Source organism: Streptomyces sp. TG1A-8 (assembly GCF_030499535.1).
Classification (GTDB): domain Bacteria; phylum Actinomycetota; class Actinomycetes; order Streptomycetales; family Streptomycetaceae; genus Streptomyces.
Map to the genome: position 1 here is coordinate 6,132,204 of NZ_JASTLB010000001.1, position 57,671 is coordinate 6,189,874.

Sequence of the window (57,671 nt, forward strand, 5' to 3'; positions counted from 1 at the left end):
TCGACGACGATCTCCTCGAACACGATCGTGACGGACTCGGTGGCCGCGGAGGACTCGCCGGCCTTGAGCGACGGACCCTCCCACTTGGAGGCCCAGCCCTGCATCAACTGGATGCGGCGGACCGTGTCGCCCGTGGAGTCCTTGATCTCGATGGTCAGGTTCTGCCGGGCGGAGTCGACGGCTCCCTTGTTCAGGGTCTCCTTGATCCACTTGGTGAACTCGCTGCTCTTGTCGAGCCCCCGGGTGATGGTGACCTCGCCGGCCTGCCGGGCGCCGGGCTGCTTGCGGATGATCTGCTTGCCCTCCGCGGTGACCTGTCGGACCTCGACGACTTCCTCCTCGACGGTCAGCCCGCTGATCTCCTGGATCGACTCCACCAGGTACCCGCCGAGCTGCACGCCGAAGACGTGGGTGGAAAGAGCATCGCCCTCTGCCATGACTGTCCGTCACCTTTCCCTGCGGACCCGCGGGTCACTCGTCGATGAGGCTGGTGCTGTCGGAGAACTGGGCCAGCCGGAACACCACGAACTCGGCCGGCTTGACCGGCGAGACGCCGATCTCGCAGACCACCCGGCCCTGGTCGATGGACTCCTGCGGATTGTTGCCGCGGTCGCACTTCACGTAGAACGCCTCCTCGGCGGTGCGGCCGAAGAGGGCGCCCCGGCGCCACTCCTCGGTGAGGAAGGCGGTGACGTTGCGCCGGATGCTCGACCACAGCCGGTCGTCGTTCGGCTCGAAGACGACCCACTGGGTGCCCAGCAGGATGGACTCCTCGAGGTAGTTGAACAGGCGTCGCACGTTCAGGTACCGCCACGCCGGGTCGGAGGACAGGGTGCGGGCGCCCCACACCCGGATGCCGCGGCCCGGGAAGGCGCGCACGCAGTTCACGCCGATCGGGTTGAGCAGGTCCTGCTCGCCCTTGCTGAGGCGGATCTCCAGGTCCACCGCGCCCCGGATCACCTCGTTGGCGGGCGCCTTGTGCACACCGCGCTCGGCGTCGCTGCGCGCCCACACGCCCGCGACGTGCCCGCTCGGCGGGACCGTGGTGTTGCGGCCGGCCGCCGGGTCGAAGACCCGCACCCACGGGTAGTAGAGGGTGGCGTACCGCGAGTCGTAGCCCGCTTCGTCGTTGCGCCAGGTGCGTACCTGCTGGGCCGTGAGCCCGGGCGGGGTGTCCAGGACCGCCACCCGGTCGCCCATCTGTTCGCAGTGCGAGATCACCGCGAGCTGTACGGTGCGCACCCCCTCGTCGTCGATGTCGCCGCGTTCGTGGGCGCTCATCAGGTCGGGCACCGCGACCATGGTGACCTCGTCGACGGCCTCCAGACCGGCGAACCCGGTGCGGGCGGCCGCGTCGCCGACGTACTCGGCCGGGCCGAGCCGGGACACCTCGCCGGAGGCGGGCACCGCGGGGGAGGCGGGTGCCTCGGGGAGCGCCACCGTCTGGCTGGCGGGCCGGGTCTGGGCGGCGTCGCGCTGCTCGGTGACCTCGATCAGCTTGGAGGCGCGGGTCTGGCCGACCACGTATCCCCTGACGTTCTTGCGGGTGGAGACGTCGTACGTCTCCACCACCTGGTCGCCCTGGCGGACCAGCAGCCTGAAGCGGTCCTCGGGAGGGTTCTCGCCGTCCGGGTCGGCGATCTCCACCGACAGCCCGGAGGTGCCGGGCCGGGCCGAGACGAGGAACCCGCCGAGCGCCACCGGCTCGGCCGGCCGCGCCTCGCGGGACCGCCGGCCGTCGTCGGCCGCCGGGGCCGAGGAGTCCTCGCCGGAGCCGCCGACCCGTACCACGTAGGCCGCGCCGCCGCCGTTGGAGAAGTAGCCGTACACGGCGTGCGGGAGATAGGTGCCCTCGGTGAAGCCGCCGAACAGCTGGGTGTACTGGTCCCAGTTGGTGACCAGGGTCGGTTCGTGGAACGGACCGGTCTGGGAGAACCCGACGAACGCGGCCACGGCCGTGCCGACCCCTTCGATCGGACGGGCGCCGGACTGCACCTCCTCCACGTACACGCCCGGGGTGAGGTACGTCGGCATGCTCGCTCCTTCACGGTCCTGGATCACTCGCGTCGGTGTCGAGTCTCCGAGGCGGGTCCGGCGCCGCGACAGGGGCGGGGGGACCTGGCCGGGGGCAGCCGCGCTGCCTTCCCGGACGCCCGGCCGGGCCGTCCGGGCGTCCCGCCCGGGCCCCCGCGGCCTTGGACACCGCTCCGCCCGCCGGGACCGGGTGCCGGTCCTCTCCCGGACACCCCTGGCGACGTCCGGGACGAGGAGCGCGGCCGGACCCGGCAGCCGTGGTGGTCCTGAGATTCCGGGGCGCGGCCGTCCGGACCGCGGCGGCGGCCCGGGCGTCCTCGGCCGGCAGCGGGCGAGGCAGTCCGCCTTCCCTTTCGGGCACCCCGCCCCGCCGCCCTCACCCCTCGGCCGGCACGTGCGCGGTCCACGGCCCGAACTCGCCCTCCAGGACCAACCGCCCCAGCTTCCGGTACTCCTGCGCCACCGCCGTCACCAACTGCCCCATGGCGAGCGGTTCACCGGACTCCGCCGCCAGGTAGGCGGCCGTCACCGCGCAGGCCCGGATCGAGCCGCCGGCCAGTTCGAAGCGGTCCGCGCAGAAGCGGAGGTCCAGGTCGGCGGCGCGCGGCAGGCGTTCCCCCAGGCACCGTTCCCACAGGACCAGCCGGTGGGCGGCGTCGGGCACAGGGAACTCCGCCACCACGTCCAGCCGCCGGGTGAACGCCTCGTCCAGGTTGGCCCGGAGGTTGGTGGTCAGCACGGCGATCCCGTCGAACGACTCCATGCGCTGCAGCAGGTACGCCGACTCGACGTTGGCGTGCCGGTCGTGCGCGTCCCTGACCTCCGAGCGCTTCCCGAAGATCGCGTCGGCCTCGTCGAAGAGCAGCACCGCGTTGACCGCGGACGCCTCGGTGAAGATCCGCTCCAGGTTCTTCTCGGTCTCCCCGAGGTACTTGTCGACGACCGTGGACAGGTCGACCACGTACAGGTCCATACCGAGGTCCGCCGCGACCACCTCGGCGGACATGGTCTTGCCCGTGCCCGACCCGCCGGCGAACAGGGCGATCACGCCGTGGCCCCGGCCGCCGCCCGGCCGCATCCGCCACTGTCCGAGCACCTGCTCGCGGTGGCGGGCGCGCACCGCGAGCTCCCGCAGGCTGCGGCGGGTCGGCGGGGGCAGCACCAGGTCCTCCCAGCCGACGTCCGGCTCCACCCTGCGGGCCAGCCGGGCGAGTCCCGCGCCGTTCTGCGCCCGTACGGCGGAGCGCAGGTCGTCGGGGGAGAGCGGGCGGCCGGCCAGGCCGGCGGTGCGCACCGCCGCGTCGGCGGCGCGGCGCAACTGCCCGCCGTCCAGGCGGTGCGCGGCGACCGCCCGGGCCAGCGCGTCGGCGTCACCGCTCACCGAGCCGTCCGTCCCGGCCCCGGCGAGGGCGTGCCGCCAGCGCGCGGACCACCGCTCGGCGGAGGGCGGGGCCACCGGCAGGACGACCGGGGTGTCGGCCGCCCACGCCGGATCCCAGCCGCCCGCGCCGTACGTGAACAGGGGGGTCCCGCGCAGCGCCGCGCACACCGCGCGCATGCTCCGGGTCCGTTCGGCGGGTTCCGGGGGCATCGCCTCCAGCGGGCCGAGGACGACGCCCGCCCCGGTCAGCAGGGCCTCCCGCGCCGCCACCCGGGCGATCGCGGGCACGTCACCGCGGTGCCGGGCGAGTTCCGCCGCGTCGAGGGCCAGCGGGCGCAACCCGGCCGCGCGCAGGGCCGCGACGGCGAGCCCCGGAGCGTCACCGCCCCGGCCGAGCAGGTGCACCAGGCCCGTCCCGGAACAGGCCGCGGCCGCCGCCCGGCCGACTTCCGCCGCCTCGGCCGTCGGGTCCTCCCCGGCCTCGCCGAGCACCCCGGCGAGGCGGGCGTCCGGCTCCGCACCGCCCAGCAGGTGCGCGGTGACCCGGTCCGGGACGGCCAGCACCCGTGACAGCGGCGGACGGTCCGTTTCGGTGACCTCCACCAGACCACCCGCGACCAGGGGGGCTCCCGGGGAGAACCGGAACCGTGCGGCCGACGCGGCCGGGAGCCCGCACAGTTCCAGGGCCAGCCCCGTCGTCGGCCGGCGCCGCGTCAGGTCGTCGTTGAGGTAGCCGTACAGGCGCTCGAACCGGGCGTCCAGGTCCGGCGCCGTCGCGATCAGCAGCAGGTCCGTGTCCAGCGGCGACAGGCCGAACCGCTCGGCGAGCGTGCCGAGCACGGACCCGGGCGGCGGGGGCAGCGGCTCGTACCCCGGCACCTCGGGGCCGCCCCGCCCGTCCAGGATGCGTTCCACCGCCGCGGGGGAGAGGTACTGGCCCCGGTAGGGGTCGTCGGGGTCGGGGTCGACGGCGCGGCGGGCCGCCACCGCGTACCGCACCCGCTCCTCGACCCGGCGCAGCCGCGACCACAGGGGGTCCGCCCCGGCGGCGCCGCCGGCGGTGACGGCGTCGGCGGTGTACGTCACGGCTGCCGGCCTCCCCGGCGGCGGCGGGCGGGGGCGGGGAGGCGCTCGCGCGGGCCGGCGAAGCCCTCCGGACCGGGGTCGGCCACCTCCTCGTACCGCAGCCGGCGCCCCGGCACCGGCTCCCCGTCCTGCCACCGGGGGGCGGAGCGCACCACGAGCCCCTCGGTCACCGGCGGCGCGGCGGCCCGGTTCACCCCGGCGAGCGGCGCGCGCACCCGCACGCCGAGCGACGCCTTCAGCTCACCGCCGAGCGCCGACCACACGTCGGAGGCGGCCGGCGCGTCGGGTCCGACCCCCGCGGTCTCCAGGCCCACCGCCAGGCCGAGTTCGGCGAGCGTGCCGGTGAGCAGCCGCTCGGGCAGCGTGCCGGTGCCCACCAGACCGGCCAGCACCTGCGAGAGCAGCCGGTGCTCGTCCTGCGGGCGGGCGGCCCACGCCGTGACCAGGTACGTCAGCTGGAACCAGCGGGGCGGCGTGCGCCGCGCCACCACGTACCCGTCCGCGTCGTGGACCTCTCCGGCACCGCTGCCGCGCCGGGTGGCGTCCTCCCGGATGTCGTACAGGAACGCGCAGACCGTGGGGGCGGTGCGGCGCGCCGCCCAGTCGCGGGTGGGCGCGTCGAGGACGACCTCGACGCCGGCCGCCTCCAGCCCGGACTCGCGGAGCAGGCCGCGCAGCGCTTCGTCGACCTCGTGGATCACCGGCGGGTCACCTCGTCGGGCGGCTGCACGCTGCCGTTCACCACCAGGAAGTCGGTCCTCACCCGGGAGAACCCCGGCCCGCGCGCGGTGATGGTGCGCGGCCCCGTCTGGTCCTTGGCGAGGATCAGCAGCTGGCCGATGAAGGTGCCGTCCGGCTTCGGCACGGTCGGCGCCGCGGCGGCGGTGATCCCCGGCCGCCAGGTGAACCGCACCGGTGCCCCCGGCGGGAAGTCCCTGCCGCGCACGGAGGTGACGAAGCCGGGCCTGCCGATCGGGGGGACCGCGACGATCCGCGGCTGGAGGATCCGCAGCCCGGTGCGTGCCGTGTTGTCGCCCGGGTCGGCGTCCGTCCCGGTGGTGGTGAGGACGCCGGTGGCGCGGCCGGTCAGCGCCCGGTCGGGGGCGAGCACCACCTGGACGACGCTGGTGGCGCCCGGCGCCAGGTCCGGCAGCGCGCACACCCACGAGGCGTCGCAGCCCGGCGGGGGGCCGCCGCCCGGGATTCCGGCGGGCAGCCCGACGCGCAGGCGCAGCCCGGTCGCGAGCGCGCCGCGGCCGTTGCGCACGGTGTACGTCACCACGACCCGGCCGCCGACGTAGCCGGGGTCCGGCTGCGCGGTGACCCGAACCCCGGGTCCCGCCTCCGGGGCGGGCGGCGCCGGGGGCGGGGGCGGGGCGGGTGCCGGCGGGGTGGTACCGGGGGGCGGGCCCGGGGTGGGGGCCGGCGGTGCGGCCTCGCGCACCGGCACCACGGTCCGGGCGGTGTTGTCGCCGGGCTGCGGGTCGAGGACGCTGCCGGTGACCGACCAGTCCACCGGCCGGTCGCCGGGAACGCGCCCGGTCAGCGTCACGGTCACCGGCACGGTCGCACCGGGCGGCACCACCCCGATGACGCACTGGAGGGAGGCCGCGTCACAGGTGCCGCCCGGGTGGCGGATCGCGGTGACGCCCACACCGGACGGCGGCGCGACCGTCAGCCGGGTGCCGGGGGAGGCGGCCGGGCCGAGGTTGACGAGGTCGACGCGGACGTCCGTGCCGGTGCCGACGGCGACCGCGGGCACGGTGCCCGGGGCGCGCACCGTCAGGTCCACCGACTGCTGGACGGCGGGCTCCTTCTGACGTCCGGGCAGCTCGGTGGTCAGCGGCGACAGGTCGCCGGTCGCGACGTCCAGGCGGCTCAGCTTCTCGGGGCAGTTGGCGGGCAGGTCGCTGCGGGAGCTGATGACGAGCGCGGTGCCGTCCGGGGTCCAGGCCGCGTCGCGCGGCTGGTGCGGTCCGGCGGCCGAGGTGTCGGGCAGCTCCTGGTGGCAGCCGTCGGCGGTGCCCCGCGCCGCCCCGGGCAGCAGGACCCGGCAGTCGTCACCGGACACGGACGTCAGGAGGATGCCGTTGTGCTCGTCGAGCCGGCCGCCGCCGTTCTTCCGGTTCAGGGCGAGGGAGCTTCCGTCCGGGGAGAACGCGGGGCTGTCGTCGATGACCTCGCAGTCCCCGGGGCAGATCGCGGCACTGAGGTCGCGCTGCCGGCCGAGGGCGTCCACGGGGACGGTCCAGACGTGCTTGCTGCCGCCGCGTCCGCCGATCACCGCGTTGCGGGTGAAGGCGAGGGTGGTGCCGTCGGGGGACCAGGTGGGCTGGGCGTCGCCGCCCGCCGGCTGCCCGGCCGGCGGGGTGATCCCGCGGACGATCGCGCCGGTGGCGACGTCGGCGATCAGGATGCGGCCGGGACCCGAGGCGGAGCCGGCGCCCCCCGGCGACGTCCGGGTGAAGGCGAGGTACCTGCCGTCCGGGGAGAACGTGGGGTCGGTGTCCCAGTCCCGCGGCCCGCGTCCGGCCAGTGGCATCGGCGCCGGGTGGGAGCCGTCGGCGTCGACGGTCCAGATCCGCTCGATCCGCCCGTCGGCACCGTCCTCGAACCGGGTGACCACGATGCGGCGGCCGTCCGGCGTGTAGGTCTGCCGCTCGGTCCACGGGTCGTAGCCGGGGGCCGGCTCGAACAGCGGGTCCTTCGCCGGATCGGTGTTGGTGTCGGCCGCCGGATCCTCCTTCAGGAGGGTCAGCCCGAGGTCGCGCGGATCGGCGCCGTCCGTCCGGGCGTCCTGGAGCGTCACCACGTGCGGGCCGGGCGCCGACGTCCGGTCGACCACCACGTGACCGCCGTCGAGCGGACCGGCCCAGGTGGGCCGGCCGACCGCGCGGTCCTCGCTGAGCACCAGCTGCGGGGCGTCCGCGGAGTGCGCCGGCACCCGGAACACGTGGTCCCAGTCGCCCTCGCAGCCGCAGGTGCGGTCCGGGCTGAGGAACAGCACCCCGTCCCCGTCGGGCAGCCAGGCTGCCCCGCGGGTCCGCCACTGTGCCTGCGTGCCCGCCAGGAGCGGCTGGTCCCCGGCGGCGGAGCCGGTCACCCGCAGCCGTGGTCCCGTCCCCGCGTCCGCCGTGAAGGTGTACGCGACGAGGTCCCGGTGCGCCGGGTCGTCCACCGGATTCCACACCGGTTCCGAGGCCGTGCCGCCGAGCGCGCCGGTGACCCGGGTCGCGGTTCCCCCGGCCAGCGGTCGCACGTAGATCTGCTGCCGGACCCCGGGACCGCCGTCACCGGCGTACGCCAGGCGCCGCCCGTCCGCCGACACGGTGGGGTCCTCCTCGTCCGAGGGCGTGTCGGTCAACCGGGTCAGGCCGGTGCCGTCGGTGTGCACCAGCCACAGGTCGCGCTGCGTCCCGCCGCCCGGGCCGCCGGGCTCCGCCGAGTCGAACACCACCGCCGAACCGTCGGGGGTCAGCCGGGGGTGCGCCGCGTCCCGCCCGCCGGTCAGCTTGCGCACCGACCCGTCGGGGGCCCGCAGGTAGAGCTGCGGTCGCTTCTCGTCGCGGCGGCTGGCGAACACCATCGTGTCCCCCAGTGCCGACGGCTGGACGTCGAAGTGCGCGGGGCCCGCCCCGAACACCGGGTCACTGGACGTGGTGGTGACGACCCGGCCGAGACTGCGGTGCCCGGTGCCCGCGTACGCGATCCGGGTGGCGGGCGCGTCGGCCGCCCGCGGCCGGGGACCGGCGCCGACCGGCCCCGAGGCCGCCGTCACCGCGAACATCGGGACCAGCAGGAGCAACGACGCGCCGAATCCTCCCAGGCGACGTTGTCCGCCGGGGCCAGCGGTGCCGTTCACGGTCCACCTCGCAGTCTCGGAACACAGGGTGTGCCCCGCCACCGTGCGGCACGCGCATCGGTGCGCGGCAGGGCGGCGGGACCGTGCCCGGGGGAAGCGCCGGGTGTGCTTTCGGGCAGCGCTCCGGGCACGGGCGGCCGACGGCCCGGCCCGCCGCGCGGCGGGCCGGGGGAGGGGCGGCCGACGGATCCCCGCCCGCGCGGCGTGCGGGCGGCCGGTCGTCAGATCAGCCCGTTGCGCAGCGCGTAACCGACCGCGTGGGCCCGGTTGCGCAACTGGAGCCGCGTGGTGACCTCGTGCAGCACGTTCTTGACGGTCCGTTCCGAATAGGCGGTCTTCTGCGCGATCTCCGAGGTGTCGAGCCCCTCCGCCACCAGGCGCAGCATGGCCGCCTCGCGCGCGGTCAGCGTGTTCAGGGACAGGCCGCGCGGGTCGAGGGCCGAGCGCTGCAGGTTGCCGACGTGGGTCAGCAGCTTGCCGAGCAGGTCGCCGGGCAGCACGCCCTCCCCGTTGGCCATCGACAGCACCAGGTGCAGCAGCCGGTCCTGGTCCGCCTCGGCGCGCCGCAACACCGCCGCGACACCGCATTCGAGCACCCGCTGCAGCACCGCCGACTCGAAGGTGCCGACCACGAGGCCCGTGCGGGTCGTGCCGGTGCGCTGCAACCGCTGCAGCAGGGCCACCACCTCGTCGTCCACGGCGTCGACGACCACGAGCGACGTCTGCGCCCGGTCCGCGTCCGCGTCGGCGACCAGCTCCACCTCGGGACGCTGCCGCAGCTGATGGACGACGCCGACGTGCAGGACTGGGTCCTGGGCGTAGACGGCGAGGGTCACCCGGCGGGGGCCGGTCGTGGGGGTGGCGGACGGTGCGGTCCGGGCCAGGGCGGTCACGCGCGGTGCGTTGGCAGTCATGAACGGGTTCTCTCTCACGGGACCGGGCAGGGTGGGTTCGGTTTCCTGACGGAGGACGGGAGGCGCGCACGGGCCGGCCGCCGGCGGTGGACGGACGCCGGCACGGGAGGGCGTCAGAGCACCTGCCCGTCGTCGGGGCCGCCGCTGACCGTGCGGGGCACGCCGACTGCCCGGGTGGTGCCCTCGTACCCCTCGTGGCGGTCCGTCCGCGGTCCTACCGTCGTGGCGTGACGCCATCTGCAGCCTCTTCCGGCCCCGGAGCGCCCGGCCTGGACATGCCCGCCGTGACAGTGACGCCGGGCGGCACCGCCTCGACCAGCCTGACCGTCCGCAACGACAGCGACATCGTCGAGGCGTACACCCTGGACGTCGTCGGCGACTGTGCGGCCTGGGCCACCGTGGAGCCCGAGCGGGTATCGCTCTATCCCGGCACCTCCGAGACGGTGACCGTCCGCCTGGCCCCGCCGCGTTCCCCGGAGGTCCGCGCGGGTGACGTGCCGCTGGGCGTGAGGGTGCTGCCGGCCGAACACCCCGAACTCGTCACGGTCCCCGAAACCACGGTCCACGTCGAGGGGTTCCACGAGCTGCGCGTCGAGCTGGTCCCGCGCCGCCGGCGCGGCTGGCTGCGGGGCCGTTACCGGTTGGCGGCGCGCAACGAGGGCAACTGCCCGGCCCGGGCGGCCTTCACCCCGGAACAGGCCGGGGAGGACCTGCGGTTCGGATTCACGCCCGCCGAACTGCGGCTGGAGCCCGGCGAGTCGGCGGAGACCCGGCTGCGGGTTCGGACCGGCAAGCCGGTCTGGTTCGGCAGTCCCGTGGTGTGGCCGTTCACCGTGCGTACCACTGACAGCGAGATGCCGGAGGGGTCCGAGCGGGCCGCTTCCGCGGTGCGGCCGCCGCTGGAAGCCGAGTTCGTCCAGATCCCGGTCTTCCCGAAGTGGCTGCTGGTGGTGCTCGCGGCCCTGCTCGCGCTGCTGCTGGCCTGGTTCACGCTGGTCCGCCCGGCGGTGCGGAGCGCGGCCAGGCAGGCCGCCGACGCGGTGGTCCACCCGCGCACCACGCCCGCCGGACAGCAGGACGGGCAGTCGCCGGGGACCGGGTCCGGCCAGGGCGCGGGCGCCGGCGCCCAGCGGGGCGGTCAGGGCACGAGCGCGTCGCCGGGCACCGGGGCCGACGGCACGAGCGGGGGAGCCGCCGGTACCGGCGGTACCGGCGGCGGCGCCGGTACCGCGGTCGGCAGCGGTCAGCAGAGCTCGGCCACCATCGACCTGCAGACGTCCGGCGGGCAGACGAGGAGCGGCACCTACGTGGTGCCGCCGGCCGCGCTCTTCGGCGTGACGGACATCGTCGTGGCGAACTTCCAGGGTGACGAGGGGGTGATGACCATCACCTTCGGTGACCGGAAGATCACCACCATCGCGCTCGAAACGTTCCGCAACCAGGACTACCACTGGGTCACCCCCATCAAGATCCCCGAGAACGCCACCGTCACCGTGAAGGTGACCTGCGCGAAGCCGGGTACGCCGGCCACCGGACGTCAGGCGCAGCAGTGCCACGAGGTCCTGAACGTCAGCGGTGTGCTCAGCACCGTCAAACGGTGACGTGCTCTTGCAAACATCGTTCGCCTGGCGCGGTGCGAGCGGAAGGGAGCGTCCCCACTCAGTCCGAAAACCGATACGGCGTCGGGTGTGAACCGCTTGTTCCGTTCGGTTCGCGCGCTCCGGGAACGTGAGCGTCCGCGTGGACGGGCTGGACGCCGCGGCGGCCGACGGCAGGGTGAGAATGGCCCGTTCGCGACCCGCCGGTGAGTGGACACACCTCCTGGGAACGTCAAGTCCCCGGTGGAGGCGCACCGTTGCGGCCGGTGTGCCGGCCCGCTCTCCGGAGCCGGCCGCACCCGGGAGCCCGCCGGGGACCGCCGGTACCACCTCGTCCCGTCCGGCCCCGGACGTCCGGGGACCCCGGGGCCCGGCACCTCCTGCAGGAGCGGCCGGTTCCGGCGGGGCTGCGGCCGGCACCGGGGAGCTCCGTGGATCCGACGCGCACGTCCGGCCCACATGCTCGTCCCGAAGGTCCCCGGGGGCGCCCCGGTCTCCAGGTGGCCCCTTCCGTGGGGAGCGGGCACGGGAAAGGCCCCGCCGTTGTGCGGGACGACCGTACCGGGCGGCGTGAGGAGCGGCACCATCGCGTTCGGGGCCGGTGCCGCTCCGGCGCGTGGGGCGACCCCCGGACCGTCGTGGCTGCCCACCCCGGTGGTCACCGGATCCCGGACGGACATCGCTCACCGCTCCGGGCTGGCCCGTTGGCCCCGGGGCCGACCAACCGTGCCCGCTTCCCCGTCCCGGTGCCGGGTGCCCGCTCGCCCATGGCACGGGCCGGAACAACCGCCGGTGGCGCCCGGACAGCGTGCGGGTGGTGTCCGCCGGCCGCTCCGGCGTCGCCGAGCGGACGCGGCCGCCGCGCCGTACCGCGCCTTCGCCGGCGTTGGATGCGCGGCCGGGTCCTCTGGCTTCGTGGCCTTCGTGGGAAGCCCGGGCCGGCCCCCCGGTCCGCTCCCGGCGTACACAGGGGGACGCCGGCCGCGGCGCGCCCTCGTCCGGCCGGTGGCGCCGAGGGGCGCCGGACCACCGGCGAGGGTGCGCTCCGGCAGCCGCTCTCCCGCCGTGCAACCCGGCCGAAGCGGACGTCCATGCGCCCGGGGGACCGCGCCGCACGCTGCCCCTCCCGGGCGATCCGGAACCGATTCCGGTTCGTGCCGCAGCCGCCCGGGGAACCCCCAACCGCATGGGTGACTACAACGACACGATCACGGTGACGGTCGCGCCGGACCGGCTCTTCTCCTACCTGGCGGACGTGCAGAACCTGCCCGCCTACATGCCGCGCCTGACCTCGGCGCGGCCCCACGGCGGTGACCGGGTCACCGTCACGGCCCACATCGACCCCGCCGACGCGCCCGAGCAGGACGTCACCAGCGAGGCCTGGATCCACGTCCTGGAGAACGGCAAGAGCCTGGAGTGGGGTGCGCCCGGCCCCCACGACTACCACGGCCGGCTGCACGTCGCGCCGGGGGAGGACCCCACCAGCTCCCTCCTCACCGTCCAGCTGCACACGGACAGCACGGAAGGCGCTCAGGTCGACCACGGTCTCGAAGAGGCCCTGCGCGGTATCAAAGACGCCGTCGAGGCCGCCGAGCGCTGAGCCTCGGCAGTCCGCCGCCCGACCCGCCCCCACGCCGCCCGGCCGCGGCGCCCCGGCCGGGCACCCCGTGCGGGGGCGGTGGCGGAGCGCGCGGCGGTCCGCCCGGTGGTGCCGAACGGCCTCATCCGCACGGCCCCACGGCCGAACCGGCCCGGACGACCGCGCGGTCGCGCCACCGCGCTCGGTGCGCGGCGGCTTCCGGTGCGGGAGGTACGCGTACCGGGCGGGCCCGTGCCGACGGCGGTGCGACGCTTGTGCGGCAGGGCGGGCGCGAGCCCCTCAGCCGGGCGGACCGCCTGCCGGCCGCACCTCGAAACCGCCCCGCCCGTCGAAGCGCACGTCGTGCACGGCGTCGAATCCGTCGGCGGTCGACGGCCGCCGCAACCGCCGCAGCGTGGCGTGGATGCCGGCATCGGGCACGCGGGCCCGGCCCGTGCGCCCGGCGTTGCGGCGCAGCGAGCCCGCCAGGTCCGGTGGGAACCAGTACGCGGTGACGGTGGCGCCGTGCGCCCGGGCCGCGGCCACCAGCGGACCCCACTCCTCGGGGGAGGGGTTGGTGTTGTCCACCACCACCGAGCGGTCCACGGCCAGGGCCTCCTCGACCAGGCGCATCTGCCGGGCCTGCTTGTGCCGTGCGGAGCGCGGGAAGAGGTCCTTGCTCACCAGGACGGGGCGGTCCCGCAGGCACCGCTCGTAGAAGGTGGACTTCCCGGACGCCTGCAGCCCCACGAGCACCACCAGCTCAGCCACCGGGCCCAGCCCCCGACCGTCCGCCGGGCCCGGGCACCGGCCCGCCGCCACGGCGGGGCCCGGGCGCACCGGGCGCGCACCGCACGGAGCGGCGCGGTGCAGCGCACCGGCCCGCCGGCCGCCCGGGCCGGGCTGCGGAGCGGGAACGCGGCCGGCCCGCCCCCGCGCAGCGCCCCCGCGCGGCCCGTCCGCCCCCGTCGGCGTGGTGGACCCCGGGCACCGTCATGGCGGGCCTCCCTCGGCGGGTGATCGGACCGGCCGGCCGCTGAGCGGCGCACTGCATGGTACGGCGGGCCGGGAGCGTCCCGCCGCGGACCGCCCCCGGTCGCCACGACGACCGGCGGGTCCGCGGCCCGCGACTCCCGCCCCGGTGCCCCGGGCGCATCCGACCGGCGCCGGGACCGCGCGGCTGCGGCGCGGCCCGTCGCCCGCCGGACCGGGGTCCCGCCCCGTGGCACCGTTCCTCCGGGCACGGCTCCGACCGGACTCCGAATGGCGTACGAGGAGAAAATCTGTCGTGACGAGAGTAGACATCGGTCTGCCGGTGGGCTACTGTTTCTGACGTACCCAGGAAGTCGAAGAGGGTGCGGCAGGCACGAACTGCCGCACACGCAGGTCGAGTAGGACACGGCCCCACCGGGGCTGTGAGCAGTACCCCGCAGTATCCAGCAGTACAACCAGGTAACCGGAAGTAAGGAGCAGACGCCATCAGGATCGCCCGGGTGAGGAAGACGTCCGCCCGGGTACCGCAGGCCCCGGATTGGAAGGTGGTCCCCGGTCACGCATCCGCGATCCCCGCAGTCCCGCCCCTCCGGGCGGCCCCTGCGGAAAGAGAAGCCGGCGCAGTCAGCTGGTAGATGGTGTTGAAAGCTCGGGGCCCGAGTGCCGACACGGCACTCGGGCCCCCTGACGCGTCCGCTGAAAGAAGAGGTCTATGCCCCCTCGCAGTACCCGCCCCCCCGGCCCCCTCGACGACGACGACTACCCCGCCTACACCATGGGTCGGGCAGCCGAGATGCTCGGCACCACTCCCGCCTTCCTGCGCGCCCTCGGCGAACACCGCCTCATCACCCCTCTGCGCTCCGAAGGCGGCCACCGCCGTTACTCCCGTTACCAGCTGCGGATCGCCGCCCGTGCCCGCGAACTCGTGGACCAGGGCACCCCCATCGAGGCCGCCTGCCGCATCGTCGTCCTCGAGGACCAGCTCGAAGAGGCCCAGCGCATCAACGAGCAGCTGCGCACCCGGGGCGGTGAGGTCCAGCCGAAGACCTCGGCCTGATCACCCTGCGGGCGTGGATGCCGGCATCCACGCCCGCAGCAGGCCGCCCCGTCCGCCACCGGTGGCGATGGCGGGACAGGTGCGGTGAGCGGTTCCCGCGGGCCGGGCCGAGGGGCCGTGCAACGGCTGTCACGCGGTGCTTCCTCCCTGCGGCGCGGAAGGGCCGGGTCTCCCCGGTGCCCTTGCGCGCACGGCGGGCGTCTCATCGGGGCTGCCGGTGTCCGGTGAGCATGTCGACCAGGCTGTGGGGTGCGTTGCCGCCGAACATGAGTTCGAGCTGACGGGCGGCGTCCGCGGCTTCCGCGGCGCTGCGGGGAAACATGGCCCGCTCGTATCCGGTGAGCGCGGCCTCGACGTCGTCGGGGTGGGCGGCGATGGCCCTGCCGAGTTCGGCGCCGTCGTACATGGCCAGGTTGGCGCCCTCACCGGACGGGATCATGAGGTGGGCGGCGTCGCCGAGCAGGGTCACCCCCGGCACCCGGTCCCACCGGTGCTCGACCGGCAGGGCGTTGAGGGGGCGCAGGACCGGCGCGGTCTCGCCGTCGGTGATCAGCGCGGTGAGCTCCGGTGCCCAACCGTCGGACTCCCCGGCGATCCGCGCGGTCGCGCTGGCGGAATCGATGAAATCGACGACGGCGAACCAGTCCCGCGGCTCGGACAGCGCCACGTAGGTGTGGAGGGTGCCGTCACTCTCCCGGTGGGCCTGGATCCCCTTCCCCGGCGCGAGCGCGAAGAGCGACCCGCCGCCGGCCGCTTTCGCACTGGCGGGGTGGCGGGTGTCACCGTCGAACAGGTAGGTCTCGACGAACGACGTGCCGACGTACTCGGGTGTGGCGTCGGAGAGCAGCGGCCGGACTCGTGACCACGCGCCGTCCGCGCCGACCAGCAGGCTCGTGACCACGGTGGTGCCGTCGGCGAAGGTCGCCTCGTGGCGGCCGTCACCGAGCGTGCGGACGCCGCCGGCGCGACCGACGCCGTCGTCCCCGCCGCTCTGGCCGTCCAGTCCGCCGGGTCCGCGAACTCGCCGCAGGACGGCATCCGCGCCGTCGCGCTCGGGCTGTTCGACGCGATCGACGCACATCCGTGGCTTGCCGCGAGCTCTCCCGCAGCCCCTGGGGACCCGTGACGCCGCGGATCTTCGAAAGCATCGGCCGGCGGGTCCGCGCGCTGGGCGTGCCCGAGGGCAGCTGGTTCACGGCGACCCCGGCGTTGATGTACCACATCCTCGGCGCCGCCGGCCAGAACGCCGCGAACACCGCGAGCGCCCGCGCTCTCGGGCCCGAGGTGGACCGCGCCGCGTTCCTCGGCGCCGTGTCGACGGCGTGGAAAGAGCTCGACCCCGGGGATTACCCCTTCACCCGGGCCGTCGCGGACCAGTTGCGCGGGCACGACGACCGCGAGCAGTTCCTCGCCGGAATCGATCTCGTCCTCACCGGCATCACGGGCATCACCGCCCGCCGGTAGCCGGCCGGTCACTCCCGCGCCGCCCCGGCGGCGGCCCCGCGCCGGGCGGGGCCGCCGCCGCGGCCGCTCGGACCCGGACCGGTCCCGCGCCCGCGCCCGCGCCACGAGTCCGCCACCGGGCCCGGTGTTCCCCGGTGGCCGTGCGGGGGCCGCCGGCCGCCCCGCGGGGAAGGACGCCGCCCTGTCCACTCGTCGACGCGTGGCGCGGCCCGCTTCACCCCCTGATCAACAACGCCGGCGTGGTCACCGGTGGCCTGGAACGCACGCATGAGGGCTGGGAGCTGCAATTCGCGACGAACCATCTCGGCCACTTCGCCCTGGCCACCGGCCTTCACGACGCCCTGGCCCTGGGAGCGGCCGACCGTGGCGGAGCACGGATCGTCTCGGTCAGCTCGACGGCCCACATGCGTTCCGGCATCGACTTCGACGACCTCCACTTCGAGCGTCGCCGCTACGACCCGCAGATCGCCTACGCCCAGTCGAAGACGGCGAATTCCCTCTTCGCCGTCGAGGCGACCCGTCTGTGGGCGTCCGATGGCATCGTCGCCAACGCGGTGAACCCCGGCGGTGTCGCGACGGGACTGCAGCGGAACTTCACAACAGAACAGAGGGAGTCGCTCGACGCGGCCGAGGCCGCCGGAGTCTTCACCTACAAGACGGTCGAGCAGGGGGCCGCCACCAGCGTCGCCGCGGCCGTCGCCCCCGAGTTCGCTCACTCCGGAGGCCACTACCTCGACGATGCGCAGGAGGCCTACACCGTGCCGGACGACGCCGACCTCGCGCAGCACCCGCACGGTGTCAAGGAATGGGCGCTCGACCCCGCCACCGCCAAGCGCCTCTGGACCGTCTCGACCGGCCTGCTCCGCGCCTGACCTCTCCAGGTCACGCGGGCTCCCGCCGTCGTCGAGCTCGACGGATCGGGGGCTCCGGCAGCTCTTGCTCGACATGCCGGACCTGACAGGGAAGTCGTCACCGACCACGCCGCGCAGACCACCGGGCGACAGGACCTGGGGCCGGCCAGGCGCGGGCCAACGTGGACTCGCCCGCACCGGAGGCGCCGATCGGCGCCCACGGCTCCGGTACGGGCACGGGCACCGCCTCCGGGCCGCCGCGTGCCGTCGCCCCGTCCCCGTCCCAGGAGGCCGCGGCAGGAGGCACGAAGGCGCACGGCAACGGGCGGCCGCTGCCCTCCGGGGAGTGCGACAAGTTCCCGCCGCGCCTGCGGCACGCCGCCTCCGGCTCCGTCGGCGCGCCCCGTGAGTCGCGCCAGGAGGCCGGCCACGTCCTGGAGGAGCTCGCCGGGCGCTCCACCGGGGCCACCACCCAGCACCGCCGTACCCTGCGCATGTCCTGGCAGGACAGGGACGGCACCACCGGGAAGCCCACGACCAGTACGCACACGGAACGGTCCCGGCCGGCGCTGCGCGACTACCGTGAGCTGGCGGCACGACTGTTGCACGGCCGAGCGGTCCGCTTCGGCGGCTCCGTGCGAAGCGGTTGTCGAGCCCGCCTCGCGCGGGGCCGCTCCGGCGTGCACCCCCGGCCCGGTGCCCCGTGCTCCGCTACCCTCGGGGGCAGCGACGGGCGACGGGGGGCTCGGTGGACGATCGCGGGGAACCGGTGCCGGCCGACGGCAGGATGGTGCTGGCGCGTCGGCTGGCCGGACTGCTCGAGGAAGTCCGGCGGCTGCCGGGGCTCGGTGGTTTCCAACGTCCCTTGCCGGCCACGGATCTGCGACGCGCCGCCGCCCTGGGACCCGTCGTCACCGTCAATGTGACGCAGCGCCGGACGGATGCGCTGATCGTGACGCCGGACGAAGTCTCCCCGATCCCGCTGGGCTTCACGGCCGGGGACGTCCGTGAAACGGCCTATGCCTACGTGGAGGCGGTGGAGCGGCACCAGAGCCGGCTCGCGGCCCTTGAGGAAGCGGACGCCGCTGCGCAGGAGACCTTCAACGCCAGGACCTGCACGGCCTACCAGCAGGCGGCGGTCGCCCTCGTCGAGGCCGAGGCGGTGATGGAGAGTGCGCTGACCTCGACCCTTGAGTGGCTGTGGGAGGCGATCGGCCGGCCCGTGCTCGATGCCTGCGGCTTCCGGGAGCCGCCCGGAGAGGGCCGGCCCTGGCCTCGGCTGTGGTGGTGCCCCACGGGCCTGCTGACCCTGCTCCCGCTGCATGCCGCGGGCCGGCACGGCGAGGCGGGGCAGAGCTCACTGGACCGAGCGGTGATGTCGTACACGCCCTCCCTGCGCGTGCTGATCGAGTCCCGGTCGTGGGAGCGGTCGACCGTGCCGGGCGGCATGCTCCACGTGGCACTGCCCGAAACCCCGGGCCAGCGGGACCTGCCCCACGTCGAGCGCGAGGAGGAACTGCTGACGGCGCTCTTCGGAGCGGACTGCACCACGCTGAAGGGCCCCGCGGCGGACCGGACGTCGGTACGGCGCGGGCTGGCCGTCCACCGCAGCGTCCACTTCAGCTGCCACGCCACGTCCCATCCCCTGCGTCCCGCCTCCGGAGGGGCGCTGCTCAGCGACGGCCTGCTGACGACGGGCGAGATCGCCGCGAACCACCGGCACCGCGACTTCGCCTTCCTCTCGGCGTGCAAGACGGCCCTGGGCGGACTGCTGGTGCCGGACGAGTCGATGACGTTGTCCGCCGCGCTGCACTACACGGGCTACCGGCATGTGATCGGGACACTCTGGTCCGTCCGGGACGCCGTCGCCGCCGAGGTGGCCGAGGACGTCTACCGCGACCTGTGGCAGGACGGCGTGTTCCGCCCCGACCGCGCCGCCGCCGCACTGCACGGCGCCGTCCGCAGGCTGCGGGACGCCTCGCCGCACGAGCCGAGCCACTGGATGTCCTTCACCCACACAGGTCCCTGAACCGGAAAGCCACCCCATGCCCGTACCCCTGCCCGCCGCGCTCCCCTACGCCGAGGAGTCCGAGCCCGCCTACGTCCAGCACGTCGCCGAGCACTTCGAGTTGCGACCGTACGGCAAGGGCCTGCTGCTGGCCTGCGGCCCCTGCCCGCGCTGCGCCGCTCCCCTGGAGATACCCGTCGTCCTCACCACCGTCCGCCTGATGTCGTGGCGTGCTCCGGCCCGCCCGGGTCCGATCGAGGTACCGATGGCGTGCAACTGCGACGAGGACCACGACCACCGCCCCGACGGTGTGACCGAGGGCTGCGGAGCCTTCTGGCTGCTCGGGGTGCCGGCGGAACTCGCATGACCGGCCCACGACGTCCCCTGCCCGCCACCCGGCCGGCCGGCGCCTCCGACCTGCGGCGCCTGCGGGAACACCGCAGGCTCCTCCAGGAGGCCGTGCCCCGCGTGCGCGAGGCCGCCCTCGCCTGGCGCAACGGACTCGCGGCCCTGCTCGCCGCCCTGGTGGGCTTCGGCCTCGTCAAAGGACGCTCGGACATCGGTCAGCTCACCGACCGCTGGGCCGCCGCCGTGGGCCTGCTGCTGCTCGCCGCGCTCGTCTGCGGCGCCCTCGGCGCGATGCAGCTCCTCCTCGCGGCTCACGGCAGACCACGCGCCCTCGACCTGCCGTCCGCCCTGCCCCGGCCCCTCCTGGAACAGCGGGAGGCCGCCGACGCCGCACGGCAACTGCGCCGGGGCATCGCCCTGACCCTGCTGTGCACGGCCCTGCTCGTGGCCGCGGTCGGCGCCACCTGGTACGGCCCCGCGGAGGAGAACGGCCTGATGCGCTTCGACACCCCTGGCGCCAAGGTGTGCGGCACCGTGCGGCGTGTCTCCGGCGGCGAGGCCGTGGTCAGGACGGGCGACGGCGAGGTGGTCGTACCGCTCGCCACCTTGCTGGCGATGGCGCCGGTGAGCGACTGTCCCAAGGGATGACGAGGACGACTGTGCGAGATCCGGTCCGTACCTGTGCCGAACTGCGCCGGACCTTCGAGGAGTTCACCCGAACCGGGGACGTCTCCCCGCTGCTCGCGCCGGAGACGACGCGGCGGCTGGTGGATCTCATGGAGTGGATCGGCGAGGCGGGGGAGGAGCGGGGCGGTCCTCTGTTCCTGCGCGTGGCCAGGCTCATGGCCTGGGTCCACATGAACCGCTGGCACGACGACCCGAGCCGCGAAGGCGCCTCCGGGGAACTCGACCGGGCTCTCGCGACGAGCTTCCTGCTGCCCTACGGCCAGGGCGCACCGCAGCCGCTCGACGGGCTGGTCGACCGTATCCACCGGGCCCTCGTGGCCGACCCGGCCGACCCGGTGCTGTTCCAGGACGCCGCCGGCGATCTGCTGGCCATGGCCGACCGCTACGGCTGCACGGGCGCTCTGGGCCACGGACTGCGTTACACGACGCGGGCCCTGGAACTGGTGTCCGAGGACGAGCCGCTGTGGGCCGTGGTGGCCCTGAACCTCTGCGCCGCCGTCCTGGTCGAGTGGCGCCTGACCGGGGGATCGGAGCACCTCGTCCCGGCCGCGGACCGGGGGCTGCGGGCACTCGACCGGCTGCAGACGTCCGACGCGAACCTCGCCGCACACCTGCACCAGTTGGGCCGTCTGCTGGTGATCCGCCACGCGACGGGTTCCAACATCGAGGACGTGGACCGGGCGATCGAGCTGTACACGCGCGCGGTCGGCATCGACGCAGCCCCCGGGGAACTCGTCCGGCAGATCCTCGGGGAACTGGGTCTCGCCTGGAAGGAACGCCACCGCGTGAGCGGGCGGCGCGGTGACCTCGACCGGGCGATGGACGCGCTGAACCGGGTCGTGCCCGAACGGGGACCGCTGGGGGCGGCGTCCCATGCGGCCGCCGACGCCCTCGCCTCCTGCTGGGAGGAGCGGGCCGGCCACACCGGCGAAGCGGACGATCTGCGGCACGCGCTGCGCCTCCGGTCGCTCCTGGCCGCCGAGCGCGGAGCTCCGCGGGACCTGATCGATCTGGCCGGGGTGCAGGAGCGGCTCTTCCAGCGTTCGGGCCAGGCCGAGCTGCTCGACGCGTCCATCGACCACTACACCCGGGCCGAAGCGGCCGATCCCGGTAACGCCACCGCGCTCATCGGCCTGGCCTGGGCGCTCAAGTTGCGCTTCGAGCACTTCGGCGACGGGGCCGACCGCGACGACGCGGTCTCGGCGGCCCGGCGGTCGGTCGACCTGACCCCGCCCGGCCACGGCAGCCTGGGGCGCCGACTGGCGATTCTCGCCTCCGCGCTGACCACCCGGGCGCAGACGACGGGGAACACACCGGATCTGGTCGAGGGGCTGGAGGTCATCGACCGGGCACTCGCCCTCCCGGACCAGTCCGACGAGGACCGGGCCCTGCAGCTCTTCAACAAGTCCGCGCTGATCGCGGTGCGCCACGAGCTGATGGACGACGCCGAGGACGACGACCTGCAGATCGGGTTGTGCCGTGGAGCGGTGGAGTTGCTTCCCGACGGACATCCGAAGAAGGGGATGTACCGCACGAACCTCATCTCGGCCCACCTGCAGCGGTACCGGCGCACGGGCCGCGAGGACGACCTGGAGGCCATGCTCCGGGCCGGGGAGCTGGCGCTGGCCGAGACGCCCGCCGATCACCCCCGTCGCCTGGGAATCCTGTCCAACACCGCATTGGCGCTGCTCGGTTCCGTCGAGGGCGGCTTCGACGGGGCCAGGCTCCGCCGCACCGTGGAACTCCTCACCGAAGCACTGACGTTCACCGCGGAGGGACAGCCGCTCGACGCCATGCTGCGGGTCAACCGGGGCACGGCTCTGCGCCACTCCGGCCGGCCCGAGGACCTGGAACGCGCACTGCGGGACTGGTGCACGGCCGCGCGGAGCGAAGCCGCCTCGCCCGACATCCGCCTCACCGCGGCGACCGCATGGGCGCGAGGGAGCGCCGAACTGGGCCGCTGGGACGAGGCCGTAACCGCCTACGGCCTCGCCGTCGACCTGTTGACGTCCGTGGCCGGCCTGCAGCTGGAGCACGCGGACCAGGAGTCGCGACTGACGGACTGGGCCCCGGTCACCTCGGAGGCCGTGGGTGCCGCACTGGAGGCCCACGATCCGGACAGGGCCCTGGAACTCCTGGAGGCAGGCCGCTGCGTGCAGTGGAACCACCAGCTGCGCAACGCCGGTGAGCTCGCCCTGCTGGCCGACTCCCGGCCGGATCTGGCCGCGGAGATCGAACGGACCTCGGCGGCCCTGGGGGTCGTGTGGTCCGAGGCGGTCGTGCCCGGGCTTCCCGGCGCTCCCGCCACACGTGCATGACCTCCTCCACCTCGTGCGGCCTCGTCCCGAGGGGGCCGCGTGGACGGCGGTGAGGGCGCACCCGGCTTCCCCGCCCCCGGCCCGCTGTCCCACCGGCGGACCGCGGACCCGGCCCCGGCACGGCAGACGTGAACACGTGCCGCCCCGATGGCGGGGCGAGCGCCGGCCCGCCCGCCGCGGCCGTGCCCGGGATCACCCGAGATGGTTCTAACATTCGGACGGCTTTCGGAAAACCTGGGTGCCGCGGATGGTGGAGACGCGGCCGACCGTCAAGGCCGTCCGGGAAATCGCCCCGGATCCGACGCCGAATGACGGTCCGGCGGAGTTCCCTGGCGGTTCTGTCTGCGCCTTTTCATCGACAAGGTCATCCGAATGTTTCGGCGCCCCCGGTGATTCATGCGAGAGGTATTGACGCCGTTCAGGGGTTCCCTATCATTCAGGTTGCCCGACAAGTCGATCCATGTTCGATATTCCGAACGCATCGGAGTCGCTCCCCCCGTGCAGCCGGAAGGGGCACACTGCACACATATATGTCATGTACGCATCAATATTCCCCGCGTCGTCGCGCGCCGGCGGCCGCAACCGGCCCCGCCGCTGCGGTTCCCCCGGCGGGGGGAGCCCTCCGCGCCGCAACCGCTCCCACCCGGGGCCCGCCCGCGCCGCAGCCGAGGAGTGCAGGACGTCGTGGACTTCGGCGCCGAGCAGGACCTGAACGGCGCCGGGCTGCTGGTCGACAGCGAGACGAACCGCACACCGACAGTCCGGCCCACCTCGGACGAGGCCGGCCGGAACCGCTTACTCAAGGGTTGGAAAGTCTCATGCGCAGAGGAAGTTTCGGTCACGGGCGCCTGTCCGTGGCGCTCGCGGCCGCGGTCACGGTCCTGGTCGCGTTGGCGGCGATGCTCGTCGCCGATCCGGCTCAGGCGGCCACCAGCGGCGCCTTGCGCGGTGTTGGTTCGGGCCGCTGTCTCGACGTGCCGGGTGCCGGCCAGACCAACGGCACGTACCTGCAGATCTACGACTGCTCGAGCGGGACCAACCAGCAGTGGACGTTGACGGACGGCAACCAGCTGACCGTGTACGGCAACATGTGCCTGGATGTTCCGGGCCACGCCACCGCGACCGGTACCCGGGTGCAGATCTGGACCTGTTCCGGCGCCGCGAACCAGCAGTGGCGGGTGAACTCCGACGGCACGGTCGTCGGCGTGGAGTCCGGGCTGTGCCTGGACGTCACGGGCTCCGGTACGGCCAACGGCACGGCGGTGGAGCTCTGGACGTGCAACGGCGGCGGCAACCAGAAGTGGACCGGCCCGTCCGGGACGTCGACCCCGCCGGGGGGCGGCACGTGCTCTCTTCCGTCGACGTACCGGTGGACGTCGACGGGCGCGTTGGCCCAGCCGGCGAACGGGTGGGTCTCGCTGAAGGACTTCACCGACGTGGTGTACAACGGCAAGCACCTGGTCTACGCGTCCAACGTGTCGGGATCGTCGTACGGCTCGATGATGTTCGCTCCCTTCACGAACTGGTCGGACATGACTTCGGCCGGCCAGACCGGGATGAGCCAGGCCGCGGTGGCGCCCACGCTGTTCTACTTCGCGCCCAGGAACATCTGGGTGCTGGCGTACCAGTGGGGTGCGTCGCCCTTCGTCTACCGCACGTCGAGCGACCCCGCCAACCCCAACGGCTGGTCCTCGCCGCAGCCGTTGTTCACCGGCGGCATCTCCGGCTCCGGCACCGGCCCGATCGACCAGACCCTGATCGGTGACGGCCAGAACATGTACCTGTTCTTCGCCGGCGACAACGGCAAGATCTACCGGGCGAGCATGCCCATCGGGAACTTCCCGGCCAGCTTCGGCTCGTCGTACACGACGGTCATGAGCGACTCGACCAACAACCTGTTCGAGGCGGTGCAGGTCTACAAGGTCCAGGGCCAGAACCAGTACCTCATGATCGTCGAGGCAATGGGTGCGAACGGGCGCTACTTCCGCTCGTTCACGGCCTCCAGCCTGAACGGTTCGTGGACCCCGCAGGCCAGCAGCGAAAGCAACCCCTTCGCGGGCAAGGCCAACAGCGGTGCCACCTGGACCAACGACATCAGCCACGGTGACCTGGTCCGCAACAACCCCGACCAGACCATGACCATCGACCCCTGCAACCTGCAGTTCCTCTACCAGGGCAAGTCTCCCACCGCGAGCGGCCCCTACGACCAACTGCCGTGGCGGCCAGGCGTCCTCACCCTGCAGCGCTGACCTTCCCGGTCCGCAGTGATCGCGATCCGGTGCGGTCCGCCGACGCGCGGACGAGCGGTTCACGACGTGGGCGACTCCACCTGCTGACCGGTACTCACCGCCTCGAGGGACCCCAGCCGTGCGTCGGCCGGGGTCCCTGTCCTTCGTGGACTTCCATCGCGGGCGCGGACCGAAGCACTGCGACGCCACCGGGGACACCGCCCGCCGGCCGTGACGTGCCGTGGATGCCGCACGTTTCGTCCGGGTCGCCGGTCCGTGTCGCCCTCGCCTCCTCGGCGCGGCGTCTTCCCCGCGGCGACCGCGCGGGCACATCCTGCGGTGCACGGGGAAGGGAGACTCGCCCGAACCGACCCCTTCCCGACGACCCCGCACGTGGAGCGCGTGGCGATCTCGGAGTCCGTCGAGAAGGACCACTGACCCGCCGGTACTCCGCGGGCGACACCTCGGCCGACCCGTTTCCGGGCCACCGCGGGGCCGGATAACCGGTCCGGTGTCATCGCCGTACGGCGATGACACTCCGACTCCCCGACGATCTTGACGCGAAGCTCACCGGGCGTGTCCGTCGTGAGCGCCGCAGCAGGCAGGAACTCGCCGGTGAGGGCATCCGGCTCAACGGCGTCGGTACCAGCACCGCCCCGCCGCCCGTCTCCGCCGCCGGCCCGTTCGTCGAGGAAGCCACGCGGGACAACATCGGTGTACCGGCCCTCGCCAAGCGCCTGCCGGCCTGGTTCCCCGTCTGCTGGTGGTGCAGGCGTCATGCGGCGCTGAGCTGCGTAAACGTGGCCACGTATGGCTCGTCGGAGCCGTCGGTCCGGGAGTGGTCCGGATCCTGTCCTCAGCGGGACGGGCCCGGTCACCTGTCGACGCCGCCCCCTCGGCCCGTGGACTGCTCCAGGTGGCTGTGCCGGCTCGTCCAGTGCTACGGCGAGGTGGGCAGGTGCGGGGAGCGGAGCACGAGCAGGGTGATCTCGCTGGGGGCGAAGACGCGGAACGGCGGGCCCCAGAAGCCGGTGCCGCGGCTGGTGTAGAGGAGGGTGCGGGGGCCGTGGTGGCTGAGGCCGGCGAGGGCGGGCTGGTCGATGCGGACCAGGTGGTGGAAAGGCCAGATCTGGCCGCCGTGCGTGTGCCCGGAGAGTTGGAGGTCGATGCCGGCGGCTGCCGCCCGGTCGACGAACTTGGGCTGGTGTGCCAAGAGCAGGACGGGCAGGTCGGGGTCGGCGCCGTCCAAGGCTCCGGCGAGGTGGGCTCGATGGCCGGCCAGACCGGAGGACTCGGCGGTGACGTCATCCACGCCGGCGACCACGAGGGTGTCGCCTCCGCGTTCCAGCAGCAGATGGCGGTTGCGTAGCGGCTCCCAGCCCAGCTCGTCCATCAGGTCGACCCAGCCCTGGGCCTCGCTGTAGTACTCGTGGTTGCCGGTGACGTACACACGGGCCCGGGTGGCCCGCACGGTACCGAGTGGGACGGCCTGGGCGCGGCGGCGTTCGGCCGTGCCGTCCGCGATGTCGCCGGTGTGGCAGACCAGGTCGGCCTCCAGGGTGTTCACCGTCTCGCACACCCGTGCCGACCAGCGAGTGCGATCGAGCGGGCCGTAGTGGGTGTCGGTGATGAGGACGACGCGGACGCCGTCCAAACCGGCACCGAGTCGTGGGAGTTGCACGTCGAGCCGGCGCACGCGTGGTACGCGGCGGGCTTCGGCGTACCCCCAGGCGAGTAGTACGGCGGTTATGCCGAGGACGGCCCAGGTGACGATGCGGGCCCGGTCCTGGCTCCCGCCGACGCCGGCCACGGTCAGGACGAGCCGCAATGGGACGCCGAGCAGAACGGACCAGGTGAACAGGACCCAGCCGGTGCCCAGCAGGGTGTCACCGACGATCGCCGCCCGGTCCTGCTGGCGCCGGCCGTGGCCGCGCGCCATCGCGAGCGGCATACCGACGAGGCCGAGGGCGAACAGGGCGGTGCCGACCGGCGTGACGGGCAGCGGCCAGTGCTGGCCGCTGTGCAGGAGCACCCAGCAGGGCACGGCCCACAGCAGGACGGGGGCGATCAGGGGGAGGTAGCGCATCAGGCGGTGCAGTCGGCTCTGCCGCGGAGCTTGCGCCTCGCTGTCGGCGGGTCGGGTGTTGTTGGTGTCGGTCACACTTGCCTCTCTGACCAGGCTGCCGTCTCGCGCACTGTATCCGGTCGCCCTTGGGCCGGCCGGGCCGGCTTCCGTGGGCGCGGCCCCTTGGGACGAAGGGTTCCCTGCCGGGCGGCAGGACTCCGCCGCAGGCACCTCCCTTGGCCGGAGCCGCTATCAGGGCGTTACCGGCGTGAGTGGGTGCGGTACGGAAAGCGCCGCTGAGATTGATCTTGCTCGGCGAGATCACCGTGAGGTGATCGACGCGATCGCGGTCAAGTTCCGGACCGGTCCGCAGTGGGCCCCTCTGCGCATCGCGTGATCGGCTTTGAAGACGACTCCTGGGATCCGACTGAAGTGGCGGAGGCTGAGCCTCCCCCTGGCGCGTTGTCGTCCCCGCCGCAGGGGCCCCGTTGACCGGGTGGCCGGGGGGCGGTTTGCTCTGCTGCGCGCAGCCGCCGCCGACACCGGACGGCCGGCCGCGATCGCATCCGTCGGGGGAGGCGAAGGAGGGGACGGCCATGGCCGGAAGAGCGGTGCGCGGGACGGGCGGGGACACGGGGAGAGGCCGGCTGGCCACCCGGAGGGCGGTGCGCGGTGGTGGGGTGCTGGCCGCTGCGGCCCTGCTGGGCGCGGGCACGGTCGTGCCCGCGGCGGCCGGGCCGGGGGCGGCGGCGGTGCCGGCGGTGCCGGGACTCACCCAGCGGGTGACCTACGGGCCGGGCGGTGCGCAGCTCGAGGCCCTGTCGCGGGGCGGCGGTGTGAGCGAGGACGGGCGGTACGTGCTGTTCTCCTCGGAGGCGGACAACCTCGTGCCGGGGGATACCAATGGCATCGAGGACGCGTTCGTCCGTGACGCCTGGACCGGACGCGTTCAGCGGGTCTCCGTGGGGGACCACGGCAAGCAGCTCACCGCCCAGTTCCTCGGAATTTCACTTAGCGGCGACGGCCGCTACGTGGCCTTCGGCTCGGACGAACCCGGGCTGGTGGAGGACGACACGGACGACCGGAGCGACGTGTTCGTCCTCGACCGGGTCACGGGCCGCACCGTGCGGGCGACCTCGGGTCCCGAAGGGGGCGGATTCGACCCGGCGATCAGCAGGGACGGGCGGTACGTGGCCTTTTCCTCCGTCCGCAAGCTGGACCTCCCGGGTGGTGAGAAGGGCCGCCAGAACATCTACGTCCTCGACCGGAGGACCGGCGTCACCCGGCTGGCCAGCATCACCCGCGAGGGTGCCGTCCCCAGCCAGCCTTCCCGGTCGGCCACCATCAGCGCCGACGGGCAGCGCGTCGCCTTCATCTCCCGGACCTTCAGCCTGGCGGAGGACCCGGACGGCTCCGACGACGTGGCGCAGGAGCCCGAGGAGACCGCGGGGACCGGGGAGGGCGCGAAGCGGCTCGCCGACGATGACTCCGCGATGAGCGCCGACGGACCCGGGGACGACGGCGCCTCGATCCTCAAGCCGACCCTTTACCCGATGTACGTCTATGACCTGCGCACCGGCCGTGTCCGGCGCGGCAGCGTGGGACCGGACCGACTACTGGGATCTCCCTCCGGCCGGATCACCCCGGACGGACGGCACGTCGCCTTCATCGGCTGGGAGATCGACACGCGACCCGGAGCCCCCTCCGGCGGCTTGCCCCCGCACCGTTACATCGCCTACGTCCAGGACCTGGAGACCGGGAAGACCGTCCAGGTGAGCCGGACCACCGCCGGTGAGGACAGCAACGGCGAGGATACGGAGATCATCACAAGCGGTGACAGCCGTTGGGTCTACTTCGTCTCCACATCGAACAACCTGGTCCCCGGCGACACCGACGGGGAACGCGACATCTTCCGCCGCGATCTGCGGACCGGGCGCACCGAGACACTGTTCGACCTCGGGCAGAACACGTCGGACGAGGTCGGCACCATCGCCGGTGCCGACGCCTTCGGCACTTCAGTGGTCGTCGTGGGGTCGGACGGCGTCTTCGGGTACCCGGGGGACACCAACGGGTACTACGACGTGTTCGTGCGCCGCCTGCTCCCCTGGTGACCCCCGGCCGACCGCCCCGCACGGGCGGCTGAACGTCTGCCGCCGGTGCGCAGGATGTCCACCGCAATCGTGCCGACGGCGTCACCCCCTTCGACCGGATGAACATCGCCCACCGCGCAAAACCCAGCGCACCGACCAACGGGTCCGCCGCCGCCATCAACTCGCCTACCCCGGCACGGGCGTGTTCGCCTTTCGAATCGCCGCTCAGATGTCCGTCGAGAAGGGCGCCTTCCAGGCGTCTTCCCCGGTCAGGCGCCCTCTTCCCGTGCTAGAAGAAGCCCAGCTTCTTCGGCGAGTAGCTCACCAGCAGGTTCTTCGTCTGCTGGTAGTGCTCCAGCATCATCTTGTGCGTCTCACGGCCGATCCCCGACTGCTTGTAACCTCCGAACGCCGCGTGCGCCGGATAGGCGTGGTAGCAGTTGGTCCAGACGCGGCCCGCCTGGATCGCGCGGCCCGCGCGGTACGCCGTGTTCATGTCCCGGGTCCACACTCCCGCCCCGAGGCCGTACAACGTGTCGTTCGCGATCTTGATGGCGTCGTCGAAGTCGCCGAAGGACGCGACCGAGACGACCGGGCCGAAGATCTCCTCCTGGAAGATCCGCATGCGGTTGTCGCCCTCGAAGATGGTCGGCTGCACGTAGTAGCCGCCCTTCAGCTCACCGTCGTGCTCGATGCGTTCGCCGCCGGTCAGGACCTTGGCGCCTTCCTGACGGCCGATGTCCAGGTAGGAGAGGATCTTCTCCAGCTGGTCGTTGGAGGCCTGGGCGCCGATCATCGTGTCGGTGTCGAGGGGATGCCCCGACGTGATCTGCCGGGTCCGGGCCACGGCCGCGTCGAGGAACTCGGCGTAGTTGCCGCGCTGGACGAGCGCCCGGGAGGGGCAGGTGCACACCTCGCCCTGGTTCAGGGCGAACATCGTGAAGCCTTCGAGCGCCTTGTCGCGGAAGTCGTCGTCGTGGGCCCAGACGTCGTCGAAGAAGATGTTCGGTGACTTGCCGCCCAGTTCCAGGGTGACCGGTTTGATGTTCTCCGAGGCGTACTGCATGATCAGCCGTCCGGTCGTGGTCTCCCCGGTGAACGCGACCTTCGCCACCCGCGGGCTGGAAGCCAGCGGCTTGCCGGCCTCCACACCGAAGCCGTTCACGATGTTCAGCACGCCCGGCGGCAGCAGATCGGCGACCAGGCTCATCCAGTAGTGGATGGACGCCGGGGTCTGTTCGGCCGGCTTGAGGATGACCGCGTTGCCCGCGGCGAGCGCCGGTGCGAGTTTCCAGGTCGCCATCAGGATCGGGAAGTTCCACGGGATGATCTGGGCGACCACCCCGAGCGGCTCGTGGAAGTGGTACGCCACCGTGTCGTCGTCGATCTCGCCCAGCGAGCCCTCCTGTGCGCGGATGGCGCCCGCGAAGTAACGGAAGTGGTCGATCGCGAGCGGGATGTCGGCGGCCAGCGTCTCGCGCACCGGCTTGCCGTTCTCCCAGCTCTCCGCCACCGCGAGCGGCTCGAGGTGGGCCTCCATGCGTTCGGCGATCTTCAATAGGACGTCGGAGCGCTCCGTCACCGACGTACGACCCCACCCGGGGGCGGCCGCGTGCGCCGCGTCCAGCGCCCGCTCGACGTCCTCCGCGGTGCCGCGCGCGACCTCGGTGAACGGCTGTCCGTTCACCGGCGACGGATTCTCGAAGTACTGCCCGCGTACCGGCGGCACGTACTCACCGCCGATGAAGTGGTCGTAACGCGCCTGGTAGGAGACGATCGCGCCCTCGGTGCCGGGCGCCGCGTAACGGGTCATGCTGGTCTGCCTCCGGGGGAAGCGCCGCCCGCCGTTGGGCAGCTCTCGGCGCGAGGCTATGCGGGCGGACGTTGCAGGTACGTTGCGCCGCCGCCCGGCGCCGGCGCCCGGTCCGCGTGCACGCGGCGGGCCGGCGCGGCGGGCGCGGCCAGCTCCGCCTCCAGAGCCGCCAGCCGCGCCCGTACCGGTGCCGTGGGCCGCACCGACGCCAGTGCCCGCCACACCTCGAGGTCGTCCTCGCCCCACGGGGCGTGCGCCCAGTCCGACAGCAGGTCCGGATCGCGGTGGGCGATCAGGGCCGTTCGCAGGCCGTCGGCGAGACGGCGCCGCAACCGCACGACCGCCGGGGCCTGTGAGCCGGGCAGCACAGGGCCGGCGTACGCCTTCGCGGCCGCCGTGAGCGCGCACGTCTCCAGCCGCCGCTCCACCACGCCGGCATCGGACTCCACCGGTGCCGTCAGCCGGTACGGCCGGGAGACGAGCAATCCCGGCCCCAACGACCGTCGCAGCCGGGCCAGTTCCGCACGGAGTGTCACCGGCGTCACCGACTCGTCCGCGTACAGCGCGCACAGCAGCTCATCACCGGTCATACCCCCCGGATGCCGGGCGAGCAGCAGCAGGATCTCGCTGTGCCGACGACTGAGCCCGATCCGGCGCCCCGCCACGCGGAGCTCGGCCTCGTCGCGGCCCAGCACACTGAGCACGGCACTGCCCTCGGTGCACCGGGCCGGGGCCAGCAACGCCAGCTGCGACTCGGCGGCCCGCGCCACCGCCTGCACGAAGCCCAGGCTGTGCGGGTGCGCCAGCCCGTCCCCGCCGGTGATGTCCACAGCACCCAGCACACGACCCGTGTGCGGATCGTGGACGGGCGCGGCCGCGCACGTCCACGGCTGCACCCGCCGTATGAAGTGCTCCGCCGCGAAGACCTGTACCGGCCGGCCGAGGGCGATCGCCGTACCCGGCGCGTTGGTCCCCACCGCCGCCTCCGACCAGCGCGCCCCGGGCACGAAGTTCATCGAGTCCGCCCGGCGCCGGGTCGCTGGATGCCCCTCGACCCACAGCAGCCTGCCGTACGCGTCGCACACCGCGAGCAGGTGCTCACCGTCGGCGGCGAACGTGCCCATCAGCTCCCGGAACAGCGGCATCACCCGCGCCAGCGGATGCTCCGCGCGGTAGGCGCCGAGGTCGTCCTCGGCCAGCTCCACGTCCGCGGTGCCGTCCGGTCCGACACCGGCCCGTGCGCTGCGCCGCCACGATTCCGCCACCACCGACCGCACCGGCCGGGGCACCGTGCCCGCCGTGGTGAACGTCTCGTGCGCCCGGCGCAGCACCCGGACCCGCTCGGCGGGGTCGGCCCCCGGCTCCAGGGCCACCCATGGATCGGACAACTCGGCCTCCCCGGGAACTGAAACGCTGGGACCATCGTCACGCGCGGCGTTCGCACCGACAACCGGTGCGACGTGCGCCTAGGCGAAGTTGACGAGTCTGATGTACCGGACCCAGTCCCAGCCGGGACCCGGATCGGTGTGGTCGGTGCCCGGCACCTGGTAATGGCCGATGATGTGCTCCCTGTCCCTCGGAATGCCGTACCTGGTGCAGATCGCCGCGGTCAGCTTCGCCGACTGCTCGTACAGGGCGTTGGTGAAGTAAGCGGGCTGATCCACCCAGCCCTCGTGCTCGATGCCGATGCTGCGCGTGTTGTAGTCCCAGTTGCCCGCGTGCCAGGCGACGTCGGCCTCCCGCACGCACTGGGCGACATGCCCGTCCGCCGAACGGACCAGGTAGTGCGCGGAGACCTTCCTCTGCGGGTTCTGGAAGATGGCCAGCGTGTCGGTGTACGTCTCCTGCGTAACGTGGATGATCACACGGTCGACGGTGTAGGCGACGGGCCGGCTGGACGGGGTGTAGTTGCCCGTGCTCGCCGGCTGCCACTCGGCCGGGGGATAGTCCACGGTGCTCCGCGCCCCCGCGCGGGCGTCGGGGAGTAGGACGTAGGGAACGGCGGCGAGGGCCGCGCCCTTCAGGACGCGTCGTCTGCTGAGGTGTGTCGCGGGCCGGTGCTTGTCCATGGTCGGCTGCTCTCCGGGAGTGCGGGATGGGAGTGGGACTGCTGTCACGCCTGCCTGTAGGCGGCGCCACGAGGTGTCGAAGACGGTGCGGGGACGCAGGTGCCGGAAGGAGACGTGGGCGTCGGAGGTGTCAGGGTCGCTGGAGGCCAAGGGCACGGGCCGTCTCGCGCAACCGCGCGTGCGCGCCGCGGTAAGTTTCGCGCGCCGGCAGCCACTCCTTGCGGATCTTGGCCATACACGTGTAGTTGGTGTCGCACACGTTCGCCAGCGGGGATTCGACCGTCTGGGTCGCGAACTGGTACGCGTCCCCCCGGTTCCGGGCGCACGGTCAGGATGCGGGGGTCGGTCATCGCGACATCGGTCCCTTCTCGGTGCGGTGGTGATGAGGTGGTCGTGCGGAGGAGCAGGGGAGCAGGAGGCGGCGCCGACCGCGGAGGGACACCGTTTCCTCCGGCGACCCCACCACGACCGTTGTGTGTCGGTCCGGCCGGTGGACGAGGGCACCCGGGGCACCGTCCGGCTCCGCCGGCGGGCGGTCAGCCGGAGGCGGTGCCGTCCCGAAGAAGGCCGACCGCGTCGGATTCCCCGACGTGCACCCGCGCGGTCTCGGCTATCCGCTCCGGGTGACGGCGTATCAGCACCAACAGCACCACCACACCCGCCGTCATCCAGACGCCGACCACCGGACCCGCGTACGACACCGGCGCCGTCGCCCCGGTCACGAAGTCGAACACCGGAATGCCGGCGGCCGTCAGCAGCGCCGGCACGAAGGCGGCGATGCCCAACAGCGGGAACAGCAGGTGCCGTACCGGCTTGAGGTCCTCCCGGCCACCGCGCAGGAAGTAACCCGCGCACGCCAGGTTCACGACGATGTAGACACCGACGACAACCGTCACGATCACGGTGGCCAGGAGCAGAAACGCCGTCACGGGCTCGTAGGCGAAACCGAGGCCCAGCACGGCACCGACCGCGACGACGGTCTGCACCGCGACACCCGCCACGGGGGAGCGGCGGCGTGGATGGAGTGTGGCGAGCGGACGGGGCAGGACCCGGATGCGGGCCAGGGCGAAGGCCGTACGGGTCGAGACGTTGGCGGACGCGTTGGCGTTCGCGATCGCCGAGTTCACGACCGCGAGGAACACCAGCACCCAGAAGAAGCCGAAGGAGGTGCGTGCCACCCCCTCCCAGGACGCTCCGCCCGACGCACCGAACCGCGCGAACCTGTCCGGGCCGAAGTAGACGGTCATCGCATACGTCGTGACCACGTAGAACAGGCCGATGCCCAGGGTCGCCCCGAGTACCGCGCGGTGCGTGGTCCGGCGCGGCTCACGTGTCTCCTCGGCGAGTGCCGCCGCCGCCTCGAAGCCGGCGAACGCCAGCACCGTGTACACGGACCCGGCGAAGACGCCGCCGAGCCCTGCGTGCCCGTCCGCGGTGTGCGAGGTGCCGAAGACCGACAGGGTGTTCGCGTCGCCCGCCCGGCAGATCAGCCAGACGGCGAGGACGAGGAGGACGAGGATCTCGAAGACCCCGAGGGCCGTGCCGAAGCGGGCCGAGGCATGGACGCCGAGGTATCCGGCGACGGCGATCACGACGGCACCGGCCAGCGCCCACGGCCACCACAAGTCCGCCGGATACGCATGCCACTGCGCGTGCAGCGTGCCGGCTGTGGTGAAGCCGAGCTGCAGGAGCAACAGCGGGGGAACCAGCATCTCCACGAAGGCGTAACCCCAGCCGACCAGGAAGCCGACGACCGGGTGCAGCCCGCGCGCCGCATAGGTGGCGACCGAGCCCGCCGCGGGTAACTCCCGGGCCAGCTCCGCCACGCAGGACGCGGTGAGCAGGCAGGCCACCAGGGCGATGAGCACGGCCAGCGGCAGACTGCCGCCGGCGAAGGCGGCGCCCGACGGAATGGACGCGGCCACTGCGGCCGCCGGTGCCATCGCCGTGATGCTCTGGAACAGAACCTCGCGCAGCCCGATGGCGTCCCGCCGCAGGGCTCCGGTCGCCCCGGTCGTCTCCGTGCGCATGTCGCCCCCGATACGTCTCAGTCGGCCGCCACTCGATGTGCGCATCCCTCGGTGTCCGAGCGCGCCCCACCGCGAAGCCCGGTGGGCGGCTGCTCCTCGTGCGAATCACGGTACGGCCCGGACGAGTTGGGCAGAAGGGGGTGTCGCGGTTCCGTGGACGACCCGCGAACTGTGGACAACGCGGCCACTCGATCGGGTGAGCCCGGCGGTCATTCAGTCCTTCGAGTCCACGGCCGGGCCGTCAGGAACGTTCCGCCACCGCCGCGGGATCGTCCAGGACGGCCCGGACGACCGAGTGGGCGGCGCCCAGCAGCGGGCCCTCGGGGCCCAGTCCGGACACGGACACCGGACAAGCCGGCCCGGCCGTACGGCCGGCCAGTTCGACGGAGAGCGACGGCAGCAGCCAGGGGGAGAGGCCGGCCAGGGCACCGCCCAGGACGACCGTCTCGGGGTCGAGCAGGTTGACCGCTCCGGTCAGGGCGATGCCGAGGGCCGTGCCGGCGTCCCGCAGAGCCCGCCGTACGGCAGTGTCGCCCGCCGCGGCACGCTCCGCGAGCAGGCCGACCAGGTCCTCGCCCGGCTCCAGCCCGGCCGCGCGCAGCACCGCTTCCTCGCCGGCGTACTGCTCCAGGCACCCGCGCCCGCCGCACGGGCACGGGGGGCCGTCCGGGCGGACGGGTACATGGCCCAGCTCACCCGCGAAGCCCCGGGTGCCGCGGAGCAGTTGCCCGTCGACGACGACCGCGGCGCCGATGCCGATCTCCGCCGACACGTGCAGGAAGTCGCGCGGTGTGCCGGTGCCGAGCCACAGTTCGGCCAGGGCGCCGAAGTTCGCCTCGTTGTCCACCGTCAGGGGCGGACCGCCGGGCAACAGTGCGCCGAGGTCCGCGTGGTGCCAGTCGAGGTTCGGTGCCCGTACGACCGTGTGGCCGTCCCGGTCCACCAGCCCGGGCACGGCGACCGCGAGCCCGGCGGGCCACAGGTCTTCCCGCTCCGCCTCGGCCACGACCCGCTGGACCAGGCCCCTCAGCTCCTCGATCACCGGCTCCGGGGCGCGGCCCCGGTTCGTGCCGTGCCGCACGGCCCGCACGCGAACCCCACCGCGCAGGTCGACCGCGCACACCGCGAGGTGGTCGACGCCGACCTCCGCGCCGATGCCGGCGGGTCCGCTCCCGCTCACCGCGAGTGCCGAGCCCGGACGGCCCACGCGACCCGGGCGTTCGGGGCCCAGCTCTTCCAGCAGGCCCCAGCGGGTCAGCTCGTCCACGAGTGTCGACACCGCCGCCCGGGTCAGGCCGATGCGCGAGGCGATCGCGGCCCGCGACAGCGGGCCCTGCGCGCGGACCGCGTGCATCACCCGGGCGAGGTTGCGTCGGCGCATGCCCTGTTGGGTGTCCGGCAGGGAGCGTCCGGCCCTGGGCGGACGGGCCTCGTGCGGCGGTGCGGTCATGCCTCCGTCAGTCCTCGGTGTCAGGGGCCGGGCCCGGTTTTCGGGGTGCGGCCGGGCTCAGCGGGTTTGCGTGCCCCGCTCCAGCAGCCGGGCCGCGTCGGAGCGTACCCCGCTGATCCGGGCCAGTGTCTCCTCGTCCCGTTCCACCGCCTCCAGCAGTGGTCCCGCCGCCGTGTTCCAACGGCGGGCCACCGCGGCCGGGTCCTCGCCGGTCAGCAGCCCCGCAGCCTGTGCGGCGGCTCCGAGGGCGACCAGTTCCCGGGCCTGCGGGATCTGCACCGGCCGCCCCGACAGCCGCCGTACCGTCTGCTGCCAGGCGGTGCCCCGGGCTCCGCCGCCGATCAGGAGCAGCGGCGTGCTGCGGTCCGCGTCCTCCTCGAGCACCAGGTCGAGGGCGCCGAGCAGGGCGTGGACGGCACCGTCGTAGGCGGCCTGCAGCAGTTGGCCGCCGGTCGTGTCGTGGCGCAGTCCGTGCAGCAGCCCGGAGGCGTCCGGGAGGTTCGGGGTGCGCTCGCCGTCCAGGTACGGCAGCAGGGTGACGGAGGTGCCGGACTCGACGGCCTCGCGGTCCAGACCCAGCAGGGCCGCGATGCGGTCCACGGCCAGGGTGCAGTTCAGGGTGCAGGCCAGTGGCAGCCAGTCCCCGCGGGCGTCGGCGAAGCCCGCCACCGTCCCGGTCGGGTCGGCGGGCCGGTGCCTGGAGACGGCGTACACCGTGCCCGACGTGCCGAGGCTCAGCACCGGGGTGCCCGGCCGCAGGCCGAGGCCCAGCGCGGCGGCCGCGTTGTCACCGGTGCCGGCCGCCACCAGAGTGCCCTTGGAGAACGGCAGGTCGTGGCTGTCACGGAGGGTGCCGGCGATCTCTCCGGGCCGCACCACCCGGGGCAGCAGCGCCGGGTCCAGGCCCACGTGCGCCAGCGTCTCCTCGTCGTACGCCTCCGTCCCGGCCGCCCACCAGCCGGTGCCCGAGGCATCGCTCCGATCGGTCGTGCCCTGCCCGGTCAGACGCTCGGTGAGGTAGTCGTGGGGGAGGCGCACGGCCCTGGTCGCCCGCACCGCCTCCGGTTCGTGTTCGGCCAGCCACGCCCATTTCGTGACCGTGAACGAGGCGCCGGGCACGCTGCCGGTGCGTTTTGCCCACGCCTTCGGGCCACCGAGCTCCCCGACCAGCCGGCGGGCCTGGGGCGCCGAGCGGACGTCGTTCCACAGCAGCGCCGGACGCACCGGCTCGCCCCGCTCGTCCAGTGTGACCAGTCCGTGCTGCTGTCCGCCGATCGACACAGCGGCCGCCTCGTGGGCCGCGTCACCGCACTGGCGCAGCGCCTCGCACAAGGCGTCCCACCACTGACGTGGATCGCTCTCGCGGGCCGCGCCCGAGGACACGGTGTGCGGCGCCTGACCGCTTGCCACGACCTGTCCCGTGGCGACGTCGACGACCAGCGCCTTCGTGGACTGAGTGGATGTGTCCACACCGACGACGAGCGGACCCTCGGCTGCTGACATCGGGCTCTCCTTCTTCGGGGTTCTGCGGGGATGTGCTGTGAGCTTCCCGGGACGTTCGCGGCATCCTGGGCGTATTGGATATCGAGGACACCTTGTCGTCGAGGGCACCTCGTCCCTTCCCATGGGTGCGTTCGCATACTAATTTGTAAACTGCCATGACGAATAGTCGTACGCAACAAGGAGCCACGGCATGAACTACCAGCCCACCCCCGAGGACAGGTTCACCTTCGGCCTGTGGACCGTCGGCTGGCAGGGAAGGGACCCGTTCGGCGACGCCACGCGCCGCGCTCTCGACCCGGTCGAGACGGTGCAGCGCCTGGCCGAGCTCGGCGCGCACGGGGTCACCTTCCACGACGACGACCTGATCCCCTTCGGATCCTCCGAAACCGAGCGCGAGTCGCACGTCAAGCGTTTCCGCCAGGCCCTCGACGCGACCGGCATGAAGGTCCCGATGGCCACCACGAACCTCTTCACGCACCCCGTTTTCAAGGACGGCGCGTTCACCGCGAACGACCGCGAAGTGCGCCGCTACGCGCTGCGCAAGACGATCCGCAACGTCGACCTCGCCGTCGAGCTGGGCGCGCAGACCTACGTCGCCTGGGGCGGCCGCGAGGGCGCCGAGTCCGGTGCCGCCAAGGACGTGCGCGCGGCCCTCGACCGCATGAAGGAGGCCTTCGACCTCCTCGGCGAGTACGTCACCTCGCAGGGCTACGACATCCGCTTCGCCATCGAGCCCAAGCCCAACGAGCCGCGCGGCGACATCCTGCTGCCCACGGTCGGCCACGCGCTGGCGTTCATCGAGCGTCTGGAGCGTCCCGAGCTGTACGGAGTCAACCCCGAGGTGGGTCACGAGCAGATGGCCGGGCTCAACTTCCCGCACGGCATCGCACAGGCCCTGTGGGCGGGCAAGCTCTTCCACATCGACCTCAACGGCCAGTCCGGCATCAAGTACGACCAGGACCTCCGGTTCGGCGCCGGTGACCTGCGGGCGGCCTTCTGGCTCGTCGACCTCCTGGAGAGCGCCGGTTACGAGGGCCCCCGCCACTTCGACTTCAAGCCGCCGCGGACCGAGGACCTGGACGGCGTGTGGGCGTCGGCGGCCGGCTGCATGCGCAACTACCTCATCCTGAAGGAGCGCGCAGCCGCCTTCCGCGCCGATCCGGAGGTCCAGGAGGCGTTGCGCGCCTCGCGGCTGGACCAGCTGGCCCGGCCGACCGCTGCGGACGGTCTGCAGGCCCTGCTCGGCGACCGCACGGCCTTCGAGGACTTCGACGTGGAGGCGGTCGCCGCGCGCGGAATGGCCTTCGAACGGCTCGACCAGCTGGCGATGGACCACCTGCTGGGTGCGCGGCGCTGATTCCGCGGGCCGGTACGCATGCGCGAGGGAGCGTCCCGATGCCCCCGGACGCGCGCGTGCCGGTCACTCCCATGATTCGGCGGGCTGGGAGCGATCCCCTGGCTCCTCCTGTCGTGCGGATCCCGGTGGTGACTCCGGCCGGTATGCCCTCGCCGCCAGTACCGCCAGTACCGCCAGTACTGTCCGTACCACCCGTGCCACTCGCCCCGGAACCAGTAGGGGCGGGCTTCAGGGATGTCTCAGGGGCGCGGTCCGGAACCGCGGGAAGCGCGGACCCGTTCTCATGTCAGAGAGCGGCACGGGCCGCGAAGGAGGCGACGCTGATGTCCAAGAACGCGAAGATCGCCGCAGGAGGTGTGGCGGTCGGGCTCATCCTGCTCATATGGCTGCCCTGGTGGGTGGCGTTCCTGATCGTGGTGGGTGTCCCGGCGGCCGCGTATCTGACGCTGGATCCCTCGCAACGCCGCAGGCTCCGCCGAGTCGCCCGGAAGGAAGTAGGCCGCTGACGGGCGGCACACGGCCGTGCGGCGCCCGCCGCCGGTCAGGAGCGGGCTGAGTTCCCGGGGGCGCGCCGCCACGCGGGTCGCACCTCCCCTGGGCTCAGCTCGGCCGCACGGCCATCTTGTCGAGCGCCTCCAGAAGACCGGGCAGTTCCGGCCCCCGGCCCACCGGCAGGACCTCATCGGGCTTCTCGTCGAGCAGGACGAACGCGATGTCGTCGGTGCGGGCCACGATCGACCACCCGGGACCGTCGGCGCGCAGCGTGCGTGCGTCGCCCGGGGCGAACGAGGAGCGTACCCGGCCGAGCGGCGGTGGCGTGTCCACATAGGCGCGTGCCTCCGCCAGTACGCGGCGGACGCCTGGGTGACCGCCCTTGCGGGCACTCTCCGCGTCACCCGGTCCGGCCGACGTCGCACCGGCCGGCTCGCCGGTGGCCGGGAAGCCCGCGTCGGTGATCTGTTCCCGCCAGGCCGCCCACTGCAGAGCGATCTCGTCAGCACCCAGACGCCGCTGGGCCGGACCCCAGGACCCGGTGTCCGGAGGGGTCAGCGCGGGACCGTCCGCCTCCTCGGGGCCGGGGTCGTGCGGCGCGGGCACACCGGGAGCGGCGACGGCGACGGCCAGGGGCCAGCCCGGCAGGGCCGCCACGACCGTGCGCTCGTCCGGCGACAGGTCGTACTCCATGCCGCAGTCCCAGGACGCGATCGCCACGGCGACCAGTGACACGTCGTCGATGACGACCGTCCAGCGGGCCCCGTCGCCGTCCTGCCCGAGCACCAGGCCGTATCCGTCGGCCCGCGGCGCCAGACCCAGTGCCGCGCAGGCCTCCGGGTAGTCGTCACCCAGCACGCTCGGAAACTGCGCCGGCGTCAGCAGGACCGCCGTGAGCACGTACAGCGCCTCGTCCGCGGCGGCGACGGCCTCATCGTTGGTCCCGGCCATCCCTGCCTCCAAGTGGTTCTTCCATCGGCGCGCACCCTAATGCGAGCGGAAGGTGCTTGTCACGGCCGTGCACACGACGCGGAACTGCAGGTTTCCGCCTGGACGGGGCGAAACGACTCCGATCGGCACTCGCCCTCCGTGTCGTCCGCTCAGCCCGTCGGCAGCCCGAGGAGATCACGGGCCACCGCCCGGGGCGACTGGCCGCGCAGCCGGGTGCCTGCTCGTGGACCTGTTCCGGCACGGCATGGGCGACCGTCCCGAGACTCCGGGCACACGCTGGACGAGCGCGCCGACGCCGTGGCGGCCGCACCCGGCAGGGGCGCGGGTCACCGCCGCCGGCCGGAAGCCGCCCGGGTCGGGTGACAGGGGTGCCCGATGTCGGGCGCAACGTCGACTCCGCTGACTCCGACAGCCTCGTGGCAGCCGTGGCAGCGGGACTGACCCGCCTCGCTCTCAGCCTTCGTGCACGGCCAGTGCGAGGAAGCGGGCGTCCTCGTCGACGTACCTGGTCATGCGCCAGCCCGAGCGGGCCAGGAGCGGGTCGAGATTCTCCTCGGCCCGGAGGTCGCCGGGGGTGATCCGCCGCCCCTGGCGGGCCGCCAGGGCCGCCCGGCCGATGGGATGGAACAACGCGAGCGTGCCGCCCGGACGCACCACGCGGGCCAGCTCCCGCAGGTTGTCGGCGGGCTGGGGGAGGTGCGCGATCAGGCCGGCGGCGAAAACGGCGTCCAGGGAACCCGGCCGCAGCGGCAGTGCGGCGGCGTCCGCGAGAAGCAGCCGCCCGTCCCGCCCCCGGCCCGCCCGTACGGCGGCCTGCAGCATCGCCGGCGTGAGGTCGACGCCCACCACCACCCCGGAGGCCCCCACCGCGGCCCGCAAAGGCGGCAGCGCGCGGCCCGTTCCGCAGCCGGCGTCGAGCACACGGTCGCCCGCGCGCAGCCCGAGGTCGGCGACGGCGGCCGCATAGGCGGGGCCGTCGTCGGGGAACCTGCTGTCCCAGTCGGCCGCTCGGGCGGTGAAGAACTCCTGGACGTGCGTGTGGTCGTCGCTCATGTCCGGCATGATCTCCCACCGGGCCAAGGGGTGCCCCCGCGCGCGTGGCCGAGCGAAAGGTCCGCACTTCTTCGAAGCGCCCCATCCGCGCGCCCGTTCCCCATGGCATCCTGGGGCGTGGGACACCCTGACCGGCGATCCCCGGCCGGACCGAGGGCGCGCGCCGTTCACTCCGCGAGGGACCGCACCGCCACGACCTTGTCGACGGTGGCCCGGACCAGCAGCTCGCCCGGGACACCGTTGCGGGCGCCGTACTCCTCGGCGCGCTCCTCGCCCATGTACCGCGCCGCGATCCGAGTGGCCCAAAGACGTACCTCGTCCACGTCCTCCGACAGCCGGGCCCGGCCGCTGAGCACGACGAAGTGGAACGGCGGACGGTCGTCGTCCACGCACAGGGCGATTCGTCCGTCACGGACCAGATTGTGCCCCTTCACCGTGTCCCTGCCGGTGTTGAACACCACCTCGTCGCCGTCGAGCAGGTACCAGATCGGGGCCACGTGCGGGCTCCCGTCGGCCCGTACCGTGGACAGCTTGCCGGTTCGGGTGCCGTACGAAACGAACGCCCGCCATTCCTCATCGGTCATCTTCTGTGCCATACGCCCATCCTGCTTGCCCGGACGGCCGGACGTGGGGAAGGCTGGCGGGTAGATCCTCCAGCCAGGGGGAGACGTCACACGGGGAGACGGAGCATGGCGCAGAACCAGGGACTCGGCTGGCTGCTCGACGACCTGACCGAGCGGGTGGACCATGTGCGGCACGCGCTGGTCCTGTCCAACGACGGACTGGTCACGGGGGCGAGCACGGGCCTTCGCCGCGAGGACGCCGAGCACCTGGCGGCTGTCGCGTCCGGACTGCACAGTCTGGCCAAGGGCTCGGGGCGCCACTTCGGTGCGGGCCGGGTCCGCCAGACGATGATCGAGTACGACGACGCCGTACTGTTCGTCACGGCCGCCGGTACGGGCAGCTGTCTGTGCGTGCTCAGCGGCGCGGAGGCCGACATCGGCCAGATCGGCTACGAAATGACCCTGCTCGTCAACCGGGTCGGCGAACACCTCGGCGTGGGCGCCCGGCACCCCGACCGCTCTCCCGCCTCCGACCTGTGACCTGCTTCATTGCGGAGTGTCGCGGAGTTGTCCACAGGCCCGCCGCGGGATCGAGAGATGTGACTACCGTGTGTGCACGGCGAACGCACCGAGCGTGAGCCACCGACTCCACGGGGGAGCGCACGCATGCCGGACATCATCTTCACCCCTTCCCGTGCCCTCACTCGCACGCCGAGCCGAGCCGCTCTCGAACTCGGCCTCAAACCAGAGGAGTTCGCCCTGGCCGTCGACCTCGGCCGGGTCCGCATCGTGTCCGGCGGAAGCGGGAGCCGCCGGGTCGAGCAGGCCGAGATCGACCGGTTGCGCGCCCTGGACGGTTTCCCAGGCACCCTCCGTGACCGCCTGCGAGTGGTCGGCACGGCGGAGGGCGCAGAACTCCTCGGTGTCCCACCGGGCAGGTTCACCCGGCTGGCCCGTCTGGGCCTGCTCCTGCCGGTGCACTTTTATCCGAACCGCCACCGAGCCGTGGTCTGGCTCTATCTCGCCGAGGAACTGAGGGAGTTCGCGGCCGCCCCCGAGAACACGCGCCTGCTCGGAGGTCGCACGCCGGAGATCCTGCGAGGTCAGTTGACGGTCGGAGTGGACCTGCGTGCCCGCAACTGGCGCGGTCGGCAGCTGGGGATCCTGCTACGGCGGGCTGAGGATCCGTGGGCGCGGGCCGGAGCCGTCGCGGCCCTGCTCGCGCCTTCCGATGTCGCGGACATCGTCGAAGGCGCCGGTGAACGGGCTCGACTGAACCGCTTCCGGCCCGCTTTCCCCGGCCGCGGTACCCCGGGAACAGCCAATGCCCACCTCGTCGAACAACTTGTCACGGCGCAGGACCCGGACGAAATCCGCTGGCTGCGCAGCGAGCTGACGCGGGCGATGGACGAGGCGCGCACGCACGTGCCCGGTCCATGCCCGGCCGGCCACCACGCCGAGCCCGCGGCGTCGTCTTCCGCCCGGCACGAGGCGACTCCCGCGTGCACGCACACCCCGTACGCGGAGCGCGTGGCGCGACCTGCTCCTACGCGCGCACCCCGCCGCCGTGAGAACGTGCCGGGGGGCATGCGAACGCCTCGCGGGCCGCGCGCCCGGCTGCGCCGCAGAAGCCCCGGGCCCGTGGAGGTCCGAACCAGCGTTACAGGGCTCTGAAAAGCCCCTCCTGGACGACCGAGACGAGCAGTCGGCCGTGCAGGTCGTAGATGCGTCCGCGGGCCAGTCCGCGCCCGCCGGTGGCGATCGGGGACTCCTGGTCGTACAGGAACCACTCGTCCGCGCGGAACGGCCGGTGGAACCACATGGCGTGGTCCAGTGAGGCCAGGTCGAAGTTCCGCGGCCCCCACAGGGGTTCGACCGGCAGACGCACCGCGTCCAGCAGAGTCATGTCGCTGGCGTAGGTCAGGGCGCAGGTGTGCACCAGAGGGTCGTCGCCGAGCTGCCCGACCGCGCGCATCCACACGGCGCTGCGCGGCTCGGCCCCCTGTATCTCCTCGGCGCTCCAGCGCAGCCGGTCGACGTAGCGGATGTCGAACGGCTGGCGGCGCGCCATCCGCTCCAGCTGCTCCGGCAGTGCGCCCAGGTGCTTGCGGATCTCGTCGGAGACCGTCGGCAGGGATTCCGGGTCCGGGACGTCGCGGGCCGACGGCAGCTGGTGCTCGAACGGTCCTTCCTCGGGCTTGTGAAAGGAGGCGGTCAGATTGAAGATCGTGCGTCCCTGCTGCACGGCCGTGACCCGCCGTGTGGTGAACGAGCGCCCGTCACGGACCCGCTCCACCTGGTACACGATCGGCACCCCCGGGCGGCCGGGGCGCAGGAAGTACGCGTGCAGCGAGTGCACCGGGCGGTCGCCGTCCGTGGTGCGCCCGGCGGCGACGAGCGCCTGGCCCGCCACCTGGCCGCCGAAGACCCGCTGCAGGGACTCCTCGGGACTTCGGCCGCGGAAGATGTTGACCTCGATCTGTTCCAGGTCGAGCAGGTCGACCAGTCGCTCGGCCGGGTTCGTCGTCATCGGGGGGATTCTCCTGTGGTCACAACTGGCCGACGTCGGTGACGCGCACGATCGCACGGCCCTCGGCGTCGGAGGCCGCGAGGTCGATCTCCGCGCTGATGCCCCAGTCGTGATCGCCGTTCGGATCGTCGAAGATCTGGCGGACGCGCCACAGACCGTTCTCCGGCTCCTCCTTGATGACCAGCAGCTTGGGGCCACGGGCGTCGGGGCCGGTGCCGAGGTCGTCGTACTCGTCCCAGTACTTGTCCATCGCCTCGCCCCACGCCTCGGCGTCCCAGCCGGACTCGGCGTCCATCTCGCCGAGTTCCCCGACCTGGTCCAGCGCGGCCAGTTCCACGCGGCGGAACAGGGCGTTGCGCACCAGCACCCGGAAGGCGCGCGCATTGGTGGTGACCGGCTTGACCTCGTCGGCCCTCTCCTGGGCCTCCTCGACGGTCATCTCCTCCGGGTTGGCCAGCTGCTCCCACTCGTCCAGCAGGCTGGAGTCCACCTGGCGGACCATCTCGCCGAGCCATTCGATCAGGTCCTGCAGGTCATCGGACTTCAGGTCGTCCGGAATGGTGTGGTCGAGGGTCTTGTAGGCACCGGCGAGGTAGCGCAGCACGATGCCCTCGGTGCGGGCCAGCTCGTAGAAGGACACCAGCTCCGTGAACGACAGCGCTCGTTCGTACATGTCACGGACGACCGACTTCGGCGAGAGCGGGTGGTCGCCGACCCACGGGTGGCTCTTGCGGTAGGTGTTGTACGCGTGGAAGAGCAGTTCCTCCAGCGGCTTCGGGTAGGTGATGCCCTGGAGGCGCTCCATACGCTCCTCGTACTCGACCCCGTCCGCCTTCATCGCGGCGACGGCCTCACCACGGGCCTTGTTCTGCTGGGCGGCCAGGATCTGCCGCGGGTCGTCCAGCGTGGACTCCACCACGGACACCATGTCGAGGGCGTAGGACGGCGACTCCGGGTCGAGGAGTTCGAACGCGGCGAGTGCGAAGGTGGACAGCGGCTGGTTGAGCGCGAAGTCCTGCTGGAGGTCGACCGTGAGCCGCGCGATGCGGCCTTCGGCGTCGGGCTTGTCGAGTTTCTCCACGATCCCGCCGTCCAGCAGCGAACGGTAGATCGCGATCGCGCGCCGGATGTGCCGGAGCTGCTGCTTGCGGGGCTCGTGGTTGTCCTCCAGGAGATGGCGCATGGCCTCGAAGGCGTTGCCCGGCCGGGCGATGACCGACAGCAGCATCGTGTGCGTGACCCGGAACCGCGAGGTCAGCGGCTCCGGCTCGGAGACGATCAGCTTGTCGAAGGTGTTCTCCGTCCAGCCGACGAAGCCCTCCGGTGCCTTCTTGCGCACCACCTTGCGCCGCTTCTTGGGGTCGTCGCCCGCCTTCGCGAGGGCCTTCTCGTTCTCGATCACATGCTCGGGCGCCTGCGCGACGACGAGTCCCGCCGTGTCGAAGCCGGCCCGCCCGGCCCGGCCCGCGATCTGGTGGAACTCGCGGGCGCGCAGGGTGCGCACCCGGCTGCCGTCGTACTTGGTCAGGGCCGTGAACAGGACGGTCCGGATGGGCACGTTGACCCCCACACCGAGCGTGTCCGTGCCGCAGATGACCTTCAGCAGGCCGGCCTGGGCCAGCTTCTCCACCAGGCGCCGGTACTTGGGCAGCATCCCGGCGTGGTGGACGCCGATGCCGTGGCGGACGTAACGGGAGAGGTTGCGGCCGAACTTGGTGGTGAAGCGGAAGTTGCCGATCAGCTCGGCGATCCGGTCCTTCTCCTCGCGCGAGCACATGTTGATGCTCATCAGCGCCTGCGCCCGCTCCACGGCCTGCGCCTGGGTGAAGTGCACGATGTAGACGGGAGCCTGCCGGCTCTCCAGCAGCTCGGTGAGGGTCTCGGTGAGCGGGGTGAGCCGGTACTCGTAGGAGAGGGGCACCGGGCGGGTGGCCGATCGGACCACCGAGGTCGGGCGGCCGGTGCGGCGGCTGAGGTCCTTCTCGAAGAAGGACACGTCACCCAGGGTCGCCGACATCAGGATGAACTGAGCCTGCGGGAGTTCCAGCAGCGGGATCTGCCACGCCCAGCCGCGGTCGCCCTCCGCGTAGAAGTGGAACTCGTCCATCACGACCTGGCCGACGTCGGCGTGCTTGCCGTCGCGCAGCGCGATGGACGCCAGCACCTCGGCGGTGCAGCAGATCACGGGAGCATCGGCGTTCACGGAGGCGTCGCCGGTGAGCATGCCGACGTTCTCGGTGCCGAAGAGCTTGCACAGCTCGAAGAACTTCTCCGACACCAACGCTTTGATGGGAGCCGTGTAGAAGGTGACCTCGTCGCGGGCCAGCGCGGCGAAGTGGGCGCCCGCGGCGATCATGCTCTTGCCGGAACCGGTGGGCGTCGAAACGATCACGTTCGCCCCGGAGACCACCTCGATCAGCGCCTCCTCCTGGTGGGGGTAGAGCGTGAGACCGCGCTCCTGGGCCCACGACTCGAAGGCTTCGTACAGGGCGTCGGGGTCGGCGGTCGGCGGCAGCTGATCGATGAGGGTCACGCCCCCATCTTGCCTGGCCTTCTCCCCCGGAAGGGAATCGGCTGCGAGCACGAAGATCATGGCAGCTACGCTGTGTCGCCGGCGGAGGGCCGGTGCGCCGGGCCAACTGGACAGCGGCACACGAGGAATGGGGCGGGAAGCGGCCATGATGGGACCAGCACACTCACTGTCGGGGGCCGCTGCCTGGCTGGGCGTCGGGGCGGCAGCCACCGCGGCCGGTCACCCGATGCCCTGGCCGGTTCTGCTCGCCGGCTCCCTGATCTGTGCCGGTGCCGCACTCGCCCCGGACCTCGACCACAAGGCGGCCACCATCTCCCGGGCCTTCGGCCCGCTCTCGCGCTGGATCTGCGAGATAGTCGACAAGCTGTCGTACGCCGTCTACAAGGCGACCAGGAAACAGGGCGACCCGCGCCGCTCCGGCGGGCACCGCACCCTCACCCACACCTGGCTGTGGGCGGTCCTCATCGGCGCGGGCTGCTCGGCGGCAGCGATCACCGGGGGCCGCTGGGCGGTGCTGGCGATCCTGTTCGCGCATTTGGTGCTGGCCATCGAGGGCCTGTTGTGGCGGGCCGCCCGGGGCTCCAGCAGCGACGTCCTGGTCTGGCTGCTCGCGGCGACCAGTGCGTGGATCCTCGCCGGTGTCCTGGACAAGCCGGGCAACGGCTCCCACTGGCTGTTCACCGCGCCGGGGCAGCAGTACCTGTGGCTGGGACTGCCGATCGTGCTCGGCGCGCTGGTGCACGACATCGGGGACGCGCTGACGGTGTCGGGCTGCCCGATCCTGTGGCCGATTCCGGTGGGCCGCAAGCGCTGGTACCCGCTGGGGCCGCCGAAGGCGATGCGGTTCCGCGCGGGCAGCTGGGTCGAGCTGAGGGTGCTGATGCCCGTGTTCATGCTGCTCGGCGGAGTGGGCTGCGCGGCGGCCCTCAACGTGATCTGACACCTCCCTCCCCGTCAGGTCGTCTCGTCCGCGCCCGCACCGCCGTACCGGCGTTCGAACCGGGCGACCCGGCCCTCGGTGTCCACCGTGCGGGACTTGCCCGTGTAGAAGGGGTGGCTCTCGGAGGAGATCTCGACGTCGATCACCGGGTAGGTTTCGCCGTCGTCCCACTCGATCGACTGCTCGCTGCGCGCGGTGGACCGGGTGAGGAACGCGTAACCGGCGGCGCGGTCGCGGAAGACCACGGGGTGGTAGTCGGGGTGTTTGTCCTGCTGCATGGCGGCTCCTCGTACGGGGCGGTCGGGCAGGGGGCGTCCGGTTCAGCCGGGGAGCGAGTCCTCGTCGACGACGTGCACGGCGGCTTCCTCGGCGGAGGCCGCCGCGCCGTCGATGCCGACATCGGTGGCGACAAGAGCGCTCTCCTCGTCCTCGTGCACCCCCTCGTCGGGCGCGACCAGGCGGCCGGAACGGACATCGCCGACCTCGTTGTCCAGGAGTTCCCCGTCGGTGCCGTCGCAGTCACCCAGGCCGTCCCCGCCGACGGCGGCGACGTCGGGCAGTTCCTCGGCGAGGCGCTGGTCCAGCGTCTCCCCGGTCAGGCGTTCACGAGCCGTCACTCCGGTGTGCTCCACCGCCCAGGGGCGTTCGGGCGGGGACCAGCCGCGGTCGAGAGGGTTGTCGACGCCGTCGGCATCCAGCGTGTCCTCCAAGTCGAGCACCCCCGAGTCCTCCGCGATCTCCGAGGGATCGGGCTGGTAGACGTCGTCCCCCCATCCGGCGGCGCTGTTCACGGGTACCTCCAGGTGGTGAGGACGGCCTCGCGCCCCCGCGAGGGGCGGCGGGCCGCCGGCGTGCCCGGCGGGCGGTACACGCCACGCGTGGGTGGCGGTCGCGAGGCGCTCCACGGGCCGGTGCCGCCTTCCACCCTTCCACCCCGGCTCGGGACCGCGCAACGGCACGCCACCCGCCCCCGTCCCGCACACCGAGGCGCGGACGCGCCCGTGCGCGCTTGCCGGAGCCTGCCCGCGCGCCCCGCCGCGGTGCTCACCCACACGCCCTCACCCGTGCCAGGACCGCCACAGTGCCGCGTAGGCGCCTTCCGCCGCGACCAGGTCCCGGTGGCTGCCGAGTTCGCTGACACGGCCGTTCTCCACGACGGCGATCACGTCCGCGTCGTGGGCGGTGTGCAGGCGGTGTGCGATGGCGATCACCGTGCGGCCGTCCAGGACACGGGCCAGCGAGTGTTCCAGGTGGCGTGCCGCCCGCGGGTCGAGCAGCGAGGTCGCCTCGTCCAGGACCAGCGTGTGCGGGTCGGCCAGGACCAGCCGGGCCAGGGCGATCTGCTGGGCCTGCGCCGGGGTCAGCGCCAGTCCCCCGGATCCGACCTCGGTGTCCAGGCCGTCGTCCAGCGCACGGGCCCAGCCGTCCGCGTCCACCGCGCCGAGCGCCGCCCACAGCTCGGCGTCCTGCGCTCCGCTACGGGCCAGCAGCAGGTTGTCGCGCAGGGATCCGACGAAGACGTGGTGCTCCTGATTGACGAGGGCGACGTGGGAGCGGACGCGCTCCGCGGGCATCCGGGACAGTTCGGCGCCGCCCAGGGTGATGCGGCCGGACCGGGGCGCGTAGATGCCGGCGAGCAGCCTGCCCAGCGTGGACTTGCCGGCGCCGGAGGGGCCGACCAGGGCCACCCGGGTGCCCGGTGCGACCGCGAGGGAGACCTCGCGCAGCACGTCGACGCCCTCCCGGTAACCGAAGTGCACCCGGTCGGCGTGCACGTCGCGGCCGTCCGGGAGCAGCGAGGCGTCCCCGGCGTCCGGCTCGATGTCACGGACACCGACCAGCCGGGCCAGCGACACCTGGGCGACCTGCACCTCGTCGTACCAGCGCAGGATCAGGTTCACCGGGTCGACGAGCATCTGCGCGATGAGCGCACCCGTGGTCAGCTGGCCCACGCCGATCCAGCCGCGCAGGACGAAGGCGCCGCCGACCATGAGGGCGGAGCCGAGCACGATGACGTGGACGGCGTTGATGACGGGGAAGAGCACGGACCGCAGCCAGAGGGTGTACCGCTCCCACGCGGTCCACTCCTTGATCCGCCGCTCCGACAGGGCGATGCGGCGCCCACCCAGGCGGTGTGCCTCGATGGTGTGGCCGGCGTCCACGGTCTCGGCGAGCGCGGCGGCGACGGCGGCGTACCCGGCGGCCTCCGAGCGGTATCCGGAGGGGGCCCGCTTGAAGTACCAGCGGCAGCCCGCCACCAGCACCGGCACCGCGAGCAGCACGGCGGCCGCCAGGGGCGGGGCCGTCACGACGAGTCCGCCGAGCAGCAGCAGGGCCCACACGGCACCGATGGCCAGCTGCGGCACGGCTTCCCGCATGGCGTTGGCGAGACGGTCGATGTCGGTGGTGATGCGGGAGAGCAGGTCACCCGTTCCGGCCCGCTCCAGCACACCCGGGGGCAGCCCCACCGAGCGGACGAGGAAGTCCTCGCGCAGGTCGGCCAGCATCCGCTCGCCGAGCACCGCGCCCCGCAGGCGCACCTGCCGCACGAAGGCGGCCTGCACGACCAGCGCGAGCAGGAACAGCCCCGCCGTCAGACCGAGGTTCACGTCGCGCGTCCGGTCCGAGACGCGCTCGACGAGGCCGCCGAGCAGGTACGGGCCCACCATGGAGGCGGCGACGGCCACGGTGTTGACGGCGATGAGGAGCAGGAACGCCCGGCGGTGCCGGCGGAACAGCTCGCTCACGTAGGCGCGCACGGTGGCGCTCGCACCGACGGGCAGCGTGGTGGCGGTCGTCGGGGTCGCCGGGTCGTACGCCGGCGGCGCAACGCCGATCATGCGCTCTCCTCGATCTCTTCCAGTTCTCCGAGAGTGCCCAGCAGGGCGTCCTCGTCGGCCGCGTCCAACGTGCCCGCCGCACCGGCCCTGCCCGGGGTTTCGCGGGTACCGGTCCCGGCCGACGCGGATGCGGCGACGGCGGTGTCCCTCTCGTCCTCGGTCTCCCGCGTCACCACGGCGCGGTACCGCGGGTCGGCGTCGAGCAGTTCGCGGTGCGGGCCGACCGCCACGACCTCACCGTCATGGACGAGGGCGACCCGGTCCGCACGGTCCAGCAGAAGGGGCGAGGAGGTGAACACCACCGTCGTCCGCCCCGAGCGCAACCCGCGCAGTCCCTCCGCGATCCGGGCCTCGGTGTGCGAGTCGACCGCGGAGGTCGGCTCGTCCAGAACCAGTACCCCGGGGTCGGTGACGAGGGACCGGGCCAGCGCGAGCCGCTGTCGCTGGCCGCCCGACAGGGAGCGGCCCCGTTCGGTGATGCGGGCGTCCATCGGGTCGTCGGCGGCCAGTGAACCCTGGACCAGCGCGTCGAGGACGTCCTCGCACTGTGCGGCCGCCAGGGCGTCCTCGGCGCGTACGGCACCGGATGCGGGCACGTCGAGCAGGTCGCGCAGCGAGCCGGAGAGCAGCACCGGGTCCTTGTCCTGGACGAGGACGGCGGCGCGTGCGGAGTCGAGGGGCAGTTCGTCGAGCGGCACCCCGCCGAGCAGCACCGAGGGGCCGGGCTCGGTGGGATGGCCGCCCAGCCGTTCCGCGAGCCGCCCGGCCGCGTCCGGGTCGCCGCAGACCACGGCCGTGAACCGGCCGGCGGCGGCGAGTAGACCGGTGAGGGGGTCGTACAGGTCGCCGTCGGGCACGGCGGCTTCCCGGGAGCCGCCGGTGTCCGTGGCCCGCTCCAGTGACAGCACGCGCGCGGCCCGCCGGGCCGAGGGACGCGAGAAGGAGTACGCCATCGCGATTTCCTCGAAGTGCCGCAGTGGGTAGTTGAGGACCATGACCGCGCTGTAGACCGTGACGAGTTCGCCGACCGTGATGCGGCCCTGACGGGCCAGGTGGATGCCGTGCCAGACGACCGCGATCAGCAGCAGCCCGGGCAGCAGTACCTGTATCGCGGAGATCAGCGACCACATCCGGGCGCTGCGCACGGCCGCGTGGCGTACCTCCTGCGAGGCGTGGCGGTAGCGGTCGAGGAAGAGTTCCTCGCCGCCGATGCCGCGCAGCACGCGCAGTCCGGCGACGGTGTCCGAGGCCAGCTCGGTGGCGCGGCCGGCCTTCTCGCGCTGGACGTCGGCGCGGCGGGTCGCCCGGGGCAGCAGGGGCAGCACCGCGAGCGCCACGACCGGCAGGCCCACGGCGACGACCACGCCGAGGGCCGGCTGGTAGGCGAGCAGGCCCACGCAGACCACGACGACGGTCAGGGCGGCGGCGGTGAACCGGGACAGGGCCTCGACGAACCAGCCGATCCTCTCCACGTCCCCGGTGGAGACGGCCACCACCTCACCGGCCGCGACCCGCCGGGTCAGCGCGGAGCCCAGCTGGGCCGCCCTGCGTGCCAGCAACTGCTGGACCCGGGCGGCGGCCGTGATCCAGTTGGTGACCGCCGCCCGGTGCAGGAACGCGTCCCCGACGGCGATGCCCGTGCCGCACACCAGCAGCAGGACACCCGTCAGGGCGAGCCGGGTGCCGGAGCGGTCGACGACCGCCTGGACGGCCAGACCGACGCAGAAGGGAAGCGCGGAGACCGAGACGAAGTGCAGTACGCCCCAGGCCAGTGACCTGATCTGTCCGCCCAGCTGGTTGCGCCAGAGCCACCACAGGAAGCGAGGGCCCGAACGCACGTCCGGCACGCCCGGGTCGGGGTACGGAAGGTCTTGAATCTGCATGACGTCCCAGGGGCTCGTGTCAGGGAGAGGGGGAGGGGGAGGGCGGCAACAAGCCGTGCAAGGGTCGCGTCGCCCGGCGGTGAATTTCAAACGGTTTTTCCTGGCGCCGTCGCGATCCACCGGCTTCCGGCCAGGGCCACCGGCTCCGGGCCGGTGCGGCCGTCTTGCGCGCCGTCGGCCGGGACGGGCGGTCGCGCTGCGGCCCCGTGGTCCGGCACGGCGAACATTCATCATCCGAAACGGTGAATGTCCGGAAGATCGCACAATCGATGGGAACATGATGCCACCATGGCCGGGTGAAGATCGACAGTGTGCGCCGCAGGACGGTCGCGGTGATGGCCCTGGGAACCCTCCTCTCGACCCTCTCCGGGTGCGGCGGCCCGGCCCACCCCGGCAGCGCGTCCGGCCCCCGCGGCCGGATCGCCGGGAGCCCGTCCGCGCCGGCCGTTCCGGCACCGGAGCCGACGCGCGTGCCGGGTATCGGCGACCGTGTGCACCGGCGGATCCCCGCCGGCTCGAGCCAGGTCGTGGCCGTGTACGGGGAGGGCAGGGATTCGGCCGACTCCACGGTCGTGCTGTACACCCGGCGCGGTGCCGAGTGGCGTCCGGCGGGCAGTTGGCCCGCCCACAACGGCCGGAAGGGCTGGACTAGCGATCACCGGATGGGGGACGAGCGCAGCCCGATCGGCGTGTTCACCCTCTCCGCCGCGGGCGGCGTGCTCGCGGACCCGGGCGCCAGGCTCCCGTACGACCAGGACGAGAACGCCTACGCACCCCCGGACGCCTGGGACAGGGCGCACCAGCACGACTTCGACTACGTCATCGCCATCGACTACAACCGGCTCCCGGGCACCCCGCCGCACGACGGCACCCTCCCCCTGGGCGAGGAGAAGGGCGGTGGCATCTGGCTGCACCTGGACCACGGCGGCGGCACCTCCGCCTGTGTCAGCGTCTCCCGGGAGGCCATGCGATACCTGCTGCGCACGCTCGACCCCGCCCGGCACCCGGTGATCGTCATGGGTGACCGGCGGACACTGCACGCCTGATGCCGCACCCGCACGGCGGTCCCCGGCCCGCCGCTTGCCGTCCCGGCCGTCTTCGGTCCGGCCGGGGCGGGCCTCGTTGCGGGGCGGTGCCGTCCGCCCGTGGAGCACCGCCCATGGGACGACGGATGGCCATGCTCATGCTCGCCGGGGCGAACCTCCTGATGGGCGCGTCCTTCGGTACCGGGGCCGCCGCGCAGGCCGCCGACGTCCCCGGCGGGTCCGGCACCGACTGGCGCGACCCGGTGACCGCGGCGCCGCCCGCAGGCCTGCCCCATGCCAAGTCCTGCCGGATCGCCCTCGCGCGGACCCGGTTCCGGGGCCACCTCCGCCGGGCACCGGGCGGCCTCGTCGACTCCCCGGCGTACACGCCCGGTGCGGACAAGCGCGTCGACGCCGCGGCCGGACACCCTCCTCGTCCGTCCCGGCCGCCTCGACACCTCGCGCGGCCGCCCGGCCACCACCGTCACCCGCACCCTCGCGAACACCTCGGGCGCCGCTGGACCGGCGGAGAGGACACGCACGGGCCGAGGCGACCGGGACGGACGACGAGGGTGTCACCGCCGGCGGACACGACCCCGCCGTGCGGACCGCGCACACGCGCCGCGCCCGCACGATGGACGGGGCCGCGGCCGTCGGTACGGCTCGGACGGCTGCCGCGACCGCTCGCCGGCCACCGTGCGGGGCGTGCCGACGCAGGGCCGCGGCCGCTGCTGGGGGACGTCCGCACGCGCTCCCCGCTCCGCCTTCGCGGCGCGGGAGCGCGTGCGCGTCTCAGCAGCGCTTGGACACCTCCGTGTCGACCAGCGTGTCCAGCAGGACCCCGAGCACCGCGCGCTCCTTCTCCGTGAGCGGGGCGAGTATCTCCTCGGCCGCGGACCGGCGCGCCCCGCGCAGCTCCCGCAGGGTCGCGCGTCCCTCGTCCGTCAGCTCGATCCGGGTCACCCGGCGGTTCGCCGGGTCCGCCACGCGCCGCACCATGCCGCTGGCCTCCAGTCCGTCGACCAGGGTGGTCACGGCCCGCGGTACCACCTCCAGGCGCTCGGCCAGGTCCGCCATGCGCGGGGGCGAGCCGTAGTGCGCGAGGGTGCGCAGCAGCCGGGACTGGGCGGGGGTGACGCCCAGGTCGCGCTGTTCGAGGTGGTGCTTCTGGATCCGGTGCACCCGGCGGGTGAGCCGCAGCAACTGCTCGGCGAGCAGGCTGTCGGGATCGGGGGTGGTCATGCGGGAACAATATCAGGATGCCGTTCATTGTGAGCATAGGTAACAATGAGCTAGGATCCGTCAGCCACCGCCGGTCCGCCCCGCACCGGCACCCGTCCGTCTCCGTAGGAGCCCATGCACCCCGACCGCGAACCCTCCTGGACCCCACCTCCCGACGCGGGAGAACAGCCCCGGCAGGTGCGCCGCATCCTGAAGCTCTTCCGTCCCTACCGCGCGCGGCTCGCCGTCGTCGGCCTGCTGGTCGGTGCCTCCTCGCTGGTCTCGGTGGCCACGCCGTTCCTCCTCAGGGAGATCCTGGACGTCGCGATCCCCGACGGCCGGACCGGGCTGCTGAGCCTGCTGGCTCTCGGCATGATCCTCAGCGCGGTCCTCTCCAGCGTCTTCGGCGTGCTGCAGACGCTGATCTCGACCACCGTGGGCCAGCGCGTCATGCACGACCTGCGCACGGCCGTCTACGGCCGCCTGCAGCGCATGTCGCTCGCCTTCTTCACCCGCACCCGCACCGGTGAGGTGCAGTCCCGCATCGCCAACGACATCGGCGGCATGCAGGCCACCGTCACCTCCACCGCCACCTCCCTGGTCTCCAACGCGACGAGCGTCGTCGCCACGGTCGTCGCGATGGCCGCACTCGACTGGCGGCTGACGGTCGTCTCGCTGCTCCTGCTGCCGGCGTTCGTGTGGATCAGCCGCCGCGTCGGCAACGAACGCAAGAGGATCACCGCCCAGCGGCAGAAGCAGATGGCCGCGATGGCCGCGACGGTCACCGAGTCGCTGTCCGTCAGCGGCATCCTGCTCGGCCGCACGATGGGCCGCTCCGACTCGCTCACCGCGGGCTTCGCGCAGGAGTCCGAGCGCCTGGTCGACCTCGAGGTGCGGTCGAACATGGCCGGCCGCTGGCGCATGGCCGTGATCACGGTCGTCATGGCCGCGATGCCCGCCGTCATCTACTGGACCGCGGGTCTCGCCCTGCAGTTCGGCGGACCGAAGGTCTCGCTCGGCACGATCGTCGCCTTCGTCTCGCTCCAGCAGGGCCTGTTCCGCCCGGCCGTCAGCCTGCTGGCGACCGGCGTCCAGATCCAGACCTCCCTGGCGCTCTTCCAGCGCATCTTCGAGTACCTGGACCTGCCCGTCGACATCACCGAGCGCGAGCGTCCGGTCCGCCTCGACCGGATCAAGGGCGAAGTGCGGTTCGAGAACGTCGCGTTCCGCTACGGCGTCGAGGACGAGGACCGCGCCGTCCTCGACGGGGTCGACATCACCGTGCCCGCCGGGCGCAGCCTCGCCGTCGTCGGCCCGACCGGCGCCGGCAAGTCCACGCTCGGCTACCTGGTGCCCCGCCTCTACGACGTCACCGCCGGCCGCGTCACCCTGGACGGGGTCGACGTCCGCGACCTCGACTTCGACACCCTCGCACGCGCGGTCGGCGTCGTCTCGCAGGAGACGTACCTCTTCCACGCCACGGTCGCCGACAACCTGCGCTTCGCCAAGCCGGACGCCACCGACGAGGAACTGCACGCGGCGGCCCGGGCCGCCCAGATCCACGACCACATCGCCGCGCTGCCCGACGGCTACGACACGGTCGTCGGCGAACGCGGCCACCGCTTCTCCGGCGGCGAGAAGCAGCGCCTGGCCATAGCCCGCACCATCCTGCGCGACCCCCCGGTCCTCATCCTCGACGAGGCGACCAGCGCCCTGGACACCCGGACCGAGGCCGCCGTGCAGGAGGCCATCGACGCGCTGTCGGCCAACCGGACGACCGTCACCATCGCCCACCGGCTGTCCACCGTCCGCGGCGCCGACCAGATCGTGGTCCTGGACTCCGGACGGGTCGCCGAGCGCGGCACGCACGAGGAACTGCTGGAGCGGGGCGGGCGGTACGCGGCCCTGGTGCGCCGGGACGCACAACTGGCGCCGACGAGTTGACGATATGCCGGGTTTGTGGGCGTACGCGTATTACCGTGCCCGCATGCAGATCAACTTTCCGCCGCGGAGCACGATGCGGCTGACGCGCCGGGGCAAGCTCGTCCTCGCCGTGGCCGGCGCCGTCCTGGCCGGCACCGCCGCGGCGGTGCCGCTGCTGGGTCCGGGAGACGGCCACGGGGAGGCGAAGCCCCCCGCGCTGGTCGTCCCGGACGGCTGGCGCGCCGGCCAGGTCTACGACGCCGTCGACAAAGCCCTGGCACTGCCCGCGGGCAGCACCCGCAAGTCCGTCGGCAAGGCCGGCCTGAAGCTGCCGAACGACGCCGCGGGCAACCCGGAGGGCTACCTCTTCCCGGCGACGTACCCCCTCACCAGGGGAGTCACGCCGGAGGCGCTGCTGGGGTCGATGGTCGACACCGCCAACAAGAGGTTCGGCCCGGCACCGGTCGCCGCGGGAGCGCAGCGCGACGGCCTCAACGGCTACCAGACCGTCATCATCGCCAGCCTGGTCCAGGCCGAGGCCGCCGCGAAGGCCGACATGGGAAAGGTCGCCCGGGTCGTCCTCAACCGGCTGGAGCGCGGCATGCCGCTGCAACTGGACTCCACCATCAACTACGCCCTGAACCGCGGCGCCGTCCGCACCAGTCCGGACGACACCCGGATCGAGAGCGACTACAACTCCTACCAGCGCATGGGCCTGCCGCCCACGCCGATCGACAACCCGGGCGAGGACGCCCTGCGCGCCGTCCTCAACGCACCGCCGGGCGACTGGCTGTACTTCGTCACGGTCAAGCCGGGCGACACCCGCTTCACCGCCGACCACGCCGAGCACCTGCGCAACATGGCCGAGTTCGACGCGCTCCACCCGGGCACGGGCCGGCCGGGGAGCCCGGACCCCCGGCGGACCGCGGGTA

General features: G+C 73.2%; 43 protein-coding genes and 2 pseudogenes (2 of these 45 cut by a window edge). 19 read left to right on the forward strand and 26 right to left on the reverse strand.

Translation table 11 applies throughout. The annotated features are described in order from the left end of the window. The 6 genes from QQY24_RS27070 to QQY24_RS27095 form a co-directional block, all read right to left on the reverse strand. Window positions 1-437 carry the 5' portion of a phage tail protein gene (locus QQY24_RS27070; RefSeq protein ID WP_301975325.1) on the reverse strand. 4 nt of this gene lie to the left of the window's left edge, so 437 of the gene's 441 nt are visible here — the first part of the coding sequence; the start codon lies at window positions 435-437; its stop codon lies off the left edge, out of view. A gap of 34 nt (window positions 438-471) precedes the next feature. Then, complete coding sequence (locus QQY24_RS27075; RefSeq protein WP_301975326.1) at window positions 472-2,034, reverse strand: phage tail sheath family protein; 1,563 nt, start codon at window positions 2,032-2,034, stop codon at window positions 472-474. Between the two features lie 376 nt (window positions 2,035-2,410). Then, window positions 2,411-4,501, reverse strand: a complete 2,091-nt coding sequence (locus QQY24_RS27080; RefSeq protein ID WP_301975327.1) for an ATP-binding protein — start codon at window positions 4,499-4,501, stop codon at window positions 2,411-2,413. Beyond that, window positions 4,498-5,202, reverse strand: coding sequence for a DUF4255 domain-containing protein (locus QQY24_RS27085; RefSeq protein WP_301975328.1), 705 nt, complete (start codon window positions 5,200-5,202; stop codon window positions 4,498-4,500). The genes QQY24_RS27080 and QQY24_RS27085 overlap by 4 nt, the downstream gene beginning before the upstream one ends. Beyond that, window positions 5,199-8,363: a hypothetical protein gene (locus QQY24_RS27090; RefSeq protein WP_301975329.1), complete on the reverse strand. Its 3,165-nt coding sequence runs from the start codon at window positions 8,361-8,363 to the stop codon at window positions 5,199-5,201. The genes QQY24_RS27085 and QQY24_RS27090 overlap by 4 nt, the downstream gene beginning before the upstream one ends. Window positions 8,364-8,584: 221 nt before the next feature. Next, a complete protein-coding gene (locus QQY24_RS27095) occupies window positions 8,585-9,277 on the reverse strand; it encodes a LuxR C-terminal-related transcriptional regulator (RefSeq protein WP_301975330.1) in 693 nt (230 codons plus the stop codon). Window positions 9,278-9,552: 275 nt separating this feature from the next. On the opposite strand from QQY24_RS27095, the gene QQY24_RS27100 reads away from it, so the two are divergent. Continuing rightward, window positions 9,553-10,878, forward strand: coding sequence for a hydrolytic protein (locus QQY24_RS27100; RefSeq protein ID WP_301976367.1), 1,326 nt, complete (start codon window positions 9,553-9,555; stop codon window positions 10,876-10,878). A 1,183-nt stretch (window positions 10,879-12,061) separates the two neighbouring features. After that, window positions 12,062-12,475: an SRPBCC family protein gene (locus QQY24_RS27105; RefSeq protein WP_301975331.1), complete on the forward strand. Its 414-nt coding sequence runs from the start codon at window positions 12,062-12,064 to the stop codon at window positions 12,473-12,475. Between the two features lie 279 nt (window positions 12,476-12,754). Here QQY24_RS27105 and QQY24_RS27110 read toward each other — a convergent pair whose 3' ends face one another. Then, on the reverse strand, window positions 12,755-13,225 hold the full coding sequence (locus QQY24_RS27110; RefSeq protein ID WP_301975332.1) for an ATP-binding protein: 471 nt from the start codon (window positions 13,223-13,225) through the stop codon (window positions 12,755-12,757). Window positions 13,226-14,159: 934 nt separating this feature from the next. On the opposite strand from QQY24_RS27110, the gene QQY24_RS27115 reads away from it, so the two are divergent. Then, the gene (locus tag QQY24_RS27115; RefSeq protein ID WP_301975333.1) at window positions 14,160-14,504 is read left to right on the forward strand and encodes a MerR family transcriptional regulator; all 345 of its coding nucleotides are present in this window, start codon (window positions 14,160-14,162) and stop codon (window positions 14,502-14,504) included. Between the two features lie 202 nt (window positions 14,505-14,706). On the opposite strand, the gene QQY24_RS27120 is transcribed toward QQY24_RS27115, so the two are convergent. Beyond that, a complete protein-coding gene (locus tag QQY24_RS27120; protein ID WP_301975334.1) occupies window positions 14,707-15,585 on the reverse strand; it encodes an NAD(P)/FAD-dependent oxidoreductase in 879 nt (292 codons plus the stop codon). A gap of 41 nt (window positions 15,586-15,626) precedes the next feature. On the opposite strand from QQY24_RS27120, the gene QQY24_RS27125 reads away from it, so the two are divergent. From QQY24_RS27125 to QQY24_RS27155, 7 genes and pseudogenes are all read left to right on the forward strand, one after another. Continuing rightward, window positions 15,627-15,968: a hypothetical protein gene (locus tag QQY24_RS27125; protein WP_301975335.1), complete on the forward strand. Its 342-nt coding sequence runs from the start codon at window positions 15,627-15,629 to the stop codon at window positions 15,966-15,968. A gap of 197 nt (window positions 15,969-16,165) precedes the next feature. Then, window positions 16,166-16,840, forward strand: a pseudogene (locus tag QQY24_RS27130) (oxidoreductase); the annotation flags it as partial. A 727-nt stretch (window positions 16,841-17,567) separates the two neighbouring features. After that, window positions 17,568-18,848, forward strand: a complete 1,281-nt coding sequence (locus QQY24_RS27135; RefSeq protein WP_301975336.1) for a CHAT domain-containing protein — start codon at window positions 17,568-17,570, stop codon at window positions 18,846-18,848. A 16-nt stretch (window positions 18,849-18,864) separates the two neighbouring features. Further along, a complete protein-coding gene (locus QQY24_RS27140) occupies window positions 18,865-19,194 on the forward strand; it encodes a hypothetical protein (protein WP_301975337.1) in 330 nt (109 codons plus the stop codon). Beyond that, window positions 19,191-19,823, forward strand: a complete 633-nt coding sequence (locus QQY24_RS27145) for a hypothetical protein (RefSeq protein ID WP_301975338.1) — start codon at window positions 19,191-19,193, stop codon at window positions 19,821-19,823. Before QQY24_RS27140 ends, QQY24_RS27145 begins: the two co-directional genes overlap by 4 nt. After that, the gene (locus tag QQY24_RS27150) at window positions 19,820-22,180 is read left to right on the forward strand and encodes a hypothetical protein (RefSeq protein WP_301975339.1); all 2,361 of its coding nucleotides are present in this window, start codon (window positions 19,820-19,822) and stop codon (window positions 22,178-22,180) included. Before QQY24_RS27145 ends, QQY24_RS27150 begins: the two co-directional genes overlap by 4 nt. 818 nt (window positions 22,181-22,998) lie before the next feature. After that, window positions 22,999-24,429 carry a non-reducing end alpha-L-arabinofuranosidase family hydrolase gene (locus tag QQY24_RS27155; RefSeq protein WP_301975340.1) on the forward strand — a complete coding sequence of 477 codons (1,431 nt, stop codon included), beginning with the start codon at window positions 22,999-23,001 and terminating at the stop codon, window positions 24,427-24,429. A gap of 919 nt (window positions 24,430-25,348) precedes the next feature. On the opposite strand, the gene QQY24_RS27160 is transcribed toward QQY24_RS27155, so the two are convergent. Further along, the gene (locus QQY24_RS27160; RefSeq protein ID WP_301975341.1) at window positions 25,349-26,569 is read right to left on the reverse strand and encodes a metallophosphoesterase; all 1,221 of its coding nucleotides are present in this window, start codon (window positions 26,567-26,569) and stop codon (window positions 25,349-25,351) included. A gap of 500 nt (window positions 26,570-27,069) precedes the next feature. Between QQY24_RS27160 and QQY24_RS27165 the strand changes: the two genes are divergently transcribed. Beyond that, window positions 27,070-28,584, forward strand: coding sequence for a hypothetical protein (locus tag QQY24_RS27165; RefSeq protein ID WP_301975342.1), 1,515 nt, complete (start codon window positions 27,070-27,072; stop codon window positions 28,582-28,584). A gap of 268 nt (window positions 28,585-28,852) precedes the next feature. Here QQY24_RS27165 and QQY24_RS27170 read toward each other — a convergent pair whose 3' ends face one another. The 7 genes and pseudogenes from QQY24_RS27170 to xylB all read right to left on the reverse strand — a co-directional run bounded on the left by QQY24_RS27170 (window position 28,853) and on the right by xylB (window position 37,428). Then, window positions 28,853-30,376, reverse strand: coding sequence for an aldehyde dehydrogenase family protein (locus tag QQY24_RS27170; protein ID WP_301975343.1), 1,524 nt, complete (start codon window positions 30,374-30,376; stop codon window positions 28,853-28,855). 56 nt (window positions 30,377-30,432) lie between these two features. Next, complete coding sequence (locus QQY24_RS27175) at window positions 30,433-31,764, reverse strand: GAF domain-containing protein (RefSeq protein ID WP_301975344.1); 1,332 nt, start codon at window positions 31,762-31,764, stop codon at window positions 30,433-30,435. A 78-nt stretch (window positions 31,765-31,842) separates the two neighbouring features. Then, window positions 31,843-32,445, reverse strand: a complete 603-nt coding sequence (locus QQY24_RS27180; RefSeq protein WP_301975345.1) for an N-acetylmuramoyl-L-alanine amidase — start codon at window positions 32,443-32,445, stop codon at window positions 31,843-31,845. 130 nt (window positions 32,446-32,575) lie between these two features. Then, window positions 32,576-32,752: pseudogene (locus QQY24_RS27185) on the reverse strand (acetamidase); the annotation flags it as partial. Window positions 32,753-32,981: 229 nt separating this feature from the next. Beyond that, window positions 32,982-34,475 (reverse strand): APC family permease, encoded by a 1,494-nt coding sequence (locus QQY24_RS27190; protein WP_301975346.1) that lies wholly within the window; start codon window positions 34,473-34,475, stop codon window positions 32,982-32,984. Window positions 34,476-34,716: 241 nt separating this feature from the next. Beyond that, window positions 34,717-35,925 (reverse strand): ROK family transcriptional regulator, encoded by a 1,209-nt coding sequence (locus QQY24_RS27195; RefSeq protein WP_301975347.1) that lies wholly within the window; start codon window positions 35,923-35,925, stop codon window positions 34,717-34,719. A gap of 57 nt (window positions 35,926-35,982) precedes the next feature. Then, window positions 35,983-37,428: a xylulokinase gene (gene xylB / locus QQY24_RS27200; protein WP_301975348.1), complete on the reverse strand. Its 1,446-nt coding sequence runs from the start codon at window positions 37,426-37,428 to the stop codon at window positions 35,983-35,985. A 190-nt stretch (window positions 37,429-37,618) separates the two neighbouring features. Here xylB and xylA point away from each other — a divergent pair, with 190 nt between their 5' ends. Together xylA and QQY24_RS27210 are read left to right on the forward strand one after the other, a co-directional pair. Continuing rightward, on the forward strand, window positions 37,619-38,785 hold the full coding sequence (xylA, locus tag QQY24_RS27205; protein ID WP_301975349.1) for a xylose isomerase: 1,167 nt from the start codon (window positions 37,619-37,621) through the stop codon (window positions 38,783-38,785). 323 nt (window positions 38,786-39,108) lie between these two features. Then, a complete protein-coding gene (locus QQY24_RS27210) occupies window positions 39,109-39,291 on the forward strand; it encodes a hypothetical protein (protein WP_301975350.1) in 183 nt (60 codons plus the stop codon). 94 nt (window positions 39,292-39,385) lie between these two features. Here the strand turns inward: QQY24_RS27210 and QQY24_RS27215 are convergent, their stop codons facing one another. The 3 genes from QQY24_RS27215 to QQY24_RS27225 form a co-directional block, all read right to left on the reverse strand. Next, window positions 39,386-40,228: a hypothetical protein gene (locus QQY24_RS27215; RefSeq protein ID WP_301975351.1), complete on the reverse strand. Its 843-nt coding sequence runs from the start codon at window positions 40,226-40,228 to the stop codon at window positions 39,386-39,388. Between the two features lie 453 nt (window positions 40,229-40,681). After that, entirely contained in the window at window positions 40,682-41,281 is a 600-nt protein-coding gene (locus QQY24_RS27220; RefSeq protein WP_301975352.1) for a class I SAM-dependent methyltransferase, read from the reverse strand. A 167-nt stretch (window positions 41,282-41,448) separates the two neighbouring features. Further along, a complete protein-coding gene (locus tag QQY24_RS27225) occupies window positions 41,449-41,877 on the reverse strand; it encodes a PPOX class F420-dependent oxidoreductase (RefSeq protein WP_301975353.1) in 429 nt (142 codons plus the stop codon). Window positions 41,878-41,970: 93 nt separating this feature from the next. Here QQY24_RS27225 and QQY24_RS27230 point away from each other — a divergent pair, with 93 nt between their 5' ends. Then, a complete protein-coding gene (locus QQY24_RS27230; RefSeq protein ID WP_301975354.1) occupies window positions 41,971-42,384 on the forward strand; it encodes a roadblock/LC7 domain-containing protein in 414 nt (137 codons plus the stop codon). Window positions 42,385-42,510: 126 nt separating this feature from the next. Beyond that, window positions 42,511-43,518, forward strand: coding sequence for a DUF6397 family protein (locus QQY24_RS27235; protein WP_301975355.1), 1,008 nt, complete (start codon window positions 42,511-42,513; stop codon window positions 43,516-43,518). On the opposite strand, the gene QQY24_RS27240 is transcribed toward QQY24_RS27235, so the two are convergent. Together QQY24_RS27240 and QQY24_RS27245 are read right to left on the reverse strand one after the other, a co-directional pair. Then, window positions 43,505-44,374, reverse strand: a complete 870-nt coding sequence (locus QQY24_RS27240) for an acyl-CoA thioesterase II (protein WP_301975356.1) — start codon at window positions 44,372-44,374, stop codon at window positions 43,505-43,507. The genes QQY24_RS27235 and QQY24_RS27240 overlap by 14 nt on opposite strands. A gap of 19 nt (window positions 44,375-44,393) precedes the next feature. Beyond that, a complete protein-coding gene (locus tag QQY24_RS27245; protein ID WP_301975357.1) occupies window positions 44,394-46,907 on the reverse strand; it encodes a DEAD/DEAH box helicase in 2,514 nt (837 codons plus the stop codon). A gap of 145 nt (window positions 46,908-47,052) precedes the next feature. Between QQY24_RS27245 and QQY24_RS27250 the strand changes: the two genes are divergently transcribed. After that, window positions 47,053-47,847: a metal-dependent hydrolase gene (locus QQY24_RS27250; RefSeq protein ID WP_301975359.1), complete on the forward strand. Its 795-nt coding sequence runs from the start codon at window positions 47,053-47,055 to the stop codon at window positions 47,845-47,847. A gap of 14 nt (window positions 47,848-47,861) precedes the next feature. Here the strand turns inward: QQY24_RS27250 and QQY24_RS27255 are convergent, their stop codons facing one another. The 4 genes from QQY24_RS27255 to QQY24_RS27270 form a co-directional block, all read right to left on the reverse strand. Continuing rightward, window positions 47,862-48,125, reverse strand: coding sequence for a type B 50S ribosomal protein L31 (locus QQY24_RS27255; RefSeq protein ID WP_301975360.1), 264 nt, complete (start codon window positions 48,123-48,125; stop codon window positions 47,862-47,864). A gap of 42 nt (window positions 48,126-48,167) precedes the next feature. Then, the gene (locus QQY24_RS27260; RefSeq protein WP_301975361.1) at window positions 48,168-48,638 is read right to left on the reverse strand and encodes a DUF5709 domain-containing protein; all 471 of its coding nucleotides are present in this window, start codon (window positions 48,636-48,638) and stop codon (window positions 48,168-48,170) included. A gap of 267 nt (window positions 48,639-48,905) precedes the next feature. Further along, window positions 48,906-50,687, reverse strand: a complete 1,782-nt coding sequence (locus QQY24_RS27265; protein WP_301975363.1) for an ABC transporter ATP-binding protein — start codon at window positions 50,685-50,687, stop codon at window positions 48,906-48,908. After that, window positions 50,684-52,570: an ABC transporter ATP-binding protein gene (locus QQY24_RS27270; protein WP_301975364.1), complete on the reverse strand. Its 1,887-nt coding sequence runs from the start codon at window positions 52,568-52,570 to the stop codon at window positions 50,684-50,686. The genes QQY24_RS27265 and QQY24_RS27270 overlap by 4 nt, the downstream gene beginning before the upstream one ends. Window positions 52,571-52,905: 335 nt before the next feature. Here QQY24_RS27270 and QQY24_RS27275 point away from each other — a divergent pair, with 335 nt between their 5' ends. Continuing rightward, a complete protein-coding gene (locus QQY24_RS27275; RefSeq protein ID WP_301976368.1) occupies window positions 52,906-53,616 on the forward strand; it encodes a L,D-transpeptidase family protein in 711 nt (236 codons plus the stop codon). A gap of 771 nt (window positions 53,617-54,387) precedes the next feature. Here the strand turns inward: QQY24_RS27275 and QQY24_RS27280 are convergent. After that, on the reverse strand, window positions 54,388-54,837 hold the full coding sequence (locus QQY24_RS27280) for a MarR family winged helix-turn-helix transcriptional regulator (RefSeq protein WP_301975365.1): 450 nt from the start codon (window positions 54,835-54,837) through the stop codon (window positions 54,388-54,390). Between the two features lie 114 nt (window positions 54,838-54,951). Between QQY24_RS27280 and QQY24_RS27285 the strand changes: the two genes are divergently transcribed. Together QQY24_RS27285 and mltG are read left to right on the forward strand one after the other, a co-directional pair. Next, window positions 54,952-56,760 carry an ABC transporter ATP-binding protein gene (locus QQY24_RS27285; protein ID WP_301975367.1) on the forward strand — a complete coding sequence of 603 codons (1,809 nt, stop codon included), beginning with the start codon at window positions 54,952-54,954 and terminating at the stop codon, window positions 56,758-56,760. Between the two features lie 43 nt (window positions 56,761-56,803). Then, a protein-coding gene (gene mltG / locus QQY24_RS27290; RefSeq protein ID WP_301975368.1) for an endolytic transglycosylase MltG crosses the window boundary here: on the forward strand, window positions 56,804-57,671 show its 5' portion. Its footprint extends 35 nt past the window's final position; the window shows 868 of its 903 coding nt (coding positions 1-868); the start codon lies at window positions 56,804-56,806; its stop codon lies beyond the right edge, outside the window.

Excerpts from the sequence above, each read along its gene's own strand:
- QQY24_RS27180 (WP_301975345.1), bottom strand. The coding sequence starts at position 32,445 with ATGGACAAGCACCGGCCCGCGACACACCTCAGCAGACGACGCGTCCTG.
- QQY24_RS27120 (WP_301975334.1), bottom strand. The coding sequence starts at position 15,585 with ATGTGCGTCGATCGCGTCGAACAGCCCGAGCGCGACGGCGCGGATGCC.
- QQY24_RS27240 (WP_301975356.1), bottom strand. The coding sequence starts at position 44,374 with ATGACGACGAACCCGGCCGAGCGACTGGTCGACCTGCTCGACCTGGAA.
- QQY24_RS27230 (WP_301975354.1), top strand. The coding sequence starts at position 41,971 with ATGGCGCAGAACCAGGGACTCGGCTGGCTGCTCGACGACCTGACCGAG.
- QQY24_RS27075 (WP_301975326.1), bottom strand. The coding sequence starts at position 2,034 with ATGCCGACGTACCTCACCCCGGGCGTGTACGTGGAGGAGGTGCAGTCC.
- QQY24_RS27105 (WP_301975331.1), top strand. The coding sequence starts at position 12,062 with ATGGGTGACTACAACGACACGATCACGGTGACGGTCGCGCCGGACCGG.
- QQY24_RS27235 (WP_301975355.1), top strand. The coding sequence starts at position 42,511 with ATGCCGGACATCATCTTCACCCCTTCCCGTGCCCTCACTCGCACGCCG.
- QQY24_RS27150 (WP_301975339.1), top strand. The coding sequence starts at position 19,820 with ATGACGAGGACGACTGTGCGAGATCCGGTCCGTACCTGTGCCGAACTG.
- QQY24_RS27140 (WP_301975337.1), top strand. The coding sequence starts at position 18,865 with ATGCCCGTACCCCTGCCCGCCGCGCTCCCCTACGCCGAGGAGTCCGAG.
- QQY24_RS27210 (WP_301975350.1), top strand. The coding sequence starts at position 39,109 with ATGTCCAAGAACGCGAAGATCGCCGCAGGAGGTGTGGCGGTCGGGCTC.
- QQY24_RS27195 (WP_301975347.1), bottom strand. The coding sequence starts at position 35,925 with ATGACCGCACCGCCGCACGAGGCCCGTCCGCCCAGGGCCGGACGCTCC.
- QQY24_RS27190 (WP_301975346.1), bottom strand. The coding sequence starts at position 34,475 with ATGCGCACGGAGACGACCGGGGCGACCGGAGCCCTGCGGCGGGACGCC.
- QQY24_RS27280 (WP_301975365.1), bottom strand. The coding sequence starts at position 54,837 with ATGACCACCCCCGATCCCGACAGCCTGCTCGCCGAGCAGTTGCTGCGG.
- QQY24_RS27170 (WP_301975343.1), bottom strand. The coding sequence starts at position 30,376 with ATGACCCGTTACGCGGCGCCCGGCACCGAGGGCGCGATCGTCTCCTAC.
- QQY24_RS27095 (WP_301975330.1), bottom strand. The coding sequence starts at position 9,277 with ATGACTGCCAACGCACCGCGCGTGACCGCCCTGGCCCGGACCGCACCG.
- QQY24_RS27145 (WP_301975338.1), top strand. The coding sequence starts at position 19,191 with ATGACCGGCCCACGACGTCCCCTGCCCGCCACCCGGCCGGCCGGCGCC.
- QQY24_RS27250 (WP_301975359.1), top strand. The coding sequence starts at position 47,053 with ATGATGGGACCAGCACACTCACTGTCGGGGGCCGCTGCCTGGCTGGGC.
- QQY24_RS27155 (WP_301975340.1), top strand. The coding sequence starts at position 22,999 with ATGCGCAGAGGAAGTTTCGGTCACGGGCGCCTGTCCGTGGCGCTCGCG.
- xylA (WP_301975349.1), top strand. The coding sequence starts at position 37,619 with ATGAACTACCAGCCCACCCCCGAGGACAGGTTCACCTTCGGCCTGTGG.
- QQY24_RS27255 (WP_301975360.1), bottom strand. The coding sequence starts at position 48,125 with ATGCAGCAGGACAAACACCCCGACTACCACCCCGTGGTCTTCCGCGAC.
- QQY24_RS27285 (WP_301975367.1), top strand. The coding sequence starts at position 54,952 with ATGCACCCCGACCGCGAACCCTCCTGGACCCCACCTCCCGACGCGGGA.
- QQY24_RS27100 (WP_301976367.1), top strand. The coding sequence starts at position 9,553 with ATGCCCGCCGTGACAGTGACGCCGGGCGGCACCGCCTCGACCAGCCTG.
- QQY24_RS27215 (WP_301975351.1), bottom strand. The coding sequence starts at position 40,228 with ATGGCCGGGACCAACGATGAGGCCGTCGCCGCCGCGGACGAGGCGCTG.
- xylB (WP_301975348.1), bottom strand. The coding sequence starts at position 37,428 with ATGTCAGCAGCCGAGGGTCCGCTCGTCGTCGGTGTGGACACATCCACT.
- QQY24_RS27275 (WP_301976368.1), top strand. The coding sequence starts at position 52,906 with ATGGCCCTGGGAACCCTCCTCTCGACCCTCTCCGGGTGCGGCGGCCCG.
- QQY24_RS27265 (WP_301975363.1), bottom strand. The coding sequence starts at position 50,687 with ATGATCGGCGTTGCGCCGCCGGCGTACGACCCGGCGACCCCGACGACC.
- QQY24_RS27225 (WP_301975353.1), bottom strand. The coding sequence starts at position 41,877 with ATGGCACAGAAGATGACCGATGAGGAATGGCGGGCGTTCGTTTCGTAC.
- QQY24_RS27270 (WP_301975364.1), bottom strand. The coding sequence starts at position 52,570 with ATGCAGATTCAAGACCTTCCGTACCCCGACCCGGGCGTGCCGGACGTG.
- QQY24_RS27220 (WP_301975352.1), bottom strand. The coding sequence starts at position 41,281 with ATGAGCGACGACCACACGCACGTCCAGGAGTTCTTCACCGCCCGAGCG.
- QQY24_RS27115 (WP_301975333.1), top strand. The coding sequence starts at position 14,160 with ATGCCCCCTCGCAGTACCCGCCCCCCCGGCCCCCTCGACGACGACGAC.
- QQY24_RS27165 (WP_301975342.1), top strand. The coding sequence starts at position 27,070 with ATGGCCGGAAGAGCGGTGCGCGGGACGGGCGGGGACACGGGGAGAGGC.